General features: G+C 70.2%; 51 protein-coding genes, 4 tRNA genes and 1 rRNA gene (1 of these 56 cut by a window edge). 40 read left to right on the top strand and 16 right to left on the bottom strand.

Annotated features, from left to right (window positions below; genetic code table 11):
• Nucleotides 1-570: the start of an acyl-CoA dehydrogenase family protein gene (locus NJE57_RS08380; RefSeq protein ID WP_319027944.1), read on the bottom strand. It extends 582 nt beyond the left edge of the window; 570 of the gene's 1152 nt are visible here — the first part of the coding sequence; its start codon is at nt 568-570; the stop codon falls past the left edge of the window.
• A 143-nt stretch (nt 571-713) separates the two neighbouring features.
• Between NJE57_RS08380 and NJE57_RS08375 the strand changes: the two genes are divergently transcribed.
• The 9 genes from NJE57_RS08375 to NJE57_RS08335 all read left to right on the top strand — a co-directional run bounded on the left by NJE57_RS08375 (nt 714) and on the right by NJE57_RS08335 (nt 12699).
• The gene (locus NJE57_RS08375; protein WP_319027943.1) at nt 714-2360 is read left to right on the top strand and encodes an AMP-binding protein; all 1647 of its coding nucleotides are present in this window, start codon (nt 714-716) and stop codon (nt 2358-2360) included.
• 54 nt (nt 2361-2414) lie between these two features.
• The gene (locus tag NJE57_RS08370) at nt 2415-3869 is read left to right on the top strand and encodes a family 43 glycosylhydrolase (protein ID WP_319027942.1); all 1455 of its coding nucleotides are present in this window, start codon (nt 2415-2417) and stop codon (nt 3867-3869) included.
• Nucleotides 3870-3960: 91 nt separating this feature from the next.
• The gene (locus NJE57_RS08365; RefSeq protein WP_319027941.1) at nt 3961-5631 is read left to right on the top strand and encodes a DASS family sodium-coupled anion symporter; all 1671 of its coding nucleotides are present in this window, start codon (nt 3961-3963) and stop codon (nt 5629-5631) included.
• A 22-nt stretch (nt 5632-5653) separates the two neighbouring features.
• Complete coding sequence (locus NJE57_RS08360; RefSeq protein WP_319027940.1) at nt 5654-6847, top strand: aminotransferase class I/II-fold pyridoxal phosphate-dependent enzyme; 1194 nt, start codon at nt 5654-5656, stop codon at nt 6845-6847.
• 9 nt (nt 6848-6856) lie between these two features.
• The gene (locus tag NJE57_RS08355) at nt 6857-7000 is read left to right on the top strand and encodes a hypothetical protein (RefSeq protein ID WP_319027939.1); all 144 of its coding nucleotides are present in this window, start codon (nt 6857-6859) and stop codon (nt 6998-7000) included.
• A 21-nt stretch (nt 7001-7021) separates the two neighbouring features.
• A complete protein-coding gene (gene purB / locus NJE57_RS08350; RefSeq protein WP_319027938.1) occupies nt 7022-8461 on the top strand; it encodes an adenylosuccinate lyase in 1440 nt (479 codons plus the stop codon).
• A 207-nt stretch (nt 8462-8668) separates the two neighbouring features.
• On the top strand, nt 8669-9532 hold the full coding sequence (locus NJE57_RS08345) for an alpha/beta hydrolase (RefSeq protein ID WP_319027937.1): 864 nt from the start codon (nt 8669-8671) through the stop codon (nt 9530-9532).
• 51 nt (nt 9533-9583) lie between these two features.
• The gene (locus tag NJE57_RS08340) at nt 9584-10477 is read left to right on the top strand and encodes a phosphoribosylaminoimidazolesuccinocarboxamide synthase (RefSeq protein ID WP_319027936.1); all 894 of its coding nucleotides are present in this window, start codon (nt 9584-9586) and stop codon (nt 10475-10477) included.
• Nucleotides 10474-12699 (top strand): S9 family peptidase, encoded by a 2226-nt coding sequence (locus NJE57_RS08335; protein WP_319027935.1) that lies wholly within the window; start codon nt 10474-10476, stop codon nt 12697-12699. Before NJE57_RS08340 ends, NJE57_RS08335 begins: the two co-directional genes overlap by 4 nt.
• A gap of 42 nt (nt 12700-12741) precedes the next feature.
• Here NJE57_RS08335 and NJE57_RS08330 read toward each other — a convergent pair whose 3' ends face one another.
• Nucleotides 12742-13278 carry a hypothetical protein gene (locus NJE57_RS08330; RefSeq protein WP_319027934.1) on the bottom strand — a complete coding sequence of 179 codons (537 nt, stop codon included), beginning with the start codon at nt 13276-13278 and terminating at the stop codon, nt 12742-12744.
• A complete protein-coding gene (locus NJE57_RS08325; RefSeq protein ID WP_319027933.1) occupies nt 13275-13553 on the bottom strand; it encodes a helix-turn-helix transcriptional regulator in 279 nt (92 codons plus the stop codon). The genes NJE57_RS08330 and NJE57_RS08325 overlap by 4 nt, the downstream gene beginning before the upstream one ends.
• 63 nt (nt 13554-13616) lie before the next feature.
• On the opposite strand from NJE57_RS08325, the gene NJE57_RS08320 reads away from it, so the two are divergent.
• From NJE57_RS08320 to purQ, 4 genes are all read left to right on the top strand, one after another.
• On the top strand, nt 13617-14117 hold the full coding sequence (locus NJE57_RS08320) for a glutathione peroxidase (RefSeq protein WP_319027932.1): 501 nt from the start codon (nt 13617-13619) through the stop codon (nt 14115-14117).
• A gap of 91 nt (nt 14118-14208) precedes the next feature.
• Nucleotides 14209-14943 carry a DUF2334 domain-containing protein gene (locus NJE57_RS08315; RefSeq protein WP_319027931.1) on the top strand — a complete coding sequence of 245 codons (735 nt, stop codon included), beginning with the start codon at nt 14209-14211 and terminating at the stop codon, nt 14941-14943.
• A 152-nt stretch (nt 14944-15095) separates the two neighbouring features.
• The gene (gene purS / locus NJE57_RS08310) at nt 15096-15350 is read left to right on the top strand and encodes a phosphoribosylformylglycinamidine synthase subunit PurS (RefSeq protein ID WP_319027930.1); all 255 of its coding nucleotides are present in this window, start codon (nt 15096-15098) and stop codon (nt 15348-15350) included.
• The gene (purQ, locus tag NJE57_RS08305) at nt 15347-16024 is read left to right on the top strand and encodes a phosphoribosylformylglycinamidine synthase subunit PurQ (protein ID WP_319027929.1); all 678 of its coding nucleotides are present in this window, start codon (nt 15347-15349) and stop codon (nt 16022-16024) included. The genes purS and purQ overlap by 4 nt, the downstream gene beginning before the upstream one ends.
• A 72-nt stretch (nt 16025-16096) precedes the next feature.
• Here the strand turns inward: purQ and NJE57_RS08300 are convergent, their stop codons facing one another.
• Together NJE57_RS08300 and NJE57_RS08295 are read right to left on the bottom strand one after the other, a co-directional pair.
• On the bottom strand, nt 16097-16285 hold the full coding sequence (locus tag NJE57_RS08300) for a hypothetical protein (RefSeq protein WP_319027928.1): 189 nt from the start codon (nt 16283-16285) through the stop codon (nt 16097-16099).
• A gap of 213 nt (nt 16286-16498) precedes the next feature.
• Nucleotides 16499-16705 carry a hypothetical protein gene (locus NJE57_RS08295; RefSeq protein WP_319027927.1) on the bottom strand — a complete coding sequence of 69 codons (207 nt, stop codon included), beginning with the start codon at nt 16703-16705 and terminating at the stop codon, nt 16499-16501.
• 231 nt (nt 16706-16936) lie between these two features.
• Between NJE57_RS08295 and NJE57_RS08290 the strand changes: the two genes are divergently transcribed.
• From NJE57_RS08290 to NJE57_RS08280, 3 genes are all read left to right on the top strand, one after another.
• Nucleotides 16937-18148, top strand: a complete 1212-nt coding sequence (locus tag NJE57_RS08290; protein WP_319027926.1) for a saccharopine dehydrogenase family protein — start codon at nt 16937-16939, stop codon at nt 18146-18148.
• A gap of 54 nt (nt 18149-18202) precedes the next feature.
• A complete protein-coding gene (gene purL, locus NJE57_RS08285) occupies nt 18203-20503 on the top strand; it encodes a phosphoribosylformylglycinamidine synthase subunit PurL (RefSeq protein WP_319027925.1) in 2301 nt (766 codons plus the stop codon).
• 68 nt (nt 20504-20571) lie between these two features.
• Nucleotides 20572-21240, top strand: a complete 669-nt coding sequence (locus tag NJE57_RS08280; protein WP_319027924.1) for a YoaK family protein — start codon at nt 20572-20574, stop codon at nt 21238-21240.
• 10 nt (nt 21241-21250) lie between these two features.
• Here NJE57_RS08280 and NJE57_RS08275 read toward each other — a convergent pair whose 3' ends face one another.
• A complete protein-coding gene (locus NJE57_RS08275) occupies nt 21251-22387 on the bottom strand; it encodes a hypothetical protein (protein WP_319027923.1) in 1137 nt (378 codons plus the stop codon).
• 60 nt (nt 22388-22447) lie between these two features.
• Here NJE57_RS08275 and NJE57_RS08270 point away from each other — a divergent pair, with 60 nt between their 5' ends.
• From NJE57_RS08270 to purM, 4 genes are all read left to right on the top strand, one after another.
• Nucleotides 22448-23959: an LssY C-terminal domain-containing protein gene (locus NJE57_RS08270; protein WP_319027922.1), complete on the top strand. Its 1512-nt coding sequence runs from the start codon at nt 22448-22450 to the stop codon at nt 23957-23959.
• Nucleotides 23956-24339, top strand: a complete 384-nt coding sequence (locus NJE57_RS08265) for a sterol carrier family protein (RefSeq protein WP_319027921.1) — start codon at nt 23956-23958, stop codon at nt 24337-24339. Before NJE57_RS08270 ends, NJE57_RS08265 begins: the two co-directional genes overlap by 4 nt.
• Before the next feature lie 152 nt (nt 24340-24491).
• On the top strand, nt 24492-26141 hold the full coding sequence (gene purF, locus NJE57_RS08260) for an amidophosphoribosyltransferase (RefSeq protein WP_319027920.1): 1650 nt from the start codon (nt 24492-24494) through the stop codon (nt 26139-26141).
• Between the two features lie 40 nt (nt 26142-26181).
• Nucleotides 26182-27267 (top strand): phosphoribosylformylglycinamidine cyclo-ligase, encoded by a 1086-nt coding sequence (gene purM, locus NJE57_RS08255; protein ID WP_319027919.1) that lies wholly within the window; start codon nt 26182-26184, stop codon nt 27265-27267.
• Nucleotides 27268-27369: 102 nt separating this feature from the next.
• Here the strand turns inward: purM and NJE57_RS08250 are convergent, their stop codons facing one another.
• Entirely contained in the window at nt 27370-27579 is a 210-nt protein-coding gene (locus NJE57_RS08250; protein ID WP_319027918.1) for a DUF3073 domain-containing protein, read from the bottom strand.
• 132 nt (nt 27580-27711) lie between these two features.
• Nucleotides 27712-28875 carry a folate-binding protein gene (locus tag NJE57_RS08245; RefSeq protein ID WP_319027917.1) on the bottom strand — a complete coding sequence of 388 codons (1164 nt, stop codon included), beginning with the start codon at nt 28873-28875 and terminating at the stop codon, nt 27712-27714.
• Nucleotides 28876-28913: 38 nt separating this feature from the next.
• Here NJE57_RS08245 and NJE57_RS08240 point away from each other — a divergent pair, with 38 nt between their 5' ends.
• The 5 genes from NJE57_RS08240 (at nt 28914) to cydC (ending at nt 36038) form a co-directional block, all read left to right on the top strand.
• Complete coding sequence (locus NJE57_RS08240; protein WP_319027916.1) at nt 28914-29834, top strand: aminodeoxychorismate lyase; 921 nt, start codon at nt 28914-28916, stop codon at nt 29832-29834.
• A 232-nt stretch (nt 29835-30066) separates the two neighbouring features.
• Nucleotides 30067-31569 (top strand): cytochrome ubiquinol oxidase subunit I, encoded by a 1503-nt coding sequence (locus tag NJE57_RS08235; protein ID WP_319027915.1) that lies wholly within the window; start codon nt 30067-30069, stop codon nt 31567-31569.
• A gap of 14 nt (nt 31570-31583) precedes the next feature.
• Nucleotides 31584-32633 (top strand): cytochrome d ubiquinol oxidase subunit II, encoded by a 1050-nt coding sequence (cydB, locus tag NJE57_RS08230; protein ID WP_319027914.1) that lies wholly within the window; start codon nt 31584-31586, stop codon nt 32631-32633.
• 7 nt (nt 32634-32640) lie between these two features.
• Nucleotides 32641-34353, top strand: coding sequence for a thiol reductant ABC exporter subunit CydD (gene cydD, locus NJE57_RS08225; RefSeq protein WP_319027913.1), 1713 nt, complete (start codon nt 32641-32643; stop codon nt 34351-34353).
• Nucleotides 34350-36038: a thiol reductant ABC exporter subunit CydC gene (cydC, locus tag NJE57_RS08220; protein ID WP_319027912.1), complete on the top strand. Its 1689-nt coding sequence runs from the start codon at nt 34350-34352 to the stop codon at nt 36036-36038. The genes cydD and cydC overlap by 4 nt, the downstream gene beginning before the upstream one ends.
• Before the next feature lie 8 nt (nt 36039-36046).
• On the opposite strand, the gene NJE57_RS08215 is transcribed toward cydC, so the two are convergent.
• The 4 genes from NJE57_RS08215 to NJE57_RS08200 form a co-directional block, all read right to left on the bottom strand.
• A complete protein-coding gene (locus NJE57_RS08215; RefSeq protein WP_413464385.1) occupies nt 36047-36736 on the bottom strand; it encodes an FABP family protein in 690 nt (229 codons plus the stop codon).
• A 104-nt stretch (nt 36737-36840) separates the two neighbouring features.
• Complete coding sequence (locus tag NJE57_RS08210) at nt 36841-37356, bottom strand: hypothetical protein (RefSeq protein ID WP_319027911.1); 516 nt, start codon at nt 37354-37356, stop codon at nt 36841-36843.
• A 103-nt stretch (nt 37357-37459) separates the two neighbouring features.
• Complete coding sequence (locus NJE57_RS08205) at nt 37460-38290, bottom strand: sulfurtransferase (RefSeq protein WP_319027910.1); 831 nt, start codon at nt 38288-38290, stop codon at nt 37460-37462.
• 23 nt (nt 38291-38313) lie between these two features.
• Nucleotides 38314-39054: a DUF2993 domain-containing protein gene (locus tag NJE57_RS08200; RefSeq protein WP_319027909.1), complete on the bottom strand. Its 741-nt coding sequence runs from the start codon at nt 39052-39054 to the stop codon at nt 38314-38316.
• 85 nt (nt 39055-39139) lie between these two features.
• On the opposite strand from NJE57_RS08200, the gene NJE57_RS08195 reads away from it, so the two are divergent.
• The 6 genes from NJE57_RS08195 (at nt 39140) to pstB (ending at nt 44990) form a co-directional block, all read left to right on the top strand.
• Complete coding sequence (locus tag NJE57_RS08195; RefSeq protein ID WP_319027908.1) at nt 39140-39829, top strand: response regulator transcription factor; 690 nt, start codon at nt 39140-39142, stop codon at nt 39827-39829.
• Nucleotides 39826-40782, top strand: a complete 957-nt coding sequence (mshD, locus tag NJE57_RS08190) for a mycothiol synthase (RefSeq protein ID WP_319027907.1) — start codon at nt 39826-39828, stop codon at nt 40780-40782. Before NJE57_RS08195 ends, mshD begins: the two co-directional genes overlap by 4 nt.
• Nucleotides 40783-41028: 246 nt before the next feature.
• Nucleotides 41029-42138, top strand: coding sequence for a phosphate ABC transporter substrate-binding protein PstS (pstS, locus tag NJE57_RS08185; RefSeq protein WP_319027906.1), 1110 nt, complete (start codon nt 41029-41031; stop codon nt 42136-42138).
• 93 nt (nt 42139-42231) lie between these two features.
• Nucleotides 42232-43290 carry a phosphate ABC transporter permease subunit PstC gene (gene pstC, locus NJE57_RS08180; protein WP_319027905.1) on the top strand — a complete coding sequence of 353 codons (1059 nt, stop codon included), beginning with the start codon at nt 42232-42234 and terminating at the stop codon, nt 43288-43290.
• Complete coding sequence (pstA, locus tag NJE57_RS08175; RefSeq protein ID WP_319027904.1) at nt 43290-44204, top strand: phosphate ABC transporter permease PstA; 915 nt, start codon at nt 43290-43292, stop codon at nt 44202-44204. The genes pstC and pstA overlap by 1 nt, the downstream gene beginning before the upstream one ends.
• 9 nt (nt 44205-44213) lie before the next feature.
• A complete protein-coding gene (gene pstB / locus NJE57_RS08170; protein ID WP_319027903.1) occupies nt 44214-44990 on the top strand; it encodes a phosphate ABC transporter ATP-binding protein PstB in 777 nt (258 codons plus the stop codon).
• A gap of 91 nt (nt 44991-45081) precedes the next feature.
• Here pstB and phoU read toward each other — a convergent pair whose 3' ends face one another.
• The 3 genes from phoU to NJE57_RS08155 all read right to left on the bottom strand — a co-directional run bounded on the left by phoU (nt 45082) and on the right by NJE57_RS08155 (nt 47278).
• Nucleotides 45082-45852, bottom strand: coding sequence for a phosphate signaling complex protein PhoU (phoU, locus tag NJE57_RS08165; RefSeq protein WP_319027902.1), 771 nt, complete (start codon nt 45850-45852; stop codon nt 45082-45084).
• A gap of 105 nt (nt 45853-45957) precedes the next feature.
• Nucleotides 45958-47136 (bottom strand): tRNA dihydrouridine synthase DusB, encoded by a 1179-nt coding sequence (gene dusB, locus NJE57_RS08160; RefSeq protein ID WP_319027901.1) that lies wholly within the window; start codon nt 47134-47136, stop codon nt 45958-45960.
• A 66-nt stretch (nt 47137-47202) separates the two neighbouring features.
• Nucleotides 47203-47278, bottom strand: a tRNA-Lys gene (locus tag NJE57_RS08155).
• 142 nt (nt 47279-47420) lie between these two features.
• Here NJE57_RS08155 and NJE57_RS08150 point away from each other — a divergent pair.
• From NJE57_RS08150 to NJE57_RS08120, 7 genes are all read left to right on the top strand, one after another.
• Nucleotides 47421-47493: transfer RNA gene (locus tag NJE57_RS08150), tRNA-Glu, on the top strand.
• A 210-nt stretch (nt 47494-47703) separates the two neighbouring features.
• Nucleotides 47704-47780, top strand: a tRNA-Asp gene (locus tag NJE57_RS08145).
• Between the two features lie 48 nt (nt 47781-47828).
• Nucleotides 47829-47902, top strand: a tRNA-Phe gene (locus tag NJE57_RS08140).
• Between the two features lie 86 nt (nt 47903-47988).
• Nucleotides 47989-51231 (top strand): arabinosyltransferase domain-containing protein, encoded by a 3243-nt coding sequence (locus tag NJE57_RS08135; protein ID WP_319027900.1) that lies wholly within the window; start codon nt 47989-47991, stop codon nt 51229-51231.
• A 77-nt stretch (nt 51232-51308) separates the two neighbouring features.
• A complete protein-coding gene (locus NJE57_RS08130) occupies nt 51309-52088 on the top strand; it encodes an enoyl-CoA hydratase (protein ID WP_319028237.1) in 780 nt (259 codons plus the stop codon).
• Entirely contained in the window at nt 52076-53284 is a 1209-nt protein-coding gene (locus NJE57_RS08125) for a GTP-binding protein (protein ID WP_319027899.1), read from the top strand. The genes NJE57_RS08130 and NJE57_RS08125 overlap by 13 nt, the downstream gene beginning before the upstream one ends.
• Before the next feature lie 184 nt (nt 53285-53468).
• Complete coding sequence (locus NJE57_RS08120; protein WP_319027898.1) at nt 53469-54359, top strand: LuxR C-terminal-related transcriptional regulator; 891 nt, start codon at nt 53469-53471, stop codon at nt 54357-54359.
• 75 nt (nt 54360-54434) lie between these two features.
• Here NJE57_RS08120 and NJE57_RS08115 read toward each other — a convergent pair whose 3' ends face one another.
• Complete coding sequence (locus NJE57_RS08115) at nt 54435-55010, bottom strand: cob(I)yrinic acid a,c-diamide adenosyltransferase (RefSeq protein ID WP_319027897.1); 576 nt, start codon at nt 55008-55010, stop codon at nt 54435-54437.
• Nucleotides 55011-55082: 72 nt separating this feature from the next.
• Between NJE57_RS08115 and murA the strand changes: the two genes are divergently transcribed.
• Entirely contained in the window at nt 55083-56366 is a 1284-nt protein-coding gene (gene murA / locus NJE57_RS08110) for a UDP-N-acetylglucosamine 1-carboxyvinyltransferase (RefSeq protein ID WP_319027896.1), read from the top strand.
• Between the two features lie 435 nt (nt 56367-56801).
• Nucleotides 56802-57103: ribosomal RNA gene (locus tag NJE57_RS08105) — 16S ribosomal RNA — on the top strand; the annotation flags it as partial.

The following is a 57103-nucleotide window of genomic DNA, read 5'->3' as shown; positions in this document are numbered from 1 at the left end:
CACGAGCAGGCAGGAGATCCCTCCGGAACCCTCGCCGGTGCGTACGAAGGTGTTGTAGACGTCGGCGATCCCGCCGTGGGTGATCCACGACTTGGTACCGGTGACCACGTACGCCGAACCCGGGCCGTCGCCCTCCCGTTCCGCACGGCAGCGCAGTGCCGCGGCATCCGACCCCGCCTGGGGCTCGGAGAGCGAGTAGGCACCGATCTGCTCACCGGCGAGCATTCCCGGGAGCCAGTCGGATTTCTGCTCGTCGGTGCCGACGGTGGCCAGCGGGAAGCAGGACAGGCCGTGCACGCTCGTCGCCACCGCGACCGCGGCCCAGCGGGCGCCCAGCTCCTCGAGGACCTGGAGATACACCTCGTAGGGCTGCTCGCCGCCCCCGTACTCCTCCGGGTACGGCAACCCCAGCAATCCCACCTCGCCCAGCTGGGCGAACAGCCCCTCCGGGTAGGTGTGCTCGCGCTCGTGCTCCGCGGCGACGGGGTCGAGGAGCTTGTCCGCGACCGTACGGGTCATGTCGAGGAGTTCGTACGCCTCGTCGCTGGGGAGCAGTCGGTCCACGGCCATGGGGGTCCTTCCGGGTGCGTGCGGGGATCGTCGGGTGGTCCCCTAAGAGTGCACCGCCCCGGTAGAGGTGTACCAGCCCCGAAAGCGGGGGTGCCCATCGGTGGGTGGTGCCGGACGGACTCCCTGCGTCATCATCTGCAGACATGTCTGCAGATACGACCGAGACCCCGTCGTCCACGGGCGCGCCCCTGTCCCCGGAGCAGCTCCTGGCGATCTACGACGTCCCCGGTGCGAGCGCCGCGGAATTCCTGTGCGACCGCCACGACCCGGACGCGGTGGCCTTCACCGTGATCGACGCCGATCTCTCGGGTCGGGACATCACGTACGGCGAGTTGAGGGTGGGCAGCGAGAAGGTCGCGGCCGCGCTCGCCGCGCTCGGGGTGGGCGAGGGCGACCGCGTCGCCACGCTCATGTCCAAGTCCGCGGACCTGGTCTTCACCCTGATGGGGATCTGGCGCCTGGGCGCCGTGCACATGCCGCTGTTCACCGCGTTCGCGTGGCCCGCCATCGAGATGCGGATCACCGGCGGCGACGCGAAGGTGATCGTGTCCGACTCCGACCAGCGCGCGAAGCTCGAGACGACGTCCGTGCCTGTGATCGTGGCCGGGCTGGCGGACTGCCCCGGGGCCCGGGAGGGCGACCTCGACCTGGCGACGATCGTCGACGCGCAGGAGCCCGGGCGACCCGCCGCGGTCACGGGACCGGACGCCGGGATGGTCATGCTCTTCACCTCGGGGACCACCGGCACCCCCAAGGGCGTGGTGGTGCCGGTTCGTGCGCTCGCCGCGTTCCACCAGTACATCGAGACCGGTCTGGACGTTCGTGCGGACGACGTGTTCTGGAACGGCGCCGACCCGGGCTGGGCGTACGGCCTCTACTACGGCATCCTCGGCCCGCTGGCGGTCGGTCGCCGCAGCCTCCTGCTCCACGCCCGCTACACCCCGGAGCTCGCGTTCGCGGTGCTGCAGTACTTCGCCGTCACCAACTTCGCGGCCGCGCCGACGGTCTACCGGACGATGCGGGCCAAGCGGGACATCGCGCCCGACGTCCGGCTGCGCCGTGCGTCGGCCGCCGGCGAGCCGCTCACCCCCGAGGTGATCGAGTGGTCGATCGAGCAGTTCGGGGTGGAGGTCCGCGACCAGTACGGGCAGACCGAGCACGGCATGTTCATCATCAACCCCTGGCACGATTCGCTGCGCGAGGACGTCCGACCGGGGTCCATGGGTGTCCCGCTGCCGGGATGGTCGTGCACGGTGCTCGCCGCCGATTCGGACGAGACCGCCCCGGTCGGCGAGCTGGGCCGGGTGGCGATCGACGTCCCCGCCAGCCCGCTGATGTGGTTCGCCGGATACCACGACGCGCCGGAGAAGACCGCCGAGCGGTTCAGCCCGGACGGGCGCTGGTACTACACGGGCGACGCCGCCAAGCTCGACGACGACGGCCACTTCTACTTCTCCAGCCGCGACGACGACGTGATCATCATGTCCGGCTACCGCATCGGGCCGTTCGACGTGGAGTCCGTCCTGGCCAGGCATCCGGACGTCCTGGAGTCGGCCGTCATCGGCGTGCCGGACGACCTCGCCGGCGAGGTGCTCGAGGCGTACGTGGTCCTCCGCGACGGTGTGGAGGGCGACGACGACAAGGAGGTCGAGCTCCAGAAGTGGGTCAAGACCGAGTTCGCGGCCCACGCGTTCCCCCGGAAGATCCACTTCTCCCGCGAGCTCCCCAAGACGCCCTCGGGCAAGATCCAGCGCTTCCTGCTGCGCAAGGAGCGCGGCGGCCAGAGCTGAACCGAAAGTTAAGGACAGTTACATAGACGTGGCCCACGGGTCTATGCTCGGTCGATGAAAACCCCGCGCGGAGCCCGCGCCCTCGGCGCTGCAGCGCTTGCCGTCGTCGTTCCCCTCGTCTCCGCCACCGCGGCAGTGCCCGCGGCCGCGAACCCGGTGATCTCCTCGATCGCTCCGGATCCGTCGGTGCAGAGGGGCGCGGACGGTGCCTTCCACGTCTACGCGTCGTCGGACGACTGGTCGGACGGTGCCGGGTACCGGCTCATCCCGCACTTCAGGTCCTTCGATCTTGTGGAGTGGGAGTACGTTGGCGACGCGTTCACCACGCGTCCCACCTGGGCGTCGGCGGGGTCGTTCCTGTGGGCGCCCGACGTCCACGTCACCGACGCCGGCGCCGTCATGTATTACACCACCGGCGGGCAGGCCCCGTGTATCGGCATGGCCACCGCCCCGGGGATCGAGGGGCCGTGGACCCACGGTGCTGCGCCGATCGTCTGCTTCGGAGCCGACGAGCCCTATCAGGATCTGGACCCGATGGACCCCGAGGTCGTGTGGACCGAGGGAGGCCCGGTGATGCTCATGGGGAACTTCGAGGGGATCCACGCCGTGCCGATGAACGCGGCGGGCACGGCTCTCGACGGCGACCCCGTCCTGGTGGCGGGTACGGGCGTGGAGGCACCCGCCGTCGTCAGCCGCGAGGGCACGACGCACCTGTTCACCAGTGCGGGACTGTGTTGCGACGGCGAGCGGTCACAGTACCGGGTGCTGGGCGGTCGCGCCGACGACGTGATGGGCCCGTACACCGACAGGCAGCGACGACCGTTGGTGCAGGGGCCGGACGCCCCGCTTCCCGGGGACGTGATCCTGGAGGGCGACGACGACTGGGTGGGCCCGGGGCACGTCGACGTGACCACCGATGACGCGGGACAGGACTGGATGCTCTACCACGCGGCGCCCCGCGGCAGCGCCGTGCTCCCGGGCGGTCTGCAGCGGCGATACATGATGCTCGACCGACTGGACTGGATCGACGGGTGGCCCGTGGTCGGAGACGGCACCCCGTCCTCGACCCGGCCCGCCGATCCCGTCGTCACCCTCCCCGTGCGGCTCACGGCGGTCGGGGGAGCGGCACTGCGGCCGGACCGGGACGGACAGGTTCTCGACGCCTCGGTGCGGATGGACTCGACGGGCTCCGCCTACTCCGGCGAGCTGCGCGCCTCGATCACGGGGCCGAGCAAGCAGCGTGTGGGGTTGCCGATCGTCGTCGGGGATCAGCAGGCGCAGTCCGTTCCGGCGGTCGTGGCCGCCGGGCAGGACGTGACCCGCGCGCTGACCTTCCGCCCCACCGCCCCGTTGTCGCCGGGGCGCTACGAGCTCGTCGTCTCCGTGGGTGACGCGGGTGGGCCGGTGCGGGAGCTCGCCGTGTTCGGCCTCGAGGTGGCGCCCGACGGGTCGCTGTCGATGGGCTCGGGGGCGCTCGGTTCGGCGACGCTGGGATCGCTCGGGGGCTGATCGGCTGACCGGCGTCGGGATCGCGTTTACGGTGGGTGCACAGCACCCTGGTGGGAGTCCCCGGGGTCGGTGACCGGCGAGGGAGCGCGCGATGGGGACCGTGGACGACGAACGCCGAAGGGGCCGCAGGATGGTGATGGCCCCGCATCTGCAGGGGCTGGAGCCCGACCCTGACCGCGGCGCGGAGGTCGAGCGGAAATCCCCTGGTGAGCGCGACCAGGCCGTGCCCCGGGGCGAATTCGTCCGCAGTGTGATCGGGACCGTCGCCGGGCTCGCGGTGGCGGCGCTGGTGTACCTGGTCATGCCGGGCGACCTCGAGCACAACGCGCGCCTGACCGCGGCCGTGGCCGTCCTGCTGGGGATCTGGTGGATGACCGAGTGCATCCCCATCCCGGCGACGGCACTGGTGCCGCTCATCGCCTTCCCGGTCCTGGGCCAGGACATCTCCGTCGACGACGTGGGTGCGGAGTACGGCAACAGCATCATCTTCCTGTTCATGGGCGGGTTCCTCATCGCGATCGCCATGCAGAGGTGGAACCTGCACCGACGGATCGCCCTGCTCACCGTCCGGGCGATGGGTACGCGCTCGACGCGGGTCATCGCCGGGTTCATGATCGCGACCGGTTTCCTGAGTATGTGGGTCTCCAACACCGCCACCGCGGTGATGATGTTGCCGATCGGCGTCTCCGTGCTCATGCTGGCCTCCGAGATGGGCCGGAGCAGCGCCACGGGAGCGGCGGACGACGCCGGTGAGCGGTCGATACCCGAGATGGACTCCTCGGCCGACCCGAACTCGGAGGAGGTCAAGAAGGCCGTCATCCAGTCGAACTTCGGTACCGCACTCATGTTGGGCATCGCCTACGCCGCGTCGATCGGGTCGTTGGCGACCATCATCGGCACTCCGCCCAACACCCTGCTCGCCGGCTACCTCGAGAGCGAACACGACATCGTCCTGGGCTTCGGCCGGTGGATGATGGTGGGACTCCCGCTGGCGATCGTCATGCTGGTGATCGCCTGGCTCCTGCTCACCAAGGTGCTGTTCAGGCCGGAGGTCGAGCGGATCCCCGGTGGTCGGGAACTGTTCGACGACGAGCTACGCAAGCTCGGCAGCACCTCGTCGGGGGAGAAGCGGGTTCTGGTCGTCTTCGTCGCGGCCGCGGTCTCGTGGGTGGCCGTCCCGCTGGTGTGGGAGGACCCTCCCATCTCGGACGCCGGGATCGCGCTGGCCGCCGGGCTGCTGTTGTTCCTGCTGCCCGCGGGGACGGCGCGCGGCGTACGCCTGCTCACCTGGGAGGCCGCACTGGCCCTGCCCTGGGGGGTGCTCCTGCTGTTCGGCGGCGGGTTGGCACTGTCCGCGCAGTTCTCCGGATCAGGGCTCACCGACTGGATCGGGGAGCAGGCCGGGGCACTCGGGGCGGTGCCGATCGTCCTGCTCGTGATGATCGCGGCCGCGGGGATCCTCCTCCTCACCGAGCTGACCAGCAACACCGCCACCGCGGCGACCTTCCTCCCGGTGGCCGGGGGCGTGGCGCTGGGGCTGGGGCTCGACCCGATGTTGCTCGCGGTCCCGGTGGCGTTGGCCGCCACCTGCGCCTTCATGCTCCCGGTGGCCACCCCTCCCAATGCCATCGCCTATGGGTCCGGGTACGTGACCATCGGACAGATGATCCGCGGCGGACTGTGGCTCAACGTCATCGGTGTCGTCCTGATCACCCTCGTGACCATGACACTGCTCGTGTGGGTGTTCGGACTGACACTCTGAGCCGGGCGCTAGCGTCTGTGACATGACCGTCGCGCGCACCCCCTCTCTCAGATCGGCCGTCGAGCCGTTCCACGTCATGAGCGTCCTGGCCGCGGCGGCGAGGAGGCGGGAGACCCACGGCGACGTGATCTCGTTGTGCGCGGGGCAGCCGTCCACCCCGGCTCCCGCCCCTGTGTTGGACGCCGCGCGGCACGCGTTGGACACCGAGATCCTCGGCTACACCGAGGCGCTCGGCATCCGGCAGCTGCGCGAGGCGATCGCCGGGTACCACCGGCGGGTGGACGGAACGGACGTGACCGCCGACGACGTCGTCGTCACCACCGGATCCTCCGGCGGCTTCACGGTCCTCTTCCTGGCCGCGTTCGACCCCGGCGACACGGTGGTCATGGCCCGCCCCGGGTACCCCGCCTACCGCAACACGCTCCAGGCCCTGGGCTGCCGGGTCCACGAGATCGCCTGCGGTGCCCAGACCAGGTATCAACCGACGGTCGCCCACCTCGAGGAGGTCACGGCGGAACTGGGCCACGCGCCGGCCGGGTTGATCGTGGCGAGCCCGGCCAACCCCACCGGCACGATCATCGACGCCGCCGAACTGTCCGCGCTGGCCCGCTGGTGCTCCGAGCACGGCACCCTGCTGATCAGCGACGAGATCTATCACGGGGTCACCTATGGCCGGGAGTGCACGAGCGCGTGGCGTACCAGCCGCGAGTCCGTGGTGATGGGGTCGGTCTCCAAGTACTTCTCCATGACCGGGTGGCGGATCGGGTGGATGCTCCTGCCGGGGTACCTGCGTGACCCGGTGGACCGGCTGGTCGGCAACCTCACCATCTGTCCGCCGGCGGACGCCCAGTTCGCGGCCGTCGCCGCGTTCACCGAGGCCTCCGCCGCCGAACTGGACTCCCACGTCGAGCGGTACGCCCGGAACCGCGAACTCGTGTTGCGCCGTCTCGCGGAACTGGGAGTGGGGGAGACCGCCCCGCCCGACGGTGCCTTCTACGCGTACTTCGACGTCTCCCGCTGGACCGACGACTCCGTGGCGTGGTGCGCGGAGATCCTCGGCCGAACGGGGGTCGCGCTCACGCCCGGCGTCGACTTCGACACCGTCGACGGCACACACACGGTGCGCCTGAGCTTCGCCGGGGACACCGGTGAGATCGCCGCCGCGATGGACAGGCTGCAGGCCGTACTGGTCCCGCAGCCGGGTCCCGCGGGCTAACGTCGGCGCATGGGTTCCACCGAGATCATCACCACCATCGTCTACATCGCCCGGCCGTGGTTGCTCGCCGGGGCCCCGCTGACGGTGGAGCAGGTCTACCTCAACGCGCGGGAGATCCTCGCCGGGTCCACCGGCGGCTCGATGATCTCCTGACCGGGCTGCGATACTGGGGGCGTGACCGCCCAGAACAGCAAGCCCCGCATCTCCAACGTCCTCGCCTCGCGCTACGCGAGCGCCGACCTGGCCACTCTGTGGTCCGCCGAGCACAAGATCGTGCTCGAGCGGCAGCTGTGGATCGCGGTGCTGCGCGCCCAGCGTGATCTGGGCATCGACGTCCCCGACGGCGTGATCGAGGCCTACGAGGCGGTGATCGACCGCGTCGACCTCGGGTCGATCGCCGAGCGCGAGCGCGTCACCCGGCACGACGTCAAGGCCCGGATCGAGGAGTTCAACGCGCTCGCCGGGCACGAGCACATCCACAAGGGGATGACGAGCCGGGACCTCACCGAGAACGTCGAGCAGCTGCAGATCGTGCAGTCGCTCCGTCTCGTCCGCGACCGCGGGGTGGCCGCCGCCCGTCGCCTCGCCGAGCACGCGGTGGCGCAGCGGGGCCTGGTCATGGCCGGCCGGAGCCACAACGTCGCGGCCCAGGCCACCACCCTGGGCAAGCGATTCGCCTCGGCGGCCGATGAACTGCTGGTGGCGTTGGAGCGGGTGGAGTCACTGCTGGAGCGGTACCCGCTCCGCGGGATCAAGGGGCCGATGGGCACCGCGCAGGACATGCTGGACCTCCTCGGGGGCGACGCCGGGAAGATGTCGGAGCTCGAGAGCCGGATCGCCGAACACCTGGGTTTCTCCCGGACCCTGGACTCGGTCGGCCAGGTGTACCCGCGCTCCCTGGACCACGAGGTCGTCTCCGCGCTGGTCCAGCTGGGCGCCGGCCCGTCCTCGCTCGCCCACACGATCCGGCTGATGGCCGGACACGAGCTGGTGACCGAGGGTTTCCAGCCCGGGCAGGTCGGGTCGTCGGCGATGCCGCACAAGATGAACACCCGCTCCTGCGAGCGGGTCAACGGGCTCCAGGTGGTCCTGCGCGGGTACGGGTCGATGGCGGCCGAGCTCGCCGGAGCCCAGTGGAACGAGGGCGACGTCTTCTGCTCGGTGGTGCGCCGCGTGGCGCTGCCGGACGCGTTCTTCGCGCTGGACGGGATGTTCGAGACCTTCCTGACGGTCCTCGACGAGTTCGGCGCCTACCCCGCGGTGATCGACAAGGAACTGCAGCGGTACCTGCCGTTCCTGGCCACCACCAAGGTCCTCATGGCCGCGGTGCGCGCAGGGGTCGGCCGTGAGGTCGCCCACGAGGCCATCAAGGAGAACGCCGTCGCGGTGGCGCTGGCGATGCGGGAGGAGGGCCGCGAGCCCGACCTCATCGACCGGTTGGCCGCCGACGAGCGACTGCCGCTCGACCGCGGCGCGCTCGAGGAGGCGTTGTCCGATCGCGCGGCCTTCGTCGGCGCGGCGGGAGATCAGGTCGACGCCGTGGTCGCGCGGGTTTGGGCGCTGGTGCACCGGCACCCGGAGGCGGCCGGCTACGCCCCCGGGTCGATTCTCTGACCTCGCGTCTCCCGGTATCCCCCGGCATCTGCTCCCGCGCCTGCACTGTCGGCCCACAGCCGCTCCCGGCGATGAACTCCCGCCCGAGCCGAAGCTCACGCGTGAGTTCATCGACAGGGGCGGCTGTGCGGACGGCGTCCTCCGGGATGGTGGCCGGCCGCCCGGGAACCGCGTCGCGGTGACGTGACCGGACGCTATCCTCGGCGCATGCGCGAGACCGTCATCCCCGTCCCCGGTTCCTCAGGCCTGCAGGCGACACTGCACCACGCCGATGAGCCCCGAGCCCTGCTGCTGCTGGTCCACGGCTTCGGGGAGCACTCCGGCCGGTACGGCCGGACGGTCCGGTTCCTGCTGGACCGCGGGGTCAGCGTGGTCACCTACGACCTCCGGGGCCACGGCACGGCCCCGGGGCCGCGGGCCAGGGTCGCGGCGGAAGCCCACATCCGGGACAACCTGGCCGTCCGCGACGCCGTGCTGGAATGGTGCCGGTCCCCGGAAGGTGGCGGGACCGAGTCGCTGCCGCGCCTTCTCATGGGTCACTCGATGGGTGGACTGATCGCCGGGGAGTCCGCGCTCCGCCGCCCGTGGGACCTGGCGGGTCTGATCCTGTCCTCGCCCGGCATCGTGGTGGGTGAGGGCACCCCGGCGCCGCTCCGCGCGGCGGCCCCGGTGATCGCCCGCCTCCTGCCGTTCCTCCCGGTGGAGAAGCTGGACCCGCACGAGATCTCCCGCGTCCCCGAGTACGTGGCGGACTACACCTCGGACCCGCTCGTACACCACAAGGGCGTACCGGCCCTCGCCGCGGGCACGCTGCTCGCCGGCGGACAGAGGTTCCTGGCCCGGTCGAGCGCGCTACGGCTGCCGACGTTGGTGATCAACGGGTCGGCGGACTCCATCACCTCGGCCAAGGGCGCCCGGCGGTTCGCCCAGGTTGCCGGGGAGGACCACGACCCGCGGCCGGAGATCACCTACCGCGAGTTCGAGGGCGGCAGGCACGAGCTGTTCAACGACCTGTGCGCGGACGAGGCGTACGCGGTGCTCGGCGAGTGGCTCGACGCCCGGCTGGGCTGACACCCCTCATCCGACGGGGCGGCTGATCGGGCGCCGACTACGCTGGCCCCCATGCGACCCGAGCTCTCCTCCTACCGCCATCTCGCCGCCGGGAAGGTCCGCGAGTTGTATGAGATCGACGGCGAGACGCTGCTACTGGTAGCCACCGACCGGATCTCTGCCTACGACCACGTACTGAGCACGCCCATCCCCGACAAGGGCCGAGTGCTCACCGCCATGAGTGCCTACTTCTTCCACGCGCTCGACGTCCCGAACCACATGGCCGGGCTGCTCGACGACGCCAGGATCCCCGCCGAGGTGCTCGGCCGGGCGATGGTGGTGCGCCGCCTCGACATGGTGCAGGCCGAGTGCGTCGCCCGCGGCTACCTGACCGGGTCCGGGATGGTCGAGTACCGAGACACGGGAACGGTGTGCGGGGTGGAGCTTCCCGAGGGTCTGGTCGAGGCCAGCAGGTTGCCGGAGCCGATCTTCACCCCGGCCACCAAGGCCGCGGTGGGAGAGCACGACGAGAACATCTCGTTCGAGCGGCTCGCGGAGATCGTGGGGCCCGAGCTCGCCGAACGGCTGCGCGGCGCGACCCTCGAGGTGTACGAGCGGGCCGCCGGGATGGCCGCCGACTGCGGCGTGCTGCTCGCGGACACCAAGTTCGAGTTCGGCCTGTCCGACGGCGAGCTGATCCTGGCGGACGAGGTGCTCACCCCGGATTCCTCGCGCTACTGGCCGGCGGACGGGTACGAGCCGGGCCGGGTCCAGCCGAGCTTCGACAAGCAGTTCGTGCGCGACTGGCTCACCGGGCCGGACTCGGGTTGGGACCGCGACTCGGACTCGCCGCCGCCCCCGCTACCCCCCGAGGTGGTCGAGGCGACCCGCGCGCGGTACATCGAGGCGTACGAGCGGATCTCCGGTCGTCGCTTCGCGGACTGGCTCGGCGGTGAGACCGCATGAGCACCCCGGATACGCCGGGCTCGGGCGCCCAGGACGGACAGGTGCCCACGCCGCCGCGGGCCGAGCGTCGCCCCCACCGCCGCGAGCACCACGGCCGCGTCTTCGTGGACGACTACGAGTGGTTGCGCGACAAGGACGCCCCGGCGACCCGCGCGTACCTCGAGGCGGAGAACGCCTACACCGATGCCATGACAGCGGGCCTCAAGCCCCTGGAGGACGAGGTGTACGACGAGATCCGCTCCCGCGTCAAGGAGACCGACATGTCGGTCCCGGTCAGGTCCGGCGGATGGTGGTACTTCTCACGGACTGCGGAAGGTCTGTCCTACGCGAGACACTGCCGCGTGCCCGTCCCGTCCGGGTACCTGGCCGATCCCGACGACCCGGCGGGCTGGGTCCCCCCGGAGGTCTCGCCAGGTGTAGAGCTGCCGGGTGAGCAGCTGCTGCTGGACGGCAACGCCGAGGCCGAGGGGTACGACTACTTCGCGCTCGGCGCGTTCTCCGTCAGTCACGACGGACGGGCCCTGGCCTGGGCCACCGACACCGAGGGCGACGAGCGCTACACCCTGCGGTTCCGCTCACTCGACCCCGGGTACACGGCACCGGACGAGGAGATCGCGGGGATCGCGGCGGGTGTGACCTGGTCTCTCGACGGCCGGTACGTGTTCTACGTGACCGTGGACGACGCGTGGCGTCCCGACACCGTGTGGCGGCACCGTCTGGGGACGACCCGTGACGACGACGACACGGTGTTCCACGAGCCCGACGAGTCCTACTGGATCGGGGTCGGCGAGACACGCAGCGAGAAGTACCTGCAGATCGCGGCGGGATCCAAGATCACCACCGAGGTGTGGTGCCTGGACTCCGCCGACCCGGCGGGCGAGTTCTGGTGCGTGCGCCCCCGGGAGGAGGGCGTCGAGTACGACGTCGAGCACGCGGTCGTCGGTGGCGAGGACCGGTTCGTCATCACCCACAACGCGGGCTCTCCCAACTCCGCCGTGGTCGATGCCCCCGTCGGGCCCGTCGACCGCGACTTCCGCGAGCTGCGCCCGCTCGTGGCACACCGCGACGACGTGCGGGTGGAGGGTGTCGACGCGTTCGCCCGGGTGCTCGTGCTGGGGTACCGGGAGGGGGCGCTGCCGAGGTTCGCCCTGATGCCACTCGATCCGGGGTCCACAAAGGGCGTGGGGGCCTATTCGGAGTTCACCCCGGTGGAGTTCGACGAGGAGCTGTTCACCTCCGGGCCGGGGTCAAACCCGGAGTGGGACGCGCCGGTGCTCAGGTTCGGGTTCGGTTCCTTCGTCACCCCTGGCCGGGTCTACTCGATGTCGGTCGTCTCCGGGGAACGGACACTGCTGCGCGAGCAGGAGGTCCTCGGTGGCTACGACCCGGCCGGCTACGTGCAGCGCCGGGACTGGGCCACGGCCGGGGACGGCACGCGGATCCCGATCTCCCTGGTGATGTCCGTGGACACCGCCGCGCGGATCGATGCGGGGGAGCAGGCCCCCACGCTGCTGTACGGCTACGGCTCGTACGAGACCAGTATCGACCCCGCCTTCTCGGTCGCCAGGCTCTCGCTGCTCGACCGCGGGATGGCCTACGCGGTGGCACACGTGCGCGGCGGAGGCGAGATGGGGCGCCTCTGGTACGAGAACGGCAAGACCCTGACCAAGCGGAACACCTTCACCGATTTCGTCGACTGTGCCCGTCACCTCGTCGACTCCGGGCTCACCGCGCCGGACCGGCTGGTGGCCGAGGGTGGCAGTGCGGGTGGCCTGCTCATGGGCGCGGTGGCCAACGCGGCACCCGAGCTGTTCGCCGGGATCCAGGCCGTGGTGCCGTTCGTCGACCCGCTCACCTCGATCCTCATGCCCGAGTTGCCGCTCACGGTGATCGAGTGGGACGAGTGGGGTGACCCGCTGCACTCGGCGGAGGTCTACGACTACATGGCGTCCTACGCTCCGTACGAGAACATCGAGGCCAAGGACTACCCCGCGATCCTCGCGGTGACCTCACTCAACGACACCCGGGTGCTCTACGTGGAACCGGCCAAGTGGGTGGCCAGGCTGCGAGCGGTGTCGACCTCGGCCGATTCGGCGGAGAGCCCGGTGTTGTTGCGCTGCGAGATGAGTGCCGGCCACGGCGGAGTGTCCGGGCGGTACGAGCGGTGGCGTCAGACGGCGTTCGAGTATGCGTGGACGGTCCGTACGGCCGGAGCCGGCTAGGGGCGGAGTCGGCTAGGGGCGGACCCGGCGCTGCCGCGCTCGTCAGCTGTCGGCGGGGTCGGCGGGGTCGACGGGGTCCATGGTCGTGGCCATCGCCGCGGCGGGGATGATTCCGCCGACGAAGACCGCCAGGATCGCGATCCCGCCCATCGCATACCCGAGGCGGTGGCCGTCGCCGAGTTCGACAGTAGAGCCGTATACCAGCACGAGGCCGATCACCATGCAGATGCCGACGAGCACCGACAAGGCGGTCGACCTGGCGCGCAGCAGAGTCTGGGTCTCGAACTCGTCGAGGTAGCGCGCCGGGGCGGAGTCCTTGACGTCGATCACGGTGCGCAGCATCGTCCACACCGTGCAGATCGCGACCGTCATCGGCAACCAGGCGATCACGATCGGGAACCAGAAGAATCCGGCGACGGCGATCGCCGCCATGACGGCGACGCATGCCCAGTTCAGGCGGACGAGCAGTCTGCGGCGCTCCGGCGTACGCCAAGAACGCAGGCTGGTGGACAGTCGCGCGACGCTCTTCTCGTAGCGGCGTTCGGCGGCGGTGAGGGTGTCGTCGGTGACGGTGCTCATGGTGTGTCCTCTCGGGTGTTGCGGTAGATCTCGGTGGACATCGGCTGGAACTCCCGGCGGGAGAAGACGGCCTCGACGGGCAGATCGAACACCGCGCAGATGCGGAAGGCCAGATCGAGGCTGGGGTAGTGGTCGCCGCGTTCGAGAGCCCCCACGGTCTGCGGGTTGACCTCGATCCGCTCGGCGAGCGCCGCCCGGCTGAGACGGTGCTCGGCCCGGAGTACGGCGATCCGGTTGAAGATGGGGAGCTTTTCTCCCCGTCGCACTGGGCTCATGCAATGCAGTGTTGTAAAAACACAACAATCTGTCAAGGACCGCAACCTAGTAGGCTCGCTCACATGAGCAGCGGCAGCACTATCCATGACATCTCCTTCACGACCATCGACGGCGAACAGGCCCGTCTCGGCGACTACGCGGGGCATGCGGTCCTGGTGGTCAACGTGGCCAGCGAATGCGGCCTCACCCCGCAGTACGAGGGGTTGCAGGAACTGGCCGACGACTTCCGCGAACGCGGGTTCTTCGTCCTGGGGTTCCCGTGCAACCAGTTCATGGGCCAGGAGCCCGGCGACGAGGACACCATCAAGGCGTTCACCAGCGAGAAGTACGGCATCACCTTCCCGCTGGCCGCCAAGGTCGACGTCAACGGCCCGGATCGCCACCCCCTCTACGCGGAACTGACCCGGGTCGCCGACGCCGACGGGGAGGCCGGCGACGTGCAGTGGAACTTCGAGAAGTTCCTGATCGCCCCGTCGGGTGAGGTCGTGGGTCGTTTCCGTCCCAAGGTGGAGCCCGGTGCCCCCGAGCTCATCGACGCGATCGAGGACGTCCTCCCGGTCTGATCCGTCGACCCGGACACCGACGGCGGGCTCGGACATTTGCCGTACACCTCGTCGTCGCCCCGTCGTCATGGAGGCCTGGAACGATGCGCACATGACTTCCCACCCCGTGACCCCGCGCCGGACCTCTGCGCGCCTGATCGTCTCCGTCTCGGGCCTGCGCGATTCCACGGTGGACCACGCCGTCGACCTGGTCGGCGAGCTGGAGCGCCGGTCCGTCCCGGTCTCGCTGCTCGTCGCACCGAGACGGGGGCGCGAGTACCGGATGGCGGAGGACCGGGCCACGCAGGGGTGGCTCCGTCACCGACGCGATCGCGGTGACGCGATCGTGCTGGGCGGCTACGACGAGGCGGCCACCAGGCCGCGCCGACCCGAGTTCGCCTCCATCGGACCGGCGGAGGCCGCGGTCCGCCTGGCCGCCGCGGACCGGATGATGGCGGACATGGGCCTGCGGACGCGGGTGTTCGCCCCGCCGCGGTGGAACGCCTCCCCGGGCTGCCTCGAGGCCCTGCCTGGAGCGGGCTTCCGGCTGTGCGCCTCCCTGACCGGCGTCCACGACGTGGTCCGCGGGACCACCGAACGCGGCCGGGCACTGTCGATCGGCGAGGGGTTCGTCACCGACGCCTGGTGGTGCCGCGCCCTGGTCGCCGCTGCCGGGCGCACCGCCGCGGCCGGCGGGCTCGTGCGCCTCAACGTCTCCGCAACGCAGCTCACCCGCCGGGCTCCCCGGTCGGCGCTGCTGGACGCGGTGGACAGGGTGACGGGGGAGTACGGGGCCCGGGCCCGGTGTTACGAATGGCCCCCGGTGGCCCTGGCCCGGGTGGCCTGAGCGCGGCGCGAGACCGACCCGACCTGTCCGCTCCGAACCCGACCGCAGGGCCTGAGCGTTCGGCGGGCCCGCGGGCTGCGGGTAGGATCCTGAGTCGAGTCCCGGCCGGTCCGGGTCCGACCCGCGTACCAATCGAACGAGGAGTTCACACCGTGGCCCGAGTCGTCGTCGAAGTCATGCCCAAGGCCGAGATCCTCGATCCCCAGGGCCAGGCCATCCACCGAGCCCTCGGCCGACTGGGTCATGCGGGCGTCACCGACGTCCGGCAGGGCAAGCGGTTCGAGCTCGAGGTGGCCGACGGGGTGACCGAGGCCGAGCTCGAGGAGATCGCCTCGTCCCTCCTGGCCAACACGGTGATCGAGGACTGGACGATCGTGCGTGTGGACACCGCCGGAGCGGCCTCGTGAGCGCACGGATCGGCGTCATCACGTTCCCCGGCACGCTCGACGACATCGATGCCTCCCGGGCCGTCACCAGGGCCGGCGCGGAGGCCGTCTCCCTGTGGCACGCCGATGCCGACCTCAAGGGCGTCGACGCGGTGGTCGTCCCCGGGGGCTTCTCCTACGGCGACTACCTGCGCTGCGGCGCGATCGCCTCCATGGCCCCCGTCATGGGCGAGGTCATCTCGGCGGCGCGGGGCGGTATGCCCGTGCTCGGCATCTGCAACGGTTTCCAGATCCTCTGCGAGGCGGGACTGCTGCCCGGTGCGATGGGACGCAACCGCGACATGCACTTCATCTGCCGTGACGAGTGGCTGCGCGTGGAGAACACCGCCACGGCGTGGACCGGGCGGTTCGAAGCGGGGGCGGAGATCCTCATCCCCCTCAAATCCGGCGAGGGCCGGTACATGGCAGCCCCCGAGACCGTCGAGCGGCTCGAGGGGGAGGGACGCGTGGTGTTCCGCTTCGCCGGGGACGCCCCCAACGGCTCCACCAACGGCATCGCCGGGATCTGTTCGGAGAACGGGCGGGTGGTGGGCCTCATGCCGCACCCCGAGCACGCGATCGACCCGCTGACCGGGCCGTCCGACGACGGGCTGGGCTTGTTCCTGTCCGCGCTCGACGCCGTCGTCACGGTCTAGTCGGGCGCTGAGCCCATAGCGAAGGGCCCGCCGGGATCTCTCCCGGCGGGCCCTTCGATTGTGTGGGGTGACTCAGAGACCCATGGTGCTTCCGACATCTGCGCCGGCGCCGGCGAAGAGGTTCAGGAGGAAGGCCGGCACGATGTACGCGGCCTGCAGCAGGGTGTCGATGGCGGACGACCCGGCCGGGCTGTCCGTCAGGCTGCCGAGCTCGGCGCTCAGAGGGGCGGTGGCTTCGTTGATCGAACCGGTGAGGTCCATGGGATCTCCTTGGGGTAGCCGCCCCGAGCGGGCTCAGGGCGTGTGCCGGCGACCCGGATGGTCGCGCGTGCCAGCTGATTCTTCACAGGTTGCGTGAATGCCACTCAAATATGAACACAGGAGTGACGAATATCACCTTGCGTGACCGGTGGGGGCAGAGTTGCGCGCCGCCCGGGGGTCGGACGGCGCGGACGTCTCCGGTCCGGGCGCGGGCTACATGACCGCGCCGGCACTTCCCGTGCTGCCCAGATCCCCGCCAAGGCCGCCGACGAACATCAACAGGAGGTTGAAGGCGTAGGCGGGTGCCGTCGCCAGGGTGTCGATGAAGGCGGAGCCGGTGCCGCCGGCATCCATAAAGCTGCCGTAGACGGTCTCGAATACTGGTTCGGACGCTTCCATGATCGAGCCGGTGAGGTCCATCAGGGACTCCTCTCATATCTCGGCTCCGCCGGCTGTCGACGGACGCCGCCGCGGCGGCCCTGATGGTCGTCGCGTCCCCGCCGCTGTGACGGGATGTGAGAAGTGTCTCATGTAATCGGGGGGCCGGCACCGGACGTAACGGCAATGTGATAGTGGTCGAACGCCCAGTCGATGTGGTGGTGGTTGTCCACCATCGGTCGCGAATGTTGGGTGATGCGGTAGAACCGTGGGGTGAGCGAATCCAGCACCCAGCCCGTGTCCGCGTCCGACAAGGCCGACCGGCCGTTCGACATCGTGCTCTACGGTGCGACCGGCTTCACCGGCGGTCTCGTCGCCGACTACCTGCTGCGGAACATCCCCGAGGGCGGGTCCTGGGCGGTCGCGGGACGCAACAGGACCAAGTTGGACGCGCTCGTCGCCCGGCTGGCCACCGAGATGCCCGACGTCCCGGCACCGGGGGTCGTGGTCGCCGATACCGAGAACGCGGCGTCACTGGCCGAGATGGCCCGGTCGGCGCGGGTCGTCATCACGACCGTCGGTCCCTACCTCGAGTACGGTGAGCCGCTCGTCGCCGCGTGTGCGGAGGCCGGCACCGACTACGTGGACCTGACCGGCGAGCCCGAGTTCGCCGACCGCATGTATCTCGACTACCACGACAAGGCCGTGGCCTCAGGGGCGCGGATCGTCCACGCGTGTGGGTTCGACTCGATCCCGCACGACCTGGGTGTCTTCTACACCATGAAGCAGGTCCCCGAGGGCGTGCCGGTGTCCGTCTACGGGGCGGTCCACGCCGACGCCCAGTTCTCCGGTGGCACCTTCCACTCGGCGATCGGCCAGTTCGCCCGGCTCCGCGACGCAGCGAAGGTCGCCAAGCTGCGGCGTCAGAAGCAGGGGAAAGCCGAGGGTCGACGGGTCAAGTCGGTGTCGGGCAAGCCCCACCACGACAGCGTGCTGGGCCGGTGGCTCGTGCCGCTGCCCACCATCGATCCGCAGATCGTGCTGCGCTCGGCCGCCGCGCTCGAGAGCTACGGTCCCGACTTCACCTATGCGCACTACGCCTCCGTCAAATCGCCCCTCACCGCCACCGCCGGCATGGTCGGCGTCGGCGCCCTCGCGGTCGGTGCGCAGGTCGCTCCCCTGCGGTCGCAGTTCCTCAAGCGGATCGACCGTGGGGCGGGGCCGAGCGAGTCCCGTCGCGCCCGTTCGTCCTTCGATGTGACCTTCGTGGCGCTCGCCGGCGGTCGGCGGGTCGTCACCCGGGTCTCGGGCGGCGACCCGGGATACACCGAGACGTCGATGATGATCGCCGAGTCTGCTCTGTGCCTGGCCTTCGACGACCTGCCCGCGCTCTCGGGTCAGGTCACCACCGCCCAGGCGATGGGAGACGCGTTGCTCGAGCGCATCGAGCGCGGCGGCCTCACCTTCGAGGTCCTGTCCACGTAGCCGGGGCCCGGGAGCGGATTCGTCGGCGGGTGACCGCCGACTAGACTCGGCCGCGTGACCACTCACGTCGACTCCATCGCGAACGCCACCGACACCCCTGACCTGGACCAGCCCTGGGCCGAGCTCGGGCTCAAGGAGGACGAGTACGCCCGCATCCGGGAGATCCTGGGCCGCCGGCCCACGGCTGCCGAACTGGCCATGTACTCGGTCATGTGGTCCGAGCACTGCTCCTACAAGTCGTCCAAGGTGCACCTGCGCTACTTCGGCGAGACCACCACGGACGCGATGCGCTCCACCATGCTCGCGGGCATCGGGGAGAACGCCGGCGTGGTGGACATCGGTGACGGATGGGCCGTGACGTTCAAGGTCGAGTCGCACAACCACCCGTCGTACATCGAGCCCTACCAGGGCGCCGCGACCGGTGTCGGCGGCATCGTCCGCGACATCATGGCGATGGGTGCGCGCCCGGTGGCGGTCATGGACCAGCTGCGTTTCGGCCCGGCCGATGCCGACGACACGCACCGCGTCCTGCCCGGCGTCGTGGCGGGGGTCGGTGGCTACGGCAACTGCCTCGGCCTGCCCAACATCGGGGGAGAGACGGTCTTCGACGAGTCCTACGCCGCCAACCCGTTGGTCAACGCCTTGTGCGCGGGCGTCATGCGGGTCGAGGATCTGCACCTGGCCTTCGCCTCCGGCACCGGGAACCGCATCATCCTCTTCGGTGCCCGCACCGGTCTGGACGGCATCGGCGGCGTCTCCGTCCTGGCCTCGGAGACCTTCGAGGAGGACGAGCACGGCGCACCGGTCAAGCCCCGCAAGCTCCCCAGCGTCCAGGTGGGGGACCCCTTCGCGGAGAAGGTGCTCATCGAGTGCTGCCTCGAGCTCTACCGCGACGAACTGGTGGTGGGTATCCAGGACCTCGGTGGCGCCGGGCTCGCGTGTGCGACCTCCGAGCTGGCCGCGGCGGGCGACGGCGGCATGCACGTCGTGCTGGACAACGTGCCGCTGCGCGCCGAGGGCATGACCGCGGCCGAGATCCTCTCCAGCGAGTCGCAGGAGCGCATGTGCGCGGTGGTGGCACCGGAGAACGTGGACGCGTTCATGGAGGTGTGCCGCCGCTGGGACGTGCTGGCGACCGATATCGGCGAGGTGACCGAAGGAGACCGGCTCACCATCGAGTTCCGTGGGCAGACGGTGGTGGACGTCCCCCCTCGCACCGTGGCCCACGACGGCCCGGTCTACGAGCGTCCCGTGGAGCGTCCCGCTGACCAGGACGCACTGCAGGCCGACACCACCTCCGCGCTGGCGCGACCGGCCACCGGCGACGAGCTGCGCCGGACGCTGCTCGACATGGTGGCCAGTCCCGCGCTGTGTTCGCGCAAGTTCATCACCGAGCAGTACGACCGCTACGTGCGCGGCAACACGGTCCTCGCGGAGCACGCCGACGGCGGCGTCCTGCGGATCGACGAGGAGTCGGGCCGCGGCATCGCGTTGTCGACCGACGCCTCGGGCCGCTACACCCGCCTCGACCCGTACACCGGCGCACGGCTGGCGTTGGCCGAGGCTTTCCGCAACGTCGCCGTCACCGGTGCGACCCCGGTCGCCGTGACCAACTGCCTGAACTTCGGCTCGCCGGAGGACCCGGGCGTGATGTGGCAGTTCCGCGAGGCAGTCCACGGACTGGCGGACGGGTGCGCCGAGCTCGGTATCCCCGTGACCGGGGGCAACGTCTCCTTCTACAACCAGACCGGGTCCACGCCGATCCTGCCCACCCCCGTCGTGGGCGTGCTCGGAGTGATCGACGACGTCGCCCGCCGCACCCCGACCGCCTTCGGCGACACCCCGGGGGAGAGCGTCTACCTGCTGGGCGAGACCCGCGACGAGCTCGACGGGTCGATCTGGGCGCAGGTCGCGCACGGTCACCTCGGCGGCATGCCCCCGACGGTCGACCTGCAGTGGGAGGCCACGCTCGCGCGCATCCTGTCGACGAGCTCCAGGGACGGACTGATCACCGGGGCGCACGATCTCTCCGAGGGCGGGCTCGCGCAGGCGCTCGTCGAATCGGTGCTCGCCGGCGAGTGCGGACTGCGGGTGGTGCTGCCCGAGGACGTGGATCCGTTCGTGTGGATGTTCTCCGAGTCGGCCGGCCGCGTGATCGTCTCCGCCCCCCGCGGCGAGGAGATCCGCTTCCAGCAGATGCTCACCGCGCAGGGCATCCCGCACACCCGCATCGGCGTGACCGATCCGGACTCGGGGACCTTCGAGGTCCAGGGTCAGTTCACGCTGACCACCGACGAGCTCCGTAGTGCGCACGAGGCGACGTTGCCGACCCTGTTCGGTGTCGACCCGATCTGAGATGACCGGTCTGGGTCGGGCCTGTGTGAGGCGGGCCGGTGTGATGCAGACCGGCCGGAGCCGGCCTGATGCGTGACCTCCGCCGGGGAGAGCGGATACTGGCCGTCGTCCTGTCCGGCACGGCCGGGTTCGTCGACGCGGTGGGCTTCCTCGTGGTGGGCGGTTACTTCGTCTCGTTCATGAGCGGCAACTCCACGCGCATGGTCGTCGACCTGGCGGAGGGCGACCTCGGGGGCGCGGGCATCGCCGCGGTGGTTCTGGTCGCGTTCTTCCTCGGCGCGGTCGCCGGAGCGGTGGTCACCCGGCGTCGCAACCTCGACGACCGCCCCGCTGTGCTGGGCCTGGTCGCGGCCCTGCTGCTCTCGGCTCTCGCGCTGCACCGGATCACCACCGCCACGGTCCTCGGGGTGCCCGTGGCGATGGCGGTGGTCGCCGCGTCGATGGGTGCCATGAACTCGGTGTTCCACTCGCGGGGCGAGGTCTCGCTGGGGGTCACCTACATGACGGGTGCGGTGGTCAAGTCCGCCCACCGGCTGGTCGACGCACTGGCCGGGGGGTCGTGGGCGCCCTATCGGCAGCAGGTCTCGCTGTGGGCCGCGCTCGTGCTGGGCGGCGTGGCGGGTGCGGTGCTCCAGGTGGACCTCGGCGTGGCCGCGCTGGGCGTCGCGGCGGCGGTCGTGACCGGCGCACTGGTGGCGACGGTCTGGATCCGCCGACGGGAGTACCGCAGGCCCTGAGGAGCCGTGGTCACCGTCGTCGTCGTGCCCGGAGGTAGGCCTCCCGCGCGGCGAGGCCGTGGACCACCTCGTCGATCATGGGCCGCACGAACCGTGCGCGGTGAGCGGTATCGGAGGCCGCCGCCGCTGCCAGGTTGAGGGCGGAGAACGCGGCGAGGGTCAGCGAGACGCGCACCAGGGTGACGCTCACCGGGACGCCGGCCAGCAGACCCCCCAGATCCTCGGTGGGGCGCAGGGTCCAGCGGGTCTCGGTGGCCTCCGGCACCGCGATCCAGCCCAGGAACAGGAAGAACGCGAACACCAGACAGGCGAACAACACCGACTGGATGAGGGTGGCCAGGACCGGCACCAGCAGGATGTTGACCCGTTCGGACATCCGCAGCCGGAGGCCCGGCGCCTGCGACCGCAGCTCGTCGTGCAGGTCGTCCCGTGTGGTGATGACCACCAGCAACACGGTGAGCACACCCATCACGCCCACCACGGCGAAGGTCCGCGCCCAGGACAACGCCACCATCACCTGCCAGATCTCCGCACTGAAGAACAGGAAGAGCACGGCCAGCATGAGGACGGGGAGCACCCTCGCCACCATGTGGCCCATGGTGCCCAGCTCGCGCCGTACCCGCCGCGCGGCCCAGCGCACCAGTGAACCGGCGCCGACGTAGGTTCCCACCAGGACCGTGACCACGGTCAGGGACGTGGTGAGGAACCCGGGGCCGTCGTGGGGTTCGAAGGTCAGGGGCGCGACGACGAGGAGGGCGGTCGCCGAGGCGAGCCCGACGAGTGTGCCGTACGCCGGTCCGACACGACGCACGATCCGCGCGACGAGCCAGCCGACCCCCGGCGCAGCGGCGAACAATCCGAGCGACACCAGGAGCAGGACGATGATCGGATCGCCCGCGTCGACGAGCTCCCACTCGGCGGCGTCGTCGCCGACTCGGTCCAAGAGCTCCACCGCGTAGTCGTTGGACCGGTCCAGCGTGGACAGGCCGGACGAGGCCACGGCGAGCCCGGCGCTGACCCCGGCGGAGCGCCGAAGGACCTCGCGCACCCGGGTGGACGGGGCGATCATCAGCGGCAGCCCCAGCGACCGCAGGTGGTCCTCGTGGGCGCCGCGGCTGCCGGCCGGTGTCGGAGCGGTCGTGGGCACCAGGACATTCTGGCAGTCGACGCGCCACGCACGGCCGGTACCGCCGACTATCGTCTAGACATGCCCACCAGTGAGCGAGCGGTGCAGACAGCCGGGGCGGGGTCGACCCGGCCGGCCACGCCCCCCGTCTACACCCGTCCGCCGTCCAAGGTGCGGGATGACGACGTCCGGCCGCCGCTGCCCGGGCAGGTCGTCGACACCGTGTTCTTCGCCCTGGCCACCCTCGCGGCCGGGTTTCTCGGCTGGCGGCTGTTGGACGACGTGTGGCGCCACACCTGGTGGCACCTGTTCCTGCTGCTCCCGTTCTGGGCTCTGGTGGCCTATCTGGTCCTGCCCCGCCTGCAGACGCTCATCACGTCGGTCTACGTGCCGGGGTACTTCATCGCCCGGACCCGGACCTCGGACGGGCTGCTGGGGGACCCGGTCAACCTCGCCGTCGACGGCACGGCGCGCCAGATCCACGAGACCATGACGGCGTGCGGATGGGTGCTGGCCGACGACATCACGGTCCGCTCGTCCTGGGGCATCGTCATGTCCTCGGTGCTGCGCCGCTCCTATCCCGCCGCGCCGGTGAGCCCACTGAGGCTCTTCGGCCGCACGCAGTGCCTGGCCTACCAGCAGGAGGTGGAGGGCAATGCGGCGCAGAGGCACCACGTGCGCTTCTGGCGGTGCCCGGACGGGTGGCTCCTGCCCGGGGGGCACCGTGTCCAGTGGCTCGGCGCGGGCACGTACGACCGCGCGGTGGGATTGTCGCTGTTCACCCTCCAGGTGACCCACAAGATCGACGCGGACATCGACGTGGAGCGCGACTACATCGTGGACTCGATCCGGTACCACGTGCCGGGAGTGGGGGTCCGGGTACTGGATAACTTCTCCACCGGGTACCACTCGCGCAACGGTGGCGGCGACGCGATCCGCACGGATGGCGACCTGCCGGTGGTGGATCTGCGCGCCGTACCGGTCGTCGAGGCCTCGGCGGCCGGGTTACCGCCCGGGGTGGTCCGCGCCGCGCGCGGATACGACGATCCCCTGGCGGAGGGTGGACTGGCGTCGGGGGACTCCGATCGACCGGCCGACGACGTCGCCCCCGACCCCGGACACCTCCCCCGCCCGGCCGCGCTCACCGCGGGCTGCGGCCTGGTCGCGGCGACCGTCCTCGTCCTGCTGGTCATGGCGCTGCGGGACATCCTCGGTGACCAGGGACTGGAGGAGTTCGCCGGTCTGGACCGCTCCGAACTGGTGCCCGCCATCGTCGTGCTCGCGGTGTTCATCGGCGGTGTATACGGCGTGATGGGTGTCCTGGCGCTGCTGACCTACCTCGGCTACGGCAGACCCCGGGTGTGGCTCCTGACGATGACGGTGGTGAGTGTGGTCTCGACCGAGTCCGGCCGCGTGACCACGGACGCCGAACTGGGCACCGTCCTCGGCGGGTACCTCGTGCTGGCGGTCAACGTCCTCATACTGCTGCTACTCACCAGCCAGGCCACCAGGACCTGGAGCCGCAGGACGGCCCAGGAGCGCCGGGACCGTCGCCGTGCGCTCGCTCGGCCGGCCGTGGGTGGCGGATCGTGAGCCGGCCCCCCGACGGAGAGTCGGTCCGCGCGGCCGTCGAGGCGGTGACCCCCTGGCTCGACGACGACGAGGTGGGCTCTCCCGGCCGGTCCGCACTCGCGGCGGCGGTGCGGGCCACCACCGCCGTGTTGGCGGCCGAGCTCCCCGGACGGGCGGTGGAGGTGCGCGTGCCTCCGTACGCGGCCGTGCAGTGTGTGGAGGGCCCGCGCCACACGCGGGGGACACCGCCCAACGTGGTCGAGACCGATCCCCGGACCTGGCTCGAGCTCGCCACGGGCCGCCGCGGCTGGGAGTCCGCGGTGGCCGGTGGCCGGGTGCGCGCGTCGGGTACCCGGGCCTCCGAGGTGGCCGCGGGGCTGCCGATCGTGCGTTCGCTCTGACGGGTTCCCGCCGCCCCGCAGTGGCAGGTGGCGACCGCCGGGACGGCCGCCGGGGAGGGGGCGTGTGGCCACGGGACTGGGGTCGCAGGGGTCTGGGAACGTACACTCGAACCGCACCGCCGGGGTCCGTCCGGGCGGACCGCCCCGAACCCATGAGGGAGCACCAGCAGGTGGAGAGTACGTCGTCCCGTCCGGGCCCGTCCGGATCACTCCGCCGGACCGGTGGCCGCGCCGCCGTCGGCCTGGGTCTGCCCGACCCGTCCGCCCCGGGCCCGGCCGGCCTTCCGATCGACACCGAGCGCATCGGCCCGGTCGAGGAGTGTGGCGTCTTCGGAGTGTGGGCTCCCGGCGAGGACGTCGCCAAGCTCACCTACTACGGCCTGTACGCGCTACAGCACCGTGGCCAGGAGGCCGCCGGGATCGCGGTCGCGGACGGTGAGCAGGTCCTGGTCTACAAGGATCTCGGCCTGGTCAGTCAGGTCTTCGACGAGAAGACCCTCGAGTCGATGAGTGGTTACGTGGCCATCGGTCACTGCCGGTACTCCACGACGGGTGCCGCGTCCTGGGACAACGCCCAGCCCATGTTCCGGCCCACGCCCGGCGGCGGGTCCGTGGTGCTCGGTCACAACGGCAACCTGGTCAACACGCAGGAACTCAAGCGCTACGCCACCGGGATCGGCATCCGTGGGTACACCGAGCACAGCACCCATTCGGACTCGGACATCGTGTCCACCCTGCTGGCCCACGAGGCGGGGGACGGGGGACTGGAGGAGGCGGCGGCCCGGTTGCTCCCGCGTCTGCGCGGCGCCTACTGCCTCACGTTCTCCGACGAGAACACGCTCTACGCCGCCCGCGATCCACACGGGGTGCGCCCGCTCGCGCTCGGCCGGCTCGAGCGCGGATGGGTGGTCTCGTCCGAGACCTCGGCCCTGGACATCGTCGGTGCGTCCTTCGTCCGCGACGTCGAGCCCGGCGAGCTCATCGCGATCGACGCCGACGGCGTCCGCTCCCGCAGGTTCGCCGAGCCGACCCCCAAGGCCTGCGTCTTCGAGTACGTCTACCTGGCACGCCCCGACTCGGTGATCAACCAGCGCTCGGTCAACTCCACCCGCGTGGAGATCGGCCGCAAGCTGGCGGTGGAGCACCCCGCCGACGGCGACCTGGTGATCCCGGTGCCGGAGTCGGGGACCCCGGCGGCCGTCGGTTACGCCCAGGGCTCGGGTATCCCCTTCGCCCAGGGCCTGACCAAGAACGCCTATGTCGGGCGCACGTTCATCCAGCCCAGCCAGACCATCCGTCAGCTCGGCATCCGCCTCAAGCTCAACCCGTTGCGCGAGGTGATCCGCGGTCAGAAGCTCGTGGTGGTGGACGACTCGATCGTCCGCGGGAACACCCAGCGAGCCCTGATCAGGATGCTGCGCGAGGCGGGCGCCCTCGAGGTGCACGTCCGGATCGCGTCCCCGCCGGTGCGCTGGCCGTGCTTCTACGGAATCGACTTCGCCAGCCCCGCCGAACTGATCGCCAACGGCGTCGACGCGACGGACGGGATGCTCGAGGGGGTCCGCCGGGCGATCGGGGCGGACACCCTCGGTTACATCTCGGTGGACGGGATGATCGAGGCCACCGCGCAGCCCCGGGAGGATCTGTGTGCGGCCTGCTTCGACGGCCACTATCCCATCGCGCTCCCGGACGATTCGGCGATGAGCGCCGCCGTGCGGGCGCTCGCCGCCCAGGTCGACGGCGAGAACCCCGACCGTCACCTGGTCCTGCACGACAGCGCGGACGCAGTCCACCGACCCTGACCGGGCGCCCGGGACCGGGCGCCGATGAGGAGAACCGAAGATGACCGAGAACCACCACCACGCGCCCGGCGCCTCGTACGCCGCCGCCGGTGTCGACATCGACGCCGGTGAGCGTGCCGTCGAGCTCTTCGCCCCCCACGCCAAGCGGGCGACCCGGCCGGAGGTGATGGGTGGCCTCGGCGGTTTCGCCGGGCTGTTCTCCCTCAGGAACTCCTACCGGCAGCCGCTGCTCGCCTCGTCGACGGACGGTGTCGGGACCAAGATCGCGGTGGCGCAGGCCATGGACGTCCACAACACGGTCGGCATCGACCTGGTGGCGATGGTGGTGGACGACCTGGTGGTGTGCGGTGCCGAACCGCTGTTCCTCCAGGACTACATCGCGATCGGCAAGGTCGTGCCGGAGCACGTGGCTGGCATCGTCGAGGGCATCGCCGAGGGCTGCGTACGGGCGGGTTGCGCACTGCTGGGCGGGGAGACCGCCGAGCATCCCGGACTCATGGCACCGGGTGAGTACGACATCTCGGCAACGGGGGTCGGCATCGTCGAGGCCGACGAGGTCCTCAAGGCCGAGAACGTGCGCCCCGGCGACGTGATCGTGGGCATGGCGTCCTCGGGTCTGCACTCCAACGGCTACTCGCTGGCGCGCCACGTGCTGCTCGAGCTGGCCCGCCTCCCGTTGGAGGGTCATGTCGAGGAGTTCGGCCGGACCCTGGGTGAGGAGCTCCTCGAGCCCACCCGGATCTACGCTCTGGACTGCCTGAGCCTGATCGCCGAGACGGACGTCCGGGTGTTCAGCCACGTCACCGGTGGCGGGTTGGCCGAGAACCTTGCGCGGGTCATGCCGCGCGGGCTGGTGGCACGTCTCGACCGCGGTCGGTGGCCGGTGCCCGCGGTGTTCGGCACCATCGCCCACCACGGGCGGGTCGAGCAGGCCGAGATGGAGCGCACGTTCAACATGGGGCTCGGGATGGTCGCAGTGCTCCCGGCGGAGGACGCCGATCGCGCCCAGGCGGTCCTCACGGCCCGCCACGTGGACAACTGGGTGATCGGCCACGTCGACAAGGCCGGCGACGACGCGGCCGACGCCTCGCGAGTGGTGCTCGAGGGGTCGCACGCACGGTTCTGATCGGGGCGGTGCCCCCGCCGGCACCGCCCCGCCGCACACACGTGGGCCGGGCATCCTCGCTGGATGCCCGGCCCACGTGTGTGCGGCGGTCGGGGAGTGCGGTCAGAACCTGCTGTCGCCCTCGGACCATGACCCGTAGGGGTCGTCGTCCTCGTCCTCGTCGGTACTGGGCCGCTCGGTGCTGAGTCGCGTGGTGGGCGAGCCACCACCCGCCAACTCCGCTTGCAGACGTTCTAGGTCCGTCTGCGGAGTGTTGTACTTGAGCTCGCGAGCGACCTTGGTCTGCTTCGCCTTCGCGCGGCCTCGGCCCATTGACCTGACCCCCTCGGAAACGGTGCTGGGCCACCTCGGGGGTGCCCATCAATGTGAGTATCTGCCTAGCCACAGGATAGCGTGCCCGGCGCGGAATGTCCGCCCGGGTGTCGCGGGAGCCGCCCGGGGGGCCTATGCCTGGCCGCGGAGCCTGCGGATCGCCTCACGTCCGGCCTGTGGGCCGGAGTCGACCGGGACGGAATCGGGGTCGATCGCGGCGGAGACCCCGTCGACCTCGAGAACGGTGTCCGAGGCGATGGACCGCTTGAGCAGTGCGAGCGCCACGGGCCCGTACTCGTGGTGTTGGACGACTGTGCCCACGCGCCCCACGGTGCGTCCACCGGCGAGCACCTCCGCACCGGGGGACAGCATCTGGTCGCCGCCGGATCCGTCCAGGTGGAGTCGGACGAGGACCCGCGGGGACTTGCCGAGGTTGTGGACCCGGGAGACCGTCTCCTGGCCCCGGTAGCACCCCTTGTCCAGATGCACCGCGCCGCGTCGGGCGACCTCACCGATCCACGTGGGGATCTCGTGGGGGATCGTCTTCTCGTCGGTGTCCACGCCGAGGCGGGCACGCAGCGGGGTCGTCTCGACCGCGCGGAGGGCCTCGTACGCCCACGAACCGGCCGGGCGGGCGCCGGAGCGGACCAGCGCGTCGAACCAGTGGGTCAGCCCCGAGCGGGGGACGAGCAGGTCGACGGACCCCGCCATCGGCCACGGCATCCGGCGGGCGATCCCCCCTCCCGGCAGCGGGATGCTCGTGTAGTCGCCCACCGGCAACTCCACCGTGGTCCCGTCGGGGGCGGTGACGGTGGCGGGGAGTCCGGTGCCGGCGAGGGTGACGACGACGAGGTCGGCGGCCTCCGGTGTCGCATCGGCCCAGAAGACCATCCTGGTCAGGAACGCCAGTAGTCCCGCGCCCCGACCGGGTTCGGTGTCCAGGACGAGTGTGCCGTCGACGTCGGAGAGCACCACGTGGTGTTCCACCCGGCCGTTGGCGTCGAGGATCAGCGTCTCACCCCCGCTGCGGTCGGCGAGTGCGGCCACGTGCTGGGAGACGAACCCCTCGAGCCAGCTCAGGCGTTCGCCGCCACCGATGGTCAGCACGTCCCGGTGGGAGCGGTCTACCACGACCACGGAGGACGTGGCCGCGCGTTGCTCCCCCAGAGGGTCGCCGTAGTGGAACGGGACCCCGGCGTCGGGGCCCGGTCCGGTCGTGTCCACGGCACCTGGTCGGGTCAGGATCGGGCTGTGGTAGCCGCCGTCGATCCTGTCGGGCACAGCTGGGACGTTCACGATCGCGATCCTACGTGCGTCGTCGTAGTGTTGCCGACATGGGCACTGCAGGTGGAGCAGGATCGGGACGGCCGGCGGATCGGGAAGCTGACGCGCGGGTGGTCGTACTGGTCGCGGGTGGCCCGGACGGTCCGCGACCCCGGGTGCATCCCGCGGGGGAGCCTTTGCTGCTCGCCGACGACCTCGCGGCTGTCCGCGGTGACGGTTGCTTCGAGACCCTCCTGGTGGTGGGGGGTGAGCCGGCCAAGCCGGAGCGTCACCTCGCCCGGCTGTCGAGGTCGGCGTCGTCGCTCGGCCTCACCGGGCCCTCCGCCGAGCAGTGGAGGGCCGGGATCGACCTGGCCGCCCGGGAGTGGGGGCCGGGCTCCGAGGCCATGCTGCGTCTGGTGCTGTCCCGCGGCCCGGAGCGCGGGGGACAGGAGACGGCCTACATCACCGTCGCCCCCGTCGGGCCGCACGCGGTGCGCGCCAGGACGGAGGGGATCGCCGTCACCGTGCTCGACAGGGGGTTCCCGGCGGACTTCGCGGCCACGGCACCCTGGATGTTGTTGGGGTCCAAGACGCTGTCCTATGCGGCCAACATGGCCGCCCTGCGCCACGCGGCCGCCAACGGGTTCGACGACGTGGTCTACCTGTCGTCCGAGGGAGAGGTCCTCGAGGGGCCGCGGTCCACGATCGTCACCGCGCGCTCCGGTGAGCTGGTGAGCCCCCCCGTCGAGGCGGGGATCCTGGAGGGCACCACCCTCGGTGCTCTCACCGAGGTCGCGCAGGCGGAGGGCGTCCCGGTGCACCGTGAACGGTTGCTGGTGACCGATCTACTGACCGCAGACGCCGTCTGGCTGCTCTCCTCGGTCACCCTGGCCGCGAGGGTCCACCGGATCGACGACGTCGGTCTCGCGTCGGCCGATCCGGGGATCGACGTGGCGGGGATGGTCGACCGGGCGGTGGGGCGGGCCTGAGGCCGGGGATCCCGTCTTCGATCGGGCCCCGTGCCCCCGGAAGGGGCCACCGCCGTACCCGGCCACGTGGCGAAGCACGCTCGGGGTTCCGGCAAATTCTGCTCATCTTCCCTGGTAGTGGGTGTCCGACGACACACCGCGCCACGTTGAGTGCCCTTACCCCGGGGAGTACCGTCCTGCGTGTGGCCGTCCGATCTGACCGTGGCGGCATTCGTGGCAGGAGCGCGGGTTTATGGACGTCCTCGACATATCGCGGTGGCAGTTCGGGATCACCACCGTCTATCACTTCATCTTCGTCCCACTGACGATCGGCCTGGCGCCGATGGTGGCGATCATGCAGACGATGTGGGTCGCCACCGGCAAGACCGGCTGGTATCGGGCCACCAAGTTCTTCGGCAAGCTCTTCCTCATCAACTTCGCGCTCGGCATCGTCACGGGCATCGTGCAGGAGTTCCAGTTCGGGATGAACTGGTCCGAATACTCCCGGTTCGTCGGAGACGTCTTCGGCGCGCCGCTGGCCCTCGAGGGCCTGGTGGCCTTCTTCCTCGAATCGACCTTCCTCGGCCTCTGGATCTTCGGGTGGGGGCGGTTGCCCAAGGCGATCCACCTCGCGGCCATCTGGATGGCCGCGATCGGCGTCAACCTGTCGGCGTACTTCATCATCGCCGCGAACTCGTTCATGCAGCACCCCGTGGGCGCGGTCTACAACCCGGAGACCGGGCGTGCCGAACTCACCAGTATCTGGGCCCTCCTCACCAACTCGACGGCGCTCGCCGCGGTACCCCACACCATCGCGGGCGCCTTCCTGACCGCCGGGACCTTCGTCGCCGGCATCGGGCTGTGGTGGATGGTCCGGGCCTCGCGGCAGCATGTCGACCTCGTGGTCGGTGGCGAGACCGAGGCGGCGGCGGAGAAGGAGAACCAGGCCCGCGAGATCTTCCGGCCGGTCACCAGGCTCGCACTGTGGGTGATGATCGTCTCCGGTGCCGCGCTCATCGTCACCGGGGACATCCAGGGCAAGCTGATGTTCGAACAGCAGCCCATGAAGATGGCGGCCGCCGAATCGCTGTGCCACACCGAGACGGATCCCGAGTTCTCCGTCTTGACGGTGGGCACGCACAACAACTGCGACTCGGCCATCCACCTCATCGAGGTCCCGTACGTCCTGCCGTACCTGGCGGAGGGGCAGTTCTCGGGAGTCGAACTCCAGGGCGTCCAGGATCTCCAGGCCCAGTACGAGGAGCAGTTCGGGCCCGGCAACTACGCGCCCAACCTCTTCGTCACCTACTGGAGTTTCCGGGCCATGATCGGACTCGGGGTGGGCTCCGCCCTGCTGGCGGTGGTCGGCCTGTGGGTCACCCGCCGCTCGGCGCCCATCCCGCACCAGCGCTGGCTCGGCGTCCTCGGCATCGCCGCGATCCCGTTCCCGTTCCTCGCCAACTCGGCCGGCTGGGTGTTCACCGAGTTGGGACGTCAACCCTGGGTCGTCCACCCCAACCCCGTCGGTGACCCGATGATCAGTCTCCTGGTGAGCCAGGGGGTGTCCGACCACCCAGCGTGGCTCGTACTGACCTCACTGATCGGGTTCACGATCGTCTACGGCGGCCTGGCCGTCGTGTGGTTCGTCCTCATCCGCAGGTACACGGTCGAGGGGCCGCTCGAGCACGACGCCGAGCCCCACCTCGGGCCCCCCGGCGACGACGACGCCGACCGACCGCTGTCCTTCGCGTACTGACCGGGAGAGAGATCATGGGTCTTCAAGAACTCTGGTTCATCCTCATCGCCGTGCTCTTCCTCGGCTACTTCGTCCTGGAAGGGTTCGACTTCGGCGTGGGAATCCTCATGCCGGTCCTCGGTCGAGGCCCCGACACCCCGGAGCGGGACACCCGCCGCCGGGCGGTGCTCAACACGATCGGCCCGGTGTGGGACGGCAACGAGGTCTGGCTGCTGGTGGCAGGAGGCGCGATGTTCGCCGCCTTCCCGGAGTGGTACGCGACCCTGTTCTCCGGCTTCTACCTGCCGCTGTTCCTCATCCTGATCGCACTGATCTTCCGGGCCGTCGCGATCGAGTTCCGGGGCAAGATCGACGACGTCACGTGGCGGCGCCGGTGGGACATCGCGATCGTCGCCGGCTCGGTGGTGCCGGCGTTCCTGTGGGGCGTCGCGTTCGCCAACATCGTCCGGGGTGTCGCCATCGACGCGGACAAGCAGGTCACCAGCACCCTTTTCGACCTGCTCAACCCGTTCGCCCTGCTCGGCGGTCTGCTCACCCTGACGGTGTTCACCCTCCACGGGGCGGTGTTCCTCGCCCTCAAGACCTCCGGAGTGCTCCGTACCGAGGCGGTCCGGATAGCCCGGATCCTGGCGCCGTCAGTGTTGGGGATCGGCGGGGTCTTCGCGCTCTGGACGCAGCTGGCCCACGGCCACCTGTGGACCTGGGGCGCGGTCATCGTGGCCGCGGCCGCACTGATCGGCGTCGTCGCCGCGGTCCACGCGGATAGGGAGGGCTGGGCCTTCGCCGGGACGACGCTGGCCATAGCCGCGGTCGTCGTGCTCCTGTTCGGGTCGCTGTTCCCGAACGTCATGCCCACCACGCTGACGGACGGTGTCGGGCTCACCATCGAGAACGCGTCGAGTTCGCACTACACCCTCATCGTCATGACCTGGGCCGCAGCCTTCCTCACCCCGGTGGTCATGGTGTACCAGGGCTGGACGTACTGGGTGTTCCGCAAGCGGATCTCGGTCGACCAGATCCCGCCATCAATCGGCCTCCGGCCCGCGCGGACCGGGAGGAGCTGACCCCGAGGTGGCAACTCCCCTCGACCCACGGCTCGTGCGCGAGTCCCGACAGGTGCGCCGCCACCTCGCGGTCTCGGTCGCCCTCGCGGCGGTCACGGCGGCGGCGACCGCGGCCTTCGCGGTCCTGCTCGCCCGCGTACTCGCCGGGGTCATCACCGACCCCTCGGCGCGGACGCTCGGCGCGTGGTCCGCGGAACTGGCCTCGCTGGCGGTGGCGGTGGTGGTCCGGGTCGCAGCGACATGGGCGCAACAGCGACTGGCGCGTGCTGCCGCCGGCGACGTGGTCGACGACCTCCGCGCCCGCGTCGCCCGGGCGGTGGCGGGGTGGGATCCGATCGATCGTCGGCACCGAGCCGCTGAACTCCACTCCGTCCTCACCACCGGCCTGGCGGGCCTGGTGCCCTATCTCGCCGGCTACGTCCCCGCCCTGGCGACCGCGGTCGTCGTCACCCCGGCCCTGGTCGTGGTCGTGGCGTTCGTCGATCCGCTGTCCGCTGTGGTCATCGCGGTGACACTCCCTCTCATACCCGTCTTCATGATCCTCGTGGGGACCCTCACGCGGTCACGCACCGAGCGACAGTTGGAGACCATGTCGCGGCTGTCCGCCCGGGTGCTCGACCTCATCGCGGGGCTGCCCACGCTCGTCGCCCTCGGGCGGGAGCGCGGGCCGGAGGTCCAGGTCGCCGCGGCCGCACGGGCACATCGGCGTGCCACCATGGGTGCGCTGAGGATCGCGTTCCTGTCCTCGATGGTTCTCGAGCTCCTCGCCACCCTGTGCGTCGCGCTGGTGGCGGTGGGGATCGGGCTGCGCCTGGTGGTGGGTGACATGGAGCTCGCCGCCGGGATTGCGGCTCTGGTGCTGGCGCCAGAGGTGTACCAGCCACTCCGCACGGTGGGCGCCAGGTTCCACGAGTCCTCCGACGGTGCCCTCGCCGCGGACCGGGCCTTCGGGATCCTGCACAGTGGCCCGGGAGAGAAGCCCGGTGAGCGGTCCGACCGCAGCGGGGGCGCCGGGTGCTCGGGCCGCATCCCCGACGGTCCGGTCCGCATCGAGGTCCGGGGCCTCGCGGTGCGGGGTCGCGACGGGATGCGGCCCGACGGACTGGACCTGGTGGCCGAACCGGGTCGCCTGACCGTCCTGACCGGGCCCAACGGATCGGGCAAGTCCACGGCGGTACTGGCGCTGCTGGGGCTTCTGGCGCCGACGCGGTTCGAGGCGGACCGGATCCGGATCGGGGGGATCGACCTCGGGCGGGTGGACCGCGAGGCCTGGTGGACACGGGTCGCGTGGCAGCCGCAGCGTCCGACTCTCGTGTCGGGCACCCTGCGCGAGAACGTCGAGCTCTTCGGCACCGATCCGGGGCGGCTCGACGCGGCGGCTCGGCAGGCCGGTTTCGACCGGGTGCTCGCCGACCGGGAGGCGGGGTGGGACGACCCCGTGGGGCATGCGGGTCGGGGGCTCTCCGCAGGGGAGGCGCACAGACTCGCGCTCACCAGGCTGTTCGCCTCGGATGCCGATGTCCTCGTCTCCGACGAGCCCACCGCGCACCTGGACGGGGAGACGGCCGGCCGTGTCGCCGACGCCCTCCGCGAACGAGCGCGGTCGGGCGACACCGTACTGGTCGTCACCCACGACCCGGTGGTCCTCGCTGCCGCCGACGTCGTGGTGAGGCTCACCGCGGCGGGCACGCCCGACGTCCGGGCGGAGGTGGCCCGGTGAGCGATCTACGCTACGTCCTCGACCTGCTGGAGCTGGACCGACTCCGCGCGCTGCGTGCCGTGCTGATCGCCGTCCTGACCCTCGCCATAGCGGCCTCGCTCGCCGCGATCTCCGCGTGGCTCATCACCCGGGCCTGGGAACAGCCCCCGGTACTGGACCTCACCGTCGCCGTCGTCGCGGTCCGGGCGCTCGGCATCAGTCGAGGCGTCTCCAGATATCTGGACCGACTCGCGTCCCACGACGTCGCCCTTCGTGGCGCCGCCCGTGCGCGGGAGCGACTCTACCGGCGCCTTGCCGAGGGTGCCGCCACCCCGGCCCTGCGGACCGGGGACGTACTCCTGCGCTCGGGCCGCGATCTGGACCTGGTCGCGGACACGGTCGTCCGCGTCCTCATCCCGGCGGCGGTGGCGATGATCCTGTCGGTGGGGTCGGTCGTCGCCCTCGCGCTGCTGTCTCCCGCGGTGGCGGTAGTCATGGGCGTCTGCGTCGTCCTCGTCGGAGCGGTCGCGCCCGCCCTGGCCGCGCGGGCCGCGCTGGACGCCGAGCGGACGATCGCGGCGTCCATCTCCGACCAGGCCGCGACAGTCGTCCTCGTCGTGGACCACGCGGAGGAACTCGCCGTGGGAGGTCGGCTCGGGACGGCGATCCGATCGATCTCGGACGCCGGGGCCCGCCGCCGGAGCGCGGAACGACGGTCGGACGCCGCCTCCGCCCGAGCGGTGGCCGCCGTACCCGCGGGGACGCTCATCACCGCGCTGGCCGCTCTCGTCGTCGGCGTTGTGGTCTACGGCGGCGACGCGGGAAACGGGCCGACCTGGATCGGGATCCTCGTCCTGTTCCCGCTCGCGGCGTTCGAGGCCCTCGCGGCTCTCCCCGCCGCCGCCGAGCACCTCGCGAGGGCGGTTCCCGCGGCCGAACGTGTCCGGGGCATGGTCGACGAGTCGCGGAGTGGCCGGGGGGTCGCGACGGCCGGCAGGGCCGACTCCGATTCCGATTCCGAGGCGATCGCCGGATCCTCCACGGCCGGCGGCGACGCGCTCCTCGTGGCGACGGCGCTGACCTGGGGCCACGACGACCGGGAGCTGTCATCGGAGCGGCTGGAGCTGTTCCTGCGCCCCGGCGACCGGGTGGTGGTCCGTGGCCCGTCGGGGTCGGGCAAGAGCACGCTGGCGCGGGTCCTGGCGGGGCTGGAGGCGCCGCTCTCCGGACGGGTGCTGGCGTCGGGCGGGGACCTCGCCCACCTCGACCGGCCGAGCTGCCGCGAGAGGGTGATCTATTTGGCCGAGGACGCCAGGTTGTTCGCCACCACACTCCGGGACGACCTGCTCGTGGCCCGCGGCGACGCGACCGATGGCGAACTCCTACGGGTGCTCCGGGAGGTCGGGCTGGGTGGGTGGGTCGCCGCCCTGCCGGACGGTCTGGACACCGTGCTGGAGGGCGGGGACGACGCGGTCTCCGGCGGGCAGCGGCGGCGAATCCTGCTCGCCCGGGCCCTCCTGGTCTCCGCACCGGTCGTGATCCTCGACGAACCGACCGAGAATCTCGCGGTCGTCGACGCTGGCGCGCTCTTGAGTCGGATCTGCGACAGCGGGCCGGACGGACTGTTCGGACCGGAGCGTGCCGTCGTCGTCGTCACCCACGACCGGGCGACCCGGGTGACGACGACGAAGGAGATCGAACTCTAGGGGTCGCCTCAGCCCGCGACGCGGCGCAGGCGCGCGGACATGTGGGGGACCAGACCCTTGTCCGGGTCGACGCGCTCCTCGACCCAGCCCAGGTCGCCGCCCTCGACGATCCCGTAGATGCGTTTGGCGCCGCGGTGCTCCGGGCCGGTGGGAGAGGCGAGCACGACGTCGGTCGCCATCTCCCACGCGGACTGGGTGATCGGCGCGCCGTAGTACATCTCGATGACCCCGGAGGCGTGCGCTACGAGGAACTCGAGCTGGTCGTCCTCGGAGATCCGCCAGAAGCCCGCCTCCCGGTAGGCCGCGTCGTCCACGGCGCCTCCGGAATCGAAGGTCCAGGCGCGGGAACTCCAGCTCAGGTAGTTCTCGCCGTCGTGTGACACCACGATCTGCTGGCCGAAGCGGTGTTCACCCCGGTCCCCCGTGTCGGCCTCGCCCTCGCCCTCCCAGACGCCAACCAAGGGTAGGAGTGCGAGCAGACCCGGGTGCAGATCCGGGCCGAAGCGGAGGTTGGCCGTGTCCTCGGGGATCGGGAGCTCCGCGAATGCCGGGATGTTGCGGCGCGCGGTCGTCTCGGACCGGGCGGCCGCGGCATCGACCGCGGCGTTCGCGGATCCGCGCACGACAGACGAACCGTCTCCCCCCTCGGGGGTGGACGGCGTGGGGTCGACGGGACCGGTGGGATCGCTGTCCGTCACGACTCGTCAGTGACCGTTCGGTACACGATGTAGCACGTGGCCCACAGGATGGCCAGCGTGCAGAGGACGAGGAGGATCTCGAAGAAGAGCACCATGGCCCAATCCTAACCCCGAGGGCCTCGGCCGAGTGAGATGCGGGCGTCGATCGAGTGGATGAGGCAGTCCTCGGCGGGCACGAGGAAGTCCTCGCTCACCCGCGCCCGGAGCCCCACCACGGTCACCAGGGTGAACTCCGCGCGCACCACGCCCTCCCGGCCCGGAGGGTCGACGGTGACCACGATGTCGCGCACCTCCCGGATGGTGGCGTACTGGAGGTGCAGGTGCAGGTCCCACTTGAGGTGGTCGGCGCCGAACCCCGTCCTGAGCCCGTTCTCCGTGCGCACGCAGTCCGGCGCGAACGGCACACGGAACGCGGCCGCGGGCACGGTGAGGGCGGTGAGGTACACGCGCGCCGCGGCCTCGCGTTCCTCGGGCGAGTACGGGCCGGGATGGTCCGGGATCTGGGGCGTCGCGCCACGCCGTTGGTCGATGCCGACGATGACGACCGAGGCCACGGAGGCACCGACGGCGACGATGGAGGCGCGACCGGCCAGGCCGAGCGCTCGGGAGATGAGTGACATGGTTCCGAGATTAGCGAGTGGACCGCCCGCGCGGGTGAGCTCCCGGCTCGCGGGACCCGGCTCAGCCCACGCGATTCCCCTCTCGCGGCTCACCTCTCGCGGCTCACCTCTCGACGGGCACCCCGATGAGCGAGCCGTACTCCACCCAGCTGCCGTCGTAGTTGACCACGTCGGGTTGCTCGAGGAGTTCGTGGAGGACGAACCAGGTGTGGCTCGACCGTTCACCGATCCGGCAGTAGGTCACCACCCGGCGGTCCGACCCGCCGAGGAAGTCGGCATAGATCTGCCGGAGTTCGTGGTCGGGGCGGAAGGTCCCGTCTCGGGTCACCGCGCGGTTCCACGGGATGCTCACGGCCCCCGGGATGTGTCCCCGTTGGCGTCCGCCCTCCTGGGGCAACCCGGCCGGCGCCGTGAGTCTGCCGGTGTACTCGTCCACGGAGCGCACGTCCACCAGCGCGTCACGGCCCAATCCGTCGAGGACGTCATCGCGGAACGCGCGGATGGACAGGTCCTGGGGGTCGGCCGCGTACGCGGTGACCGGCCGGTCGGGTGTCCCGGACTCCAGGGGCAGGCCGTCGCGCTCCCAGCGCATCCGGCCCCCGTCGAGCAGGCGCACATCGGCGTGACCGTAGAGACGCAGGTACCAATAGGCGTAGGCCGCGAACCAGTTGTGGTTCCCGCCGTACACCACGACCGTGTGCTCACGGGTGATGCCGCGTTCGGCCATGAGCTCGCCGAACTTCTCGCGGCCCACGAGATCGCGCATGTACTCCTCCTGGAGCTCGGTGCGCCAGTTCAGCGCGACGGCTCCGGGGATGTGCCCGTCGGTGTGGTAGGCCGCCACGTCCTCGTCGACCTCGAGGAAGACCACCGAGTCGTCGGCCAGGCGCGATTCGGCCCAGCGGGTGCTGACCAGTACGTCGTCGCGACTCATGTCGGGCAGTCTAGTGGGCCGGCCTAGTGGGCCGGCCGGGCCAGGTCGCCGAGCGGCGCGGTGCCCGGCCGGCCGGTACCCCCGACGGTGAGCGTCCCGCCCCGCACGGTGAGGGTCTCCACGGCGAGACCGAGGGGTAGGACGTCCGGGGGGAGCGTGAGGGCGGTCCGGCGCAGCGCGAGTGCGGGATCCTGGTCCGGCACGCCGCCAGGGCCCGTCGCGGCCGACACCGGGACGAGGTGCGCGCCACGGTCGTCGACGACCAGGTCGACGACCGCCGAGACACGGGTGTCGGTGCCCTCGAGGGTCCCGGTGACACGGGCCCGGCGTTCGACCCCGCCAGCCAGGCTCGGATCGTCGGCCGCGCCGACCAGGACGTCCCGCATCCCGAGAGCGGGTCCGAGTGCATCGCCGGTGATCTGGACGGCGATCGCGACCGACTCCGCCGTCATGTCGACGGATCGGTCGCCGGGGACGCGGAGATCGGTCGCCACCGCGTCGACGGTCACCGGAGCGAGGCCGGGACGGGCGACCCTCTCCGCGCGGATCGAGGCCGAGGAGAGGGTCTCTGGGCCCGACCATCGCGAGGTCGGGCCCCCGCCGATCATCACCGTCGGAGCCGGGACTCCCGGTGTGGCAGGTCGGATCCGGGTGGACACGTCCGCTTCCACCACGGAGGCCCTGACGGCGTCCACGGTGAAGGCGCCGCCCACCACGACGGCCAGGGTGGCGGTCGCCACCGCGATGCTGCGACGGGGTCTCATGGGGTTCAGGTCTACTCCGATCGCCGGGGCCGGGGTGCGGGTCGCTAGTATCGTCTGGGCGCTGAACACGAGGAGGAAGCGACACATGGACGTAGTGCTCCTCACGACGGAAGCGGACCCCGAGGCGGTCGTACCCGCACTGTCTCTCCTGCCCCACTCGGTCAGGCTGCTGCCGGCACTGGCATCGTCGGTGGGGGAGCTGTCGGGGGCGGCACTCGCCCTGGTCGACGCACGTAGTGATCTCGCGGCATCCCGCGCGCTCTGCCGACTGCTCTCGGGGAGTGTGGACATCTCGGTCATCGCGGTGGTCTCCGAGGGTGGGTTGATCGCGGTGAGCGGTGACTGGGGGCTCGACGACATCATCCTGCCGACCACGGGTCCCGCCGAGGTCGACGCCCGCTTCAGGTTGTCCGCCGCCCGCCACTCGGCGCAGGGGGAATCCGACGGCGGGCTGCTCACCGTCGGTGAACTCGTGATCGACGAGGAGACCTACGTGGCCCGCGTCAAGGGTCGCCCCCTCGACCTGACCTACAAGGAGTTCGAACTCCTCAAACACCTGTGCCAGCACCCCGGGCGCGTCTTCTCGCGCGCTCAGCTCCTCCAGGAGGTCTGGGGTTACGACTTCTTCGGCGGTACCCGGACGGTCGACGTCCACGTCCGCCGCCTCCGGGCGAAACTGGGTCCGGATCACGAGTCCCTCATCGGCACGGTCCGTAACGTCGGCTACAAAGCGGTCCGCCCGACCGACCGCAGGGAGGACGGAGGGGACGCATGACCGTCGTCGAGCTCGCCGTGGACGAGGCGACAGCCGCGCGGATCGACATGATCGCCCGGGACGCCGAGGAGGCGGACGGCGTGGCCCCGCTGGGTGAACAACCGCTCCGGGCTCTCCGCGAGGGCGCGGGTGAGGGCGTCCGTCATCTGCTGGTCCGGACCGGCGAGGACGACGAGGGCGGGATCGCCGGGTACGCCCAGCTGGTCGGGGCCGGAGCGGAGGCGACCGCCGAGCTGGTCGTCGCCCCCGATCACCGTCGACGCGGAGTGGGAGCGGAGCTGCTCCGCGCGGTGTTCGAGCGGGAGCCCGCCGCAGCGGTGTGGGCACACGGCGACCTGTCGTCGGCACGTGCGCTCGCCGGGGCGGAAGGACTCGTCCGCACCCGCGAGCTGCTGAAGATGCGCCGGCGTTCCTCCGCCGGTCCCGAGCTGCCGGAGGCGCGGCCACCGGAGGGGATCGAGACCGGCACACTCGCCGAGGCGGCCTCCGAGGGTGGTGCGCGGTGGCCCGGGATGGACGCCAGGTCGGAGTTCCTGCGTGTCAACAACGCGGCGTTCTCGTGGCACCCCGAACAGGGAGGGTGGACCCGGGACCAGCTCGACGAACGGCTGGCGGTCGACTGGGTGGACACCGGAGCGGTCTTCCTCGCCGTCGACACCGGAGACCCCGGCGCCGGCGCGCCGCGGCTCGCGGGGTTCCACTGGACCAAGACGGTCGCAGAGCCCGGTACGCCTGTGGAGGGCGAGGTCTACGTGGTGGCCGTCGACCCGGTCGACCAGGGGCGTGGGCTGGGAGGGTTGCTCACCGCGCTGGGCGTGGCCCACCTCGAGGGTCCTGCGGCGGCCGAGTCGGTCGTCCTCTACGTCGAGGGCGACAACACGGCTGCGATCCGGACCTACGAGAAGCTGGGTTTCGCCATCGAGCACCGCGATGTGACGTACGCCTCGGGGTGAAATGCCTGTTCAGCCGCCCCGATGTCCGCGTATCGACCCAGGTGGGGGCACTGCTCGAGACTCAGGTGAGTGATCTTTTCGTGACGCATCCACTGAGTTCATCTCTCGTTCATCTCTACCGGCGAGACCGTTCATATCCAACCCTTAGGTTCTGTCCTCGTCGGGCCGGGATACGGCCCGCCTTTGCAATGCAGTCGTCAGAGACCTGCCCGGTGGGACTCCCACCGGACGAAACAAGGAGATTCAGTGGACCTCAAGCGCACCGGAGCCCTGCTCGGCCTCGCCGCCCTCACGACGGTCGGCCTCGCCGCCTGTTCGGACGACAACACGGGCAGCGGTGACACCGCGGCGCAGAGTGTCTCCGACGCTGAATGCGGTGGCAAGGAGACCCTGACCGCGTCGGGGTCGTCCGCGCAGAACAACGCCATGACGATCTTCGCCAACTCCTACGCCATGAGCTGCGAGGGACAGACCCTGAACTACAACTCCAACGGTTCCGGCGCCGGCGTGAGCGAGTTCACCGGTGGAATCACGGACTTCGGTGGATCCGATTCGCCGCTGGAGGACGCCGACTACACGGCTGCCGAGGAGCGGTGTGGTTCCGAGGCGTGGAACATCCCCGCCGTCTTCGGCCCGATCGCGGTGGCCTACAACCTCGACGGCGTCGACCTCAAGCTCTCCGGCCCCACCCTCGCCAGGATCTTCAACGGCGAGATCACGAAGTGGAACGACCCGGCCATCGCCGAGGAGAACGAGGGCACGGACCTCCCGGACGAGGACATCACCGTGATCTTCCGGTCGGACGAGTCCGGTACGACCGACAACTTCCAGAAGTACCTCGACGCGGCGTCGGAAGGTGCATGGACGCAGGGGGCCGGCAAGACCTTCAACGGCGGTGTCGGTGAGGGCTCCCGTGGGAACGAGGGGGTTTCGGCGGCCATCGGCCAGACCCCGGGCACCATCACGTACACCGAGTGGTCCTACGCGAAGAACCAGGACCTCTCGATGGTCAACGTCATCACCCCGTCGGACCCGGAGGGCGTGGAGCTCACCGCCGAGACGGCGGGTACGACCATCGACTCGGCGAGCCTCCAGAACGAGGGCACCAACGACCTCGTCATCGACACCTCGTCCTTCTACGTCCCCGGGTCGCCCGGCGCGTACCCGATCATCCTTCCCACCTACGAGCTCGTCTGCTCGGAGTACGAGGATCCCGAGACGGCCGAGGCGGTCAAGTCGTTCCTCAACGTCGCCGTCTCGGAAGAGGTCCAGGGGCAGCTGGAGGGCGAGGGCTACATCCCCGTCCCGGACGAGTTCCGCAACAAGCTCCTCACCGCCATCGACGCCATCAGCTGAGACGCCGTCACGCGATCTGATGATCGCCGGCCCGGCCCTACGGGGTCGGGCCGGCGGCACCCCCCGAATACATCGTGAGAGTCTGAAGGTCCCATGACTGTGTATGAATCCGTCGGCGCCAGCAGCAACGTCGATCAGAACGCCGCAAGTACCGGCGGATCCCTCGACGGCGCCGACCCGGCTCGAGAAACGAGCAAGGGTGAAGGTCGAGGCCTAGAAGATTCGGGGTCGTCGAAGCGGGCTGACAAGGTCTTCCGGTCCGTCACCGTCGCAGCGGGTGCGGTGATCTGCGCGCTTATCGCCAGCATCGCCGTCGTGCTCGTCTGGCAGGCGGTTCCCTCCCTCATGGAGAACCAGGCCAACTTCCTGACCAGTTCGGAGTGGAACACCTCCGACGCGCAGAACATGCGATTCGGCATCCTCGACCTACTCAAGGTCACCGTGCTCAGCTCGATCTTCGCTCTCCTTCTCGCTGTGCCCGTCGCCATCGGCATCGCAACGTTCCTCGTGCAGTACGCGCCGCCGCGATTGTCACGCACCTTGTCCGCGGTCATCGACCTCCTGGCCGCCGTGCCCTCGATCATCTACGGGATGTGGGGCCTGATCGTCCTCGGACCGTGGATCACGCCTCTCGCACAGTGGCTCAACAGCAACCTGGGGTGGATCTTCCTCTTCGGTGACGGCAACGTCTCCATCTCCGGTGGCGGCACCATCTTCACCGCGGGCATCGTCCTGGCCATCATGATTCTCCCGATCATCACGTCGATGTCGCGGGAGACCATCCGGCAGACCCCGTCACTGCAGCAGGAGGCGGCGCTCGCACTCGGCGCGACCAAATGGGAGAAGATCCGCATGACCTGCTTCCCCTTCGCCAAGTCGGGGATGGTCGCAGGATCCATGCTCGCGCTCGGTCGCGCGCTCGGTGAGACGGTGGCGGTGCTCATCATCCTCCGCGCCGCGAGCAGCGAATCTTCCTTCTCACTCTTCGACGGCGGCTTCACCTTCGCCTCCAAGATCGCGTCCGGGGCGGCCGAGTTCAACCATCCGCTCCCGACCGGTGCGTACATCGCTGCAGGCCTGGTGCTGTTCATCCTCACCTTCGTAGTCAACTTCATCGCCCGCACGGTCTCCGGCGGAAAGGTCAACGGCTGATGTCCCAGGCAACCCCCGATCTAGCGAAACCCGCCAAGCCGTCTGAGGCATTTCTCCCCATCTCAGGGGTCCGCAAGACCAAGAACTCCCTCGCCGCCGTGGTCTTCACGCTCTGCTTCGTGGTCGCGGTCCTGCCGCTCGCGGCGCTTCTGTACAAGGTGATCATGGACGGCCTGCCGGCGGTCCTCGATCCGACCTGGTGGACCAATTCGCTGTTCCTGATCTCTCCGACCTCGACGAGCGGCGGTGTGGGCCACGCGATCTACGGAAGCTTCGTCCAGGTCCTCATCGCCGCGGTGATATCGATCCCGCTGGGTATCGCGGCCGGCATCATGCTCGTGGAGTACCCCGAGTCGAGGCTCGCCAAGCCCACCACCCTCATGGTCGACGTCCTCGCCGGCGTCCCTTCGGTGGTCGCAGCGATCTTCGTCTTCGGTGTGTGGGTCACCACGCTCGGGATGCAACTGAGCGCGTTCGCGGTCGGGCTGGCACTGGTGCTGCTCATGATCCCGCTCATCGTGCGATCCACGGAGGAGATGCTCAAGCTCGTCCCGGACGAGCTCCGTGAGGCCTCGTACGCGCTCGGCGTCCCCAAATGGAAGACCATCGCCAGCATCGTCGTCCCGACCGCACTGTCGGGGATGATCTCCGGCATCTTCCTCGCGATCGCCCGCGTCATGGGGGAGACGGCACCGGTGCTGATCCTGGTTGGCTACACGGCGTCCTACAACACCAACCTTTTCGAGGGCAACATGGCGTCGCTGCCACTGCTCATCTACAACCAGCTCTCCAATCCCACCGATGCGGGCCAGTACCGCATCTGGGGCGCGGCGCTCACCCTCATCCTCATCATCGCGCTGGCGAACGTACTCGCCGCCGTTGCTTCCAAGGCGCTCGCGCCGAAGACCAAGTAAGGACTGCTCATGGCCAAGCGACTCGACCTCGAGAACGTCGACATCTTCTACGGTGACTTCCATGCTGTACAGGACGTCAACCTCAGCGTCCCGCCCCGCTCCGTGACCGCTTTCATCGGCCCCTCCGGCTGCGGCAAGACGACGGCCCTGCGGTCGCTCAATCGCATGCACGAGGAGATCCCGGGTGCCTACACCAAGGGCTCCATCAAGCTCGACGGGGTGGACATCTACGGCAAGACGGTCGACCCGGTCGCCGTGCGCCGGACCATCGGGATGGTCTTCCAGCGACCCAATCCGTTCCCCACGATGTCCATCAAGGAGAACGTCGTGGCCGGGCTGAAGCTCCAGGGCGTGAAGAACAAGAAGACCCTCGACGAGGTGGCCGAGAAGTCGCTGCACGGCGCCAACCTCTGGGAGGAGGTCAAGGACCGCCTCGACAAGCCGGGCGGCGGATTGTCCGGCGGTCAGCAGCAGCGACTGTGCATCGCGCGCGCGATCGCGATCGAACCGCAGGTCCTGCTGATGGACGAGCCCTGTTCGGCCCTCGACCCGATCTCGACGCTCGCCGTCGAAGATCTCATCGCCGAGCTCAAGAGCGAGTTCACCATCGTGATCGTCACGCACAACATGCAACAGGCGGCGCGCGTGTCCGACCAGACGGCGTTCTTCTCGCTCGAGGCGACCGGGAGGCCCGGCCAGCTCGTGGAGGTCAACGCCACCGAGAAGATCTTCTCCAATCCGGACAACAAGCAGACCGAGGACTACGTCTCCGGCCGCTTCGGCTGAGTCGCACCACCCGTCAACGACGAGAGCGCCCCGACACCCGCCCGTGTGGCAGGAGGCGGGGCGCTCTCGCCGTTGCGCCCGGTGTCTCCGGTCAGCCGCTCTCGCCGGACGGACGGGTGTCACCGTGTAGACGGCCCTTGAGGGACCGGTCGGTCTCGTTGAACCGACGGACGAGCTCCTCGTTGGACGGCGAGGAGTGTTCCGGGTCGTCCTCCGCCAGGGTGGAGTACTCGCCGGTGGCCAGGAATATCACCCGCTGGGCCACCTCCACCGCGTGGTCCGCGAACCGCTCGTAGTAGCGACCCAGCAGGGTCACGTCCACCGCCGAGGCCACGCCCCACTTCCATTCCCGCACGGTGAGCAGGGTGAACAGATGGCGGCGGAGGTCATCGACCGCGTCGTCCTGCTGGGCCAGGGTCGCGGCCTGCTCGGCGTCCCGGTTGAGCAGGACCTCAGTCGCCGACCGTCCCAGCGAGACGGCGACGCGGCCCATCTCGGCGAAGTAGCCGTTGACGGGTTCAGGCAGCACGCTCTCGGGATGGCGCCGCCGGACGATCTTCGCGACGTGTCCGGCCAGGGTCCCCATCCGGGTGAGATCCTGGACCAGTTGGATGGACGTGACCACCTGGCGGAGATCACGGGCCACGGGGGCCTGTAGTGCCAGGAGAGCGAAGCCGCGCTCCTCGTTCTCGGTCGCCAGCCTGGACATTTCAGTGGAGGACTGGAGGACCTTCTCCGCGGCTACGAGATCGACCTGGAGCAGCGCGTGGGTGGCGAGCTCCATGTCGTCGGTCGCGAGGGAGCACATCCGGGCCATCGAGGTGGCCAGATCCGTTAGTTCTTCGGAGTAGACAAGACGCATGTTCCCAGCATACGGGCAAGTCAACCGCACATTCGGACCCCGGCGATGAATGCCCGGTGAACTCGGGGGACCCGGGGTGCCCGCAACCGTGTGCCTCCGTGGAGTTCAGCCTCCGGAGTTCTCGGCGTCCGCGCCCTCGAGGGCCGTCGCGTCGTCCTCCGGATCGTCGAGCCACCCCTCCGGCAGGAGGACTCGTGAAGGCGACCCCTGCCGTCCCCGGGGGCCGTAACCGTCTGCGGGGAAGGGCTCGTCGGCGGGGAGATCGGCGAGCATCTCCGCGAGGTCGTCCAGGGATCGGACGGCCGACAGTGCGACACGCTTTCCCGATCCGGCCGGGAAACCCCGCAGATACCAGGCCACGTGCTTGCGGATGTCGCGCATCCCCTTGTCCTCACCATGGTGCTCGGCGAGCAGTTCGCCGTGCCGGTACATGATCCGGCCGACCTCCCCGAGAGTGGGCGGGGTCGGGGCCTCGCGACCGTCCAGTGTGGCGGCGAGTTCGGAGAACAACCACGGGCGTCCCAGACAACCCCGGCCGATCACGACGCCCGCGCAGCCGGTCTGCTCCCGCATCCGGACCGCGTCGTCCGCGGAGAAGATGTCACCGTTGCCCAGCACCGGGACGTCCGACACCGCGCCGATGTGCTCGACCAGCCGGGAGATCTGTGACCAGTCGGCCTCGCCGGAGTACCTCTGGGCGGCGGTCCGGGCGTGGAGGGCGACGGCCCGGGCACCCTCGTCCACGGCGATGCGGCCGGCGTCGAGATGCGTGTGGTGCTCGTCGTCGATGCCCACCCGCATCTTCACGGTGACCGGGATGTCGGTGCCCTCGGTGGCTCGGACGGCGGCGGCGACGATGGACCGGAATAACCGCCTCTTGTACGGGATCGCCGAGCCGCCGCCGCGCCGGGTCACCTTGGGGACCGGGCATCCGAAGTTGATGTCGATGTGGTCCGCCAGGTTCTCGTCGACGATCATCTTGGCGGCCGCGTAGGTGTACTCCGCGTCGACGGTGTAGAGCTGCAGGCTGCGTGGGGACTCGTCGGGAGCGAACGTGGCCATGTGCAGGGTCCCGGGCTGTCGTTCGACGAGCGCCCGGGCCGTGACCATCTCGCACACGTAGAGCCCGGACACCGAACCCTGCTGCTCTCGTTCGAGCTCGCGGCACAGGGTGCGGAAGGCGACGTTGGTGACACCCGCCATCGGCGCCAGGACGACGGGCGAGGCGAGCTCGAGGGGGCCGATGCGCAGGGCGGGCGCTCCGGTGGCGGTGGGTGCGGACATGTACCGAGTGTCCCAGCGTGGGCCGGGCAGGTCCAATGGGGCGGCAGGGTGTGGGCGGGTGCCTCGTGGTGCCCCCAGTCGGGCTCGAACCGACGACCTGCGGATTAAAAGTCCGTAGCTCTACCAACTGAGCTATAGGGGCGACGGTCACGATACCGTCCCCGCTCGGGACGACGGGCGTCGGCTCGGGCACGGTCGGTCTCGGCACGGTTGGTTTAGACGCCGGCCGGGCAGTGCCCTAAACTCGAACGCGCTGCGGACCGGCGATCCCGGACGTGGCGTACGCCCCCTTCGTTTAGCGGCCTAGGACACCGGCCTTTCACGCCGGCAGCGCGGGTTCGAATCCCGTAGGGGGTACACACGGGATGTCCCGGTCACCGCACGTCGTGGGTGGCCGGGACATCTCTCATTTGCGGGTGCGTACACCCTCGGACCCCACGCGGACTGATCGCGTATGGGGCCGCCGGGCCCGCCAGCCCCCGTGACCTGCTCCGGAGTCGTCGGCAGGGCCCCGATTTGCGTTCCGGCGGGGGCGTCGAATAGTGTCTTGTCTCGTGCGAAAAGCACGGCCCTGTGGCGCAGTTGGTTAGCGCGCCGCCCTGTCACGGCGGAGGTCGCGGGTTCGAGTCCCGTCAGGGTCGCCAGAGACAGCCGGCGCATTCGGTGTTCACCGGATGCGCCGGTGGTCTTAGGGCCAGGTAGCTCAGTTGGTACGAGCGTCCGCCTGAAAAGCGGAAGGTCGTCGGTTCGATCCCGACTCTGGCCACAAAGATCGCAGCGCGTCGGAGGGAATCCCCTCCGGCGCGTTCGTCGTTTCGGGGAACCTCCGCCCCCCGTTATAGCGTGGACGCCATGCCATCGACTGCCACCGAGGTCCGTGACGTGCCGGAGAAGTCGCGATCAGGTTTCCGGTGGGGGATCGCCGCCGCGGTCAGCGGACTGATCGGGATCTTCCTCGCGATCATCGTCCCACTCCTTCCCGTCACCCAGACCACCTCGACGATCAGCTGGCCGGAGTCCGGAACGATGGAACCGGTCACGGCTCCCCTCGTGGCGTACTACCCGCTCGACATCGCGGTGGACGTGCCCTGCTCAGCGGTCGCGGAACTACGGGACCAGGGTCGGGAGGACGGGGTGCTCGTGTCCACCGCTCCCCGCCAGGCGGGTGAGGACGCGGGCGCCCGGGCACTCATGGTGTCCGTGGCGGGCCCGGCCGTCGAGGTGCGTAGCCGGAACGCGTTGATCGCCTCCGCGCCCACCGACGCGGTCGCGGCGCCCGGGGCGTGCTCGTCGATCCGCGTCGTGGCCGACTCCGGTTCGATCGGTGCGGAGTTCGTCGGACTCGAGGTGGACGGTCAGGCCGCGGCCGGCCGTGTCGACGAGGACCTGCGCCCGCAGGTCGTCGGGGTGTTCACCGACCTGCAGGGGCCCGCCCCCGAGGGCATGGCTGTCGAGATCACCGTCGATTCGCGCTACACCACCCAGGCGACAGCCATCAAGCAGATCGCGATCGTCCTCGGCGTCCTCGCGATCATCGTCGCGCTCGTCGCACTGCACCGACTCGATCTGCGTGACGGACGCGCCGGGCGCCGGGTGCTTCCACCCCGGTGGTGGAAGCCGCGCCCCCTGGACCTGGTCGTCGTGGCCACCCTGTTGGTATGGCACGTCATCGGGGCCAACACGGCGGACGACGGGTACATCCTCACCGAGGCACGCGCCGCCGTATCCAGCGGTTACATGCCGGAGGTGTTCCGCTACTACGGCGCCCCGTACGCGCCGTTCGGGATGCCGTACTACCTCTACACGGCGATCAGTTCCCTCACCGTGGGCAGCGTGTGGCTGAGGCTCCCGGCGCTCCTGCTGGGCATCGCGTCCTGGATCCTGCTCTCCCGCGAGGTGATCCCGCGGCTGGGTATCGCCGCCCGCCGCGCGTCGGCGGTCCGGTGGAGCACTGCCGCGGTCTTCCTGGCGTTCTGGCTCACCTACAACAATGGCCTGCGGCCCGAGCCGATCGTGGCCTTCGGCGTGCTGGCCACCTGGGTCTCGTTGGAGCGGGCCCTCGCGACCGGCCGGCTGCTGCCAGCGGCCACCGGCTTCATCATCGGCGGGCTCACCCTGTCCGCCGCGCCCACGGGCACCTTCTGCATCGCGGCGATCATCGCCGCCTCTCGTCCGCTGCTGCTGTTGGTGATCCGCCGTGCGCGGCGCGACGGGTGGCTCCCGACGGTGGCGCCCCTGTTCGCCGCCGGTCTCGGCGTACTCCATCTGATCTTCCTGGATCAGCCGTTGGTCACCACGCTGCAGTCGTCGGCGCTGCTCGGTGATGTCGGCCCCACCGGCCGCTGGTTCGAGGAGGTGTGGCGCTACGAGTGGCTCATGAACCAGACCCCGGACGGGTCGCTGGCCCGCCGCTTCGGCGTCCTGACGATGTTCCTGTCCCTCATCACCTGCACCGCGATCCTCTTCCGGAAGGGCCGGATCCCCGGCGTCGCCGTGGGCCCCGCCCGCCGGATCGTCGGACTGGCCGCCATGTCGATCGCGTTCATGGCGCTCAACCCCACCAAGTGGACCCACCATTTCGGTGCGTTCGCCACGATCGGCGCCGCGCTGGCGGCCCTGGTGACCATGGCCGTACTGCCCGCGGCCACCCGGTCGCTGCGCAACCGGATGCTGTTCCTGGCCGCGGTGTTCTTCGTGCTGGGGCTGAGCTTCACCTCCACCAACGGCTGGTGGTACATCTCGATCTACGGCATCCCGTGGGGTGGAGTGCAGCCCTCGATCGCCGGGATCACGTTCTCCTCGGTGTTCATCGGGCTGATGCTGCTCTCGCTACTGGCCGCGCTCGTCCTGCACTACCGGGAACCGTTCGTGCGTCCGGCGGGACCGGAGCGCGACAGTGGCGGTCGAGGCCCCCTGGCCAGTGTGCTCCGCGAGTTCTCGCACGCGCCACTGGGCCTCGCGGCGGCCTTCGTCGTCGTCATCATCGTGGCCTCCATGGCGGCGGCGGTGCGCAACCAGTACCCCGCCTACTCGGTCGGTCTGCAGAACCTGCGGGCACTGTCCGGCCAGCCGTGCGGCATCGCCGATATGGTGCTCGCCGAGCCAGACGCCACTGCGGGACTGCTCACGCCGGTGGGTGAGCCCCGAGACCAGCTCGAGGCCGGTGCGGACCCCGTCGAGTTCATCCCCGACGGCATCCCCACCGACCTCACCGCCACCCAGGCCGTCGACACCGACACCCCGGGGACCGGTGAGGACTCCGACGCCACCGCGACGACCGCCGGCACCGAGGGCGGTGTGCGCGCCGGCGAGGGCATCAACGGCAGTCACGCCGTCCTGCCCTTCGGTCTCGACCCGGCCCGCGTTCCCGTGCTGGGCAGCTACCAGACGGGCGCGCAGCTCAACGCCGAGACCACCACGGACTGGTACCGGCTCCCCGAACGGGACGCGGGGGACCCGCTCATCACGATCGCGGTGGCCGGCTCGTTCGCGCCGGACGCGATCCGCGTGGAGTTCGCCACCGGCGCGGGGCCGTTCGAACCGACCGGTTCTGTCCTGCCCGTGGACATCGGTCCGGCGCCGTCCTGGCGGAACCTGCGCGTACCCGTGGACACCTTGCCGGCCGACGCCACGGCGATCCGGCTCGTGGTGCGCGACCTCGACCCGGACCCGTCACGGTGGATCGCGTTCACCCCACCGCGCATGCCCGAGCTCGTGACCATGCAGGAGCTCGTCGGTGACTCGCGCCCGGTGCTGCCCGACTGGGCGGTGGCCTTCCACACCCCGTGCCTGCGTCCCTTCGAGGAGTACGCCGGGATCCACGAGTTGCCCGAGTACCGGGTCCTGCCGGACCGCGACCTCGCCGTCAGCTCCACCAACACCTGGCAGGCGTGGGACGGTGGGGGGCCGCTCGGGTTCATCGAACTGCTGTTGGAGGGTGAGACCGTGCCCACCTATCTCGAGCACGACTGGGACCGCGACTGGGGGTCGCTGGTGCGGTACGAACCGCTCGTCGACGGGGCGCGGGCGGCGACCGTGGAGCACGGTGAGGCCGTACGGTCGGGCCTGTGGAACGGGGGGCCGCTCGCGCGATGAGCGGCTAGCATCGGCCCCGGAGCCTTTTACAAGGAAGTCCAAGTATCCGCTGACGCAGACTGGAGCAGACAATGTCCGTGACCGACAAGCAGTTCGAGTACATCCTGGTGGAGCAGCGCGACCGTGTCGCGGTGGTCACCCTCAACCGCCCCAAGGCGCTCAACGCCCTGAGCAGCGGCATGGAGAAGGAGGTCGTCGAGGCGGTGGAGGCTCTCGACTCCGACCCCGGAGTCGGGTGCATCGTCATCACCGGCTCGGAGAAGGCCTTCGCGGCCGGCGCCGACATCAAGGAGATGAAGGACAAGAGCTACCCGGGGATCTACCTCGAGCGCTACTTCAGCGACTGGAAGCGCCTCACCGCCGCGCGGACCCCGATCATCGCGGCCGTGTCCGGCTTCGCGCTCGGTGGCGGCTGCGAGCTGGCCATGATGTGCGACATGATCATCGCCGGCGACAACGCCAAGTTCGGCCAGCCGGAGATCACCCTGGGCGTGATCCCGGGCATGGGCGGCTCCCAGCGGCTGACCCGCGCGGTGGGCAAGGCCAAGGCCATGGACCTGTGCCTGACCGGCCGGCAGATGGACGCCGACGAGGCCGAGCGCTCCGGCCTGGTCACCCGCGTCGTCCCCGCGGCGGAGCTGCTCGACGAGACCATGAAGGTCGCCGGGAAGATCGCCTCGATGAGCAAGACCACCGCCATCGCGGCCAAGCAGGCCGTCAACCGCTCCTTCGAGACCACGCTCGAGGAGGGCCTGCTCGCCGAGCAGAACGCCTTCTACGCACTGTTCGCCACGGAGGACCAGTCGGAGGGCATGTCCGCGTTCGCCGAGAAGCGCAAGCCCGAGTGGCGTCGCTGAGCCACGAGGTGAACCCCGGGTCGGCGCACGGTCACCTCGCCGGGGGCCGGAGCGGGCGCGCCGATGCCCGCCGGGCCCCCGGCGACCCGTTGCCCGTGCTGGTCCTCACCGGCTACCTGGGTGCGGGCAAGACCACACTGCTCAACCACCTCCTCGGTGGCGCCCCGGGGCTGCGAATCGCGGCGATTGTCAACGATTTCGGTGAGATCGACGTGGACGCCACGTCGGTGGCCGGCCGCGTGGACTCCATGGTGTCGTTGGCCAACGGCTGTGTCTGCTGTGAGGTCGACGCGAGCGAGCTCGGCGACACCCTGGCCCGGCTCGCCGACCCCGATCTCGGACTGGATCTCGCGGTGATCGAGGCCAGCGGGTTGGCCGAGCCGGCGATCCTGTCGCGGATGGTTCACGAGGTGCCGCGGGACGTGGTGCGTCACGCGGGGATGGTCCAGGTCGTCGATGCCGAAGGGCTCGAAGACGCCATGGCGCGGCACCCGCGCCTGGCGGCGCACCTGTCGGAGGCCGATCTCGTCGTCGTCAACAAGTGCGACCTCGTGGACCGCGTGCGGTTCGACGGCATCCGGGCGACGATCCGCCGACACGCCCCCCGGGTCGCCGTGCTGCCCGCGGTCAGAGCCGCGGTGCCGACCGGGCTGCTGTTGGGGATGGAACCGGACCGGGCCTCCGCCGCCGAGCAGTCGGGCGACGAGGCCCACCCGCATGTCCACTCCCACCTCCACCATGGCTACCGGGCCCTCACCGTGATCCCGGCAGGGCCCCTGCATCCCCGTCGGGTACTGGCCGCGCTCGCCTCGCCGCCGACCGGTGCCTACCGTGCCAAGGGCACGTTGACACTCGCCACCGCCGACGGCCAGCGACGCTACGAGGTGGCGCTCGTGGGACGCAGGCTCGAACTCCGTGCGAGCGGGGAGGGCACCGAGGGGTTGGTGGTGATCGGCGTCGATCTGGACGACGACGAGGTGTCGCGATTCCTCGACGACTCCGTGCTGACCCCGGGGGAGGCGGTCGACGCGGACGCCGATCTGGGCCTGCACCCGTACCTGGTGGGCGACCCGGACTCGAGCGACGTCGAGGAATGGATCTACGACGAACAGCGCGCCGCGCCCCTCACCGGGGCGGCCGCGATGCTGGCGGATCCGGAGGACCCGGAGGCATTCGATCCAGCTTTCACTCCCTGAGTGCACTCCGGTTGGGAAGCGGGGCGGGGCACCCCCGGGGACATCTGGCGGCGGCGGCCGACTGCGGTCGGCATCGGCCCGGCCACGTGCGTATAGTGACGCTGACGATGGTGATGTGTGGCACTTGCGGGGGGTCGTCCCCTACTCGCGGTGGGGGTATGCCACGGACGTGGGAGGAGACCTCATGGACGAGGAGAATGCCGGCCGTGGTGTAGCCGGAAGTGCCGCGAGCGAGGCGCAGCGGCGCAGGCGCGACCTGGCGTCTGTCCGCAGCGCGATCTCCGCCCTGCGAGAGGCCACGGGCATCCCGGTGACCATCGGGGGCGTGGTGGGCGAAGGCCATACGTTGGTGTTGTCCGAGTCCCTCGGGATGCGGACCTCGGCGATGAAGGACCTCACGGTCCACTACGGCGCCGGCGTCGGTGGTCGGGTCATGGCCACCGGGAAGCCGGTCGGGGTGGCCGACTACCCGCGGGCCGGTGTGATCACCCACGAGTACGACCTCCCGGTCTTGTCCGAGGGGTTGCGGTCGATGGCGGCGATCCCGGTCGTGGTGGGCAAGGACGTGCGGGCGGTGCTCTACGCCGGCGTGCACTCCTCGGTCCGTTTCGGGGAGAAGGTCCTCAACCAGATGGCGGCCACGGCCCGCGCCCTCGAGCAGGAGATCGCGGTGAACGACGCGCTCGCCGCTCGTGGCGCCGCCCCGATGGGTCCGGGCGCCGGCGAGGGGCGGTGGGACGACGTCCTGTCCAACGAGCGCATGCGCGACACCCATGCGCGGCTGCGGATGCTGGCCTCCCGTACCGAGGACCCCGAGGTGCGTGCCGAGCTCGAGAAGATCTGCGCGGAGATGGTCTCCCCGCCGCCGGAGATGCCCACCGCGAGGCTCTCCCGCCGCGAGCTCGACGTGTTGGCCTGCGTCGCGCAGGGCAAGACCAACATCGAGACGGCCACCGACATGGGTATCGGTGCGGAGACGGTGAAGAGCTACCTGCGGTCGGTCATGCGCAAGCTCGACGCGCACACCCGGTTCGAGGCGGTCAACGCGGCACGTCGGATGGGCGCACTGCCCTGATTCACTCTGCCCTGAATCACTCTGCCCTGATTCTTTCTGCCCTGATCGGCGGTCGGCGCCTCGGGAGCCGCGCGGTCAGCCGCGTTCGCCGCCCGGTACCCAGAGGACGTCCCCGTCCGGATTGGCCACCCGTCCCAGGACGAACAGCAGGTCCGACAGGCGGTTGAGGTACGTCGCCGGCAGGGCGGAGGTGGTGTCGGGGTACGCCTCCACAGCCGCCCAGGCGGCGCGCTCGGCCCGGCGCACCACGGTGCGGGCGACGTGCAGATACGCGCCACCGGGAGTTCCGCCGGGCAGGATGAACGACGTCAGTGCGGTCAGCTCGGCGTTGAACTCGTCGATCCACCCCTCGAGGCGCGCGATGTAGGCCTGCTCGATGCGCAGCGGGGGGTACTCGGGGGCCTCGACCACCGGTGTCGCGAGATCGGCCCCGGCGTCGAAGAGGTCGTTCTGTACCACCCGCAGCACACCGGCGACCCGCTCATCGAGATCGCCGCAGGTGAGAGCGACACCGATGGCGGCGTTGGCCTCGTCGCAGTCCGCATAGGCGTCGAGGCGGGGGTCGTTCTTGCTCACCCGGGAGAAGTCGGACAGTCCCGTGGTGCCGTCGTCGCCGGTACGGGTATAGATCTTGGTGAGATGCACAGCCATGACGCCAACCTACGCGCGCACCGGATGCGCGGGCTCCGTTGGTCGCTCCCGGTTCTCGCCTAAGGTGGTCACGTGAGCGGTAACCCCACGTCCCGCGAGGAGAGCTTCCTCGTCACCGGCGGAACCAGACTTGTCGGCGAGGTCTCGGTCGCCGGCGCCAAGAACAGCGTGCTCAAGCTCATGGCGGTGGCGCTGATGGCCGAGGGGCGCACCACCCTGACCAACTGCCCGGACATCTCGGACGTGCCCGCGATGGCGGACGTGTTGCGTCACCTCGGCTGCACCGTCGAGGTATCCGGCGGCACGGTGGAGATCGACACCCCGGCGGGCCTGGGTCACGTGTCCGACGACACGGCCGCTCAGCGACTCCGGGCGTCCGTCTGCATCCTCGGCCCCCTGGTCGGCCGCTATCACCGGGCGGAGCTGGCGATGCCGGGCGGGGACGCGATCGGGGACCGGCCCCTCAACTGGCACCGGGAGGCACTGGAGCGGTTGGGCGCCACCACCCGGATGGATCACGGTCGCCTGGTCGCCGAGGCCACCGAGCTCACGGGAGCTCGGTACAAACTCGAGTTCCCGTCCGTCGGGGCCACGGAGACGTTCCTGTTCGGTGCCGTCCTCGCCAAGGGCACGTCGACCCTCGTCAACGCGGCGCGCGAGCCGGAGATCGTCGACATCTGCCACCTCCTGTCCAAGATGGGGGCCCGGATCAGCGGGGCCGGGACGAGCACCATCACGATCGACGGTGTCGAGGCCCTCAGCCCGGTGAGTCACCGGGTGATCGGGGATCGGATCGTCGCCGCGACCTGGGCGATGGGCGCGGTGATGACCCGTGGCGACGTCACCGTCACCGGTATCGACCCGATGTTCATCCACGTGGTCCTGGAGAACCTCCGGGGCGCGGGGGCCCAGGTCTCCACCGGTGCGGACTGGGTGCGGGTGAGTCAGCAGGGTCGGCCCCGCGCACGGGACGTCAGGACACTGCCGTTCCCGGGATTCCCGACCGACCTGCAACCGATGGCGATCGCGCTCGCCTCCGTCGCGGACGGATCCTCGGTGATCACCGAGAACCTTTTCGAGGCCCGCTTCCGCTTCGTGGAGGAGATGGTGCGGATGGGCGTGGACGCAGAGACCGACGGTCACCACGCCAAGATCCGGGGCCGCGAACGTCTGGACTCCGCGACCGTCTGGGCCAGTGACATCCGTGCCGGCGCCGGCCTCGTCCTGGCAGGAATGTGCGGGGACGCCGTGACCGAGGTCTGCGAGATCTTCCACATCGACCGCGGGTACCCGGACTTCATGGAGAAGGTGCGGTCCCTGGGGGGCGGGATAGAGCGCGTCGACACACAACGGTGACCGGTGCGGCCGGAGGCCTGATTATGCGATGACCAGGCGATTTGGCGTTCCGTTGGGCCGCGTGTAACTTTATCGGAGCCGCCAGGGAGCGGGGGTCGGACCGAGAGGTTCGAGTCCTGGTTTCGGGCGGCGGCTTCACGAAGGGGAGCGGGACAGACCGGTTTGACCGGCCAGGTCCGGTTCGCTAGAGTAGGTGAGCTGCCTCCTAGAGAGCAGCGACATCACCCCGGAGGCTATGCGGCCAGAGTGCCACATGGAGCCGGTGTGTGGGTGTTGTTTGAGAACTCAACAGTGTGTTTTGTTTGTGATAGTGCCAAATTTTTTGTTTGGTTGCGACCCTTTCACATCCCTGTCGTGGGGGTCGCGTTTTTTTGAACAGCCAGTTTGTTTGGTTTGTTTTTGCTTGGATTGTGCTTTTTGTAGTGCTGAGAAGCTTTTATGGAGAGTTTGATCCTGGCTCAGGACGAACGCTGGCGGCGTGCTTAACACATGCAAGTCGAACGGTAAGGCCCCTTCGGGGGTACACGAGTGGCGAACGGGTGAGTAACACGTGGGTAATCTGCCCTGCACTTCGGGATAAGCCTGGGAAACCGGGTCTAATACCGGATATGAGCTCTCACCGCATGGTGGGGGTTGGAAAGTTTTTCGGTGCAGGATGAGTCCGCGGCCTATCAGCTTGTTGGTGGGGTAATGGCCTACCAAGGCGACGACGGGTAGCCGGCCTGAGAGGGTGATCG

The organism is Dietzia sp. PP-33 (assembly GCF_033790845.1).
Classification (GTDB): domain Bacteria; phylum Actinomycetota; class Actinomycetes; order Mycobacteriales; family Mycobacteriaceae; genus Dietzia.
This window is presented reverse-complemented; position numbering and strand designations above follow the sequence as displayed.

What these genes read in the sequence shown, in the direction of transcription:
- NJE57_RS08375 (WP_319027943.1), top strand. Translation starts at nt 714, where the DNA reads ATGTCTGCAGATACGACCGAGACCCCGTCGTCCACGGGCGCGCCCCTG.
- NJE57_RS08370 (WP_319027942.1), top strand. Translation starts at nt 2,415, where the DNA reads ATGAAAACCCCGCGCGGAGCCCGCGCCCTCGGCGCTGCAGCGCTTGCC.
- NJE57_RS08365 (WP_319027941.1), top strand. Translation starts at nt 3,961, where the DNA reads ATGGGGACCGTGGACGACGAACGCCGAAGGGGCCGCAGGATGGTGATG.
- NJE57_RS08360 (WP_319027940.1), top strand. Translation starts at nt 5,654, where the DNA reads ATGACCGTCGCGCGCACCCCCTCTCTCAGATCGGCCGTCGAGCCGTTC.
- NJE57_RS08355 (WP_319027939.1), top strand. Translation starts at nt 6,857, where the DNA reads ATGGGTTCCACCGAGATCATCACCACCATCGTCTACATCGCCCGGCCG.
- NJE57_RS08345 (WP_319027937.1), top strand. Translation starts at nt 8,669, where the DNA reads ATGCGCGAGACCGTCATCCCCGTCCCCGGTTCCTCAGGCCTGCAGGCG.
- NJE57_RS08340 (WP_319027936.1), top strand. Translation starts at nt 9,584, where the DNA reads ATGCGACCCGAGCTCTCCTCCTACCGCCATCTCGCCGCCGGGAAGGTC.
- NJE57_RS08335 (WP_319027935.1), top strand. Translation starts at nt 10,474, where the DNA reads ATGAGCACCCCGGATACGCCGGGCTCGGGCGCCCAGGACGGACAGGTG.
- NJE57_RS08330 (WP_319027934.1), bottom strand. Translation starts at nt 13,278, where the DNA reads ATGAGCACCGTCACCGACGACACCCTCACCGCCGCCGAACGCCGCTAC.
- NJE57_RS08325 (WP_319027933.1), bottom strand. Translation starts at nt 13,553, where the DNA reads ATGAGCCCAGTGCGACGGGGAGAAAAGCTCCCCATCTTCAACCGGATC.
- NJE57_RS08320 (WP_319027932.1), top strand. Translation starts at nt 13,617, where the DNA reads ATGAGCAGCGGCAGCACTATCCATGACATCTCCTTCACGACCATCGAC.
- NJE57_RS08315 (WP_319027931.1), top strand. Translation starts at nt 14,209, where the DNA reads ATGACTTCCCACCCCGTGACCCCGCGCCGGACCTCTGCGCGCCTGATC.
- NJE57_RS08300 (WP_319027928.1), bottom strand. Translation starts at nt 16,285, where the DNA reads ATGGACCTCACCGGTTCGATCAACGAAGCCACCGCCCCTCTGAGCGCC.
- NJE57_RS08295 (WP_319027927.1), bottom strand. Translation starts at nt 16,705, where the DNA reads ATGGACCTCACCGGCTCGATCATGGAAGCGTCCGAACCAGTATTCGAG.
- NJE57_RS08280 (WP_319027924.1), top strand. Translation starts at nt 20,572, where the DNA reads ATGCGTGACCTCCGCCGGGGAGAGCGGATACTGGCCGTCGTCCTGTCC.
- NJE57_RS08270 (WP_319027922.1), top strand. Translation starts at nt 22,448, where the DNA reads ATGCCCACCAGTGAGCGAGCGGTGCAGACAGCCGGGGCGGGGTCGACC.
- purF (WP_319027920.1), top strand. Translation starts at nt 24,492, where the DNA reads ATGAGGGAGCACCAGCAGGTGGAGAGTACGTCGTCCCGTCCGGGCCCG.
- purM (WP_319027919.1), top strand. Translation starts at nt 26,182, where the DNA reads ATGACCGAGAACCACCACCACGCGCCCGGCGCCTCGTACGCCGCCGCC.
- NJE57_RS08250 (WP_319027918.1), bottom strand. Translation starts at nt 27,579, where the DNA reads ATGGGCCGAGGCCGCGCGAAGGCGAAGCAGACCAAGGTCGCTCGCGAG.
- NJE57_RS08240 (WP_319027916.1), top strand. Translation starts at nt 28,914, where the DNA reads ATGGGCACTGCAGGTGGAGCAGGATCGGGACGGCCGGCGGATCGGGAA.
- NJE57_RS08235 (WP_319027915.1), top strand. Translation starts at nt 30,067, where the DNA reads ATGGACGTCCTCGACATATCGCGGTGGCAGTTCGGGATCACCACCGTC.
- cydB (WP_319027914.1), top strand. Translation starts at nt 31,584, where the DNA reads ATGGGTCTTCAAGAACTCTGGTTCATCCTCATCGCCGTGCTCTTCCTC.
- NJE57_RS08210 (WP_319027911.1), bottom strand. Translation starts at nt 37,356, where the DNA reads ATGTCACTCATCTCCCGAGCGCTCGGCCTGGCCGGTCGCGCCTCCATC.
- NJE57_RS08205 (WP_319027910.1), bottom strand. Translation starts at nt 38,290, where the DNA reads ATGAGTCGCGACGACGTACTGGTCAGCACCCGCTGGGCCGAATCGCGC.
- NJE57_RS08200 (WP_319027909.1), bottom strand. Translation starts at nt 39,054, where the DNA reads ATGAGACCCCGTCGCAGCATCGCGGTGGCGACCGCCACCCTGGCCGTC.
- NJE57_RS08195 (WP_319027908.1), top strand. Translation starts at nt 39,140, where the DNA reads ATGGACGTAGTGCTCCTCACGACGGAAGCGGACCCCGAGGCGGTCGTA.
- mshD (WP_319027907.1), top strand. Translation starts at nt 39,826, where the DNA reads ATGACCGTCGTCGAGCTCGCCGTGGACGAGGCGACAGCCGCGCGGATC.
- pstC (WP_319027905.1), top strand. Translation starts at nt 42,232, where the DNA reads ATGACTGTGTATGAATCCGTCGGCGCCAGCAGCAACGTCGATCAGAAC.
- pstA (WP_319027904.1), top strand. Translation starts at nt 43,290, where the DNA reads ATGTCCCAGGCAACCCCCGATCTAGCGAAACCCGCCAAGCCGTCTGAG.
- pstB (WP_319027903.1), top strand. Translation starts at nt 44,214, where the DNA reads ATGGCCAAGCGACTCGACCTCGAGAACGTCGACATCTTCTACGGTGAC.
- phoU (WP_319027902.1), bottom strand. Translation starts at nt 45,852, where the DNA reads ATGCGTCTTGTCTACTCCGAAGAACTAACGGATCTGGCCACCTCGATG.
- dusB (WP_319027901.1), bottom strand. Translation starts at nt 47,136, where the DNA reads ATGTCCGCACCCACCGCCACCGGAGCGCCCGCCCTGCGCATCGGCCCC.
- NJE57_RS08135 (WP_319027900.1), top strand. Translation starts at nt 47,989, where the DNA reads ATGCCATCGACTGCCACCGAGGTCCGTGACGTGCCGGAGAAGTCGCGA.
- NJE57_RS08120 (WP_319027898.1), top strand. Translation starts at nt 53,469, where the DNA reads ATGGACGAGGAGAATGCCGGCCGTGGTGTAGCCGGAAGTGCCGCGAGC.
- NJE57_RS08115 (WP_319027897.1), bottom strand. Translation starts at nt 55,010, where the DNA reads ATGGCTGTGCATCTCACCAAGATCTATACCCGTACCGGCGACGACGGC.